The sequence below is a fragment of the Pseudomonas sp. R37(2017) genome (assembly GCF_002113375.1).
Lineage (GTDB): Bacteria > Pseudomonadota > Gammaproteobacteria > Pseudomonadales > Pseudomonadaceae > Aquipseudomonas.
The window spans coordinates 302,926-358,034 of the sequence record NZ_NEHO01000004.1 but is presented as its reverse complement, the minus strand read 5'-3'; the positions used below and the strand labels follow the sequence as shown (position 1 = coordinate 358,034).

General features: G+C 60.7%; 55 protein-coding genes and 1 pseudogene (1 of these 56 running past the window's edge). 20 read left to right on the top strand and 36 right to left on the bottom strand.

The annotated features are described in order from the left end of the window. Positions 1 to 274, top strand: the 3' portion of a protein-coding gene (locus tag CAG47_RS09590; protein WP_085724642.1) for a DMT family transporter. It extends 215 nt beyond the left edge of the window; the window shows 274 of its 489 coding nt (coding positions 216–489); its start codon lies off the left edge, out of view; the stop codon is at positions 272 to 274. Between the two features lie 78 nt (positions 275 to 352). Here the strand turns inward: CAG47_RS09590 and CAG47_RS09585 are convergent, their stop codons facing one another. The 4 genes from CAG47_RS09585 to CAG47_RS09570 form a co-directional block, all read right to left on the bottom strand. Beyond that, positions 353 to 1,684, bottom strand: coding sequence for an MFS transporter (locus CAG47_RS09585; RefSeq protein ID WP_085724641.1), 1,332 nt, complete (start codon positions 1,682 to 1,684; stop codon positions 353 to 355). A gap of 169 nt (positions 1,685 to 1,853) precedes the next feature. Continuing rightward, on the bottom strand, positions 1,854 to 2,780 hold the full coding sequence (locus CAG47_RS09580) for a hydroxymethylglutaryl-CoA lyase (RefSeq protein ID WP_085724640.1): 927 nt from the start codon (positions 2,778 to 2,780) through the stop codon (positions 1,854 to 1,856). Then, on the bottom strand, positions 2,777 to 3,970 hold the full coding sequence (locus tag CAG47_RS09575; protein ID WP_085724639.1) for a CaiB/BaiF CoA-transferase family protein: 1,194 nt from the start codon (positions 3,968 to 3,970) through the stop codon (positions 2,777 to 2,779). The genes CAG47_RS09580 and CAG47_RS09575 overlap by 4 nt, the downstream gene beginning before the upstream one ends. A 236-nt stretch (positions 3,971 to 4,206) precedes the next feature. Continuing rightward, the gene (locus CAG47_RS09570) at positions 4,207 to 5,115 is read right to left on the bottom strand and encodes a LysR family transcriptional regulator (protein WP_085724638.1); all 909 of its coding nucleotides are present in this window, start codon (positions 5,113 to 5,115) and stop codon (positions 4,207 to 4,209) included. 132 nt (positions 5,116 to 5,247) lie between these two features. On the opposite strand from CAG47_RS09570, the gene CAG47_RS09565 reads away from it, so the two are divergent. Next, on the top strand, positions 5,248 to 6,267 hold the full coding sequence (locus tag CAG47_RS09565) for a DUF4917 family protein (protein WP_085724637.1): 1,020 nt from the start codon (positions 5,248 to 5,250) through the stop codon (positions 6,265 to 6,267). Between the two features lie 108 nt (positions 6,268 to 6,375). Here the strand turns inward: CAG47_RS09565 and CAG47_RS09560 are convergent, their stop codons facing one another. From CAG47_RS09560 to CAG47_RS09550, 3 genes are all read right to left on the bottom strand, one after another. Next, positions 6,376 to 6,720 (bottom strand): YegP family protein, encoded by a 345-nt coding sequence (locus CAG47_RS09560; protein ID WP_085724636.1) that lies wholly within the window; start codon positions 6,718 to 6,720, stop codon positions 6,376 to 6,378. A gap of 148 nt (positions 6,721 to 6,868) precedes the next feature. Beyond that, the gene (locus CAG47_RS09555; RefSeq protein WP_085724635.1) at positions 6,869 to 7,174 is read right to left on the bottom strand and encodes a ribbon-helix-helix domain-containing protein; all 306 of its coding nucleotides are present in this window, start codon (positions 7,172 to 7,174) and stop codon (positions 6,869 to 6,871) included. Between the two features lie 14 nt (positions 7,175 to 7,188). Continuing rightward, positions 7,189 to 7,770, bottom strand: a complete 582-nt coding sequence (locus CAG47_RS09550) for a DJ-1/PfpI family protein (protein ID WP_085724634.1) — start codon at positions 7,768 to 7,770, stop codon at positions 7,189 to 7,191. A 279-nt stretch (positions 7,771 to 8,049) separates the two neighbouring features. Here CAG47_RS09550 and CAG47_RS09545 point away from each other — a divergent pair, with 279 nt between their 5' ends. Next, complete coding sequence (locus CAG47_RS09545) at positions 8,050 to 8,964, top strand: DMT family transporter (protein WP_085724633.1); 915 nt, start codon at positions 8,050 to 8,052, stop codon at positions 8,962 to 8,964. Here CAG47_RS09545 and CAG47_RS09540 read toward each other — a convergent pair. From CAG47_RS09540 to CAG47_RS09530, 3 genes are all read right to left on the bottom strand, one after another. Then, positions 8,954 to 10,180 (bottom strand): SAM-dependent methyltransferase, encoded by a 1,227-nt coding sequence (locus CAG47_RS09540; RefSeq protein WP_085724632.1) that lies wholly within the window; start codon positions 10,178 to 10,180, stop codon positions 8,954 to 8,956. The genes CAG47_RS09545 and CAG47_RS09540 overlap by 11 nt on opposite strands. Before the next feature lie 132 nt (positions 10,181 to 10,312). Continuing rightward, complete coding sequence (locus tag CAG47_RS09535; RefSeq protein WP_085724631.1) at positions 10,313 to 10,675, bottom strand: hypothetical protein; 363 nt, start codon at positions 10,673 to 10,675, stop codon at positions 10,313 to 10,315. Positions 10,676 to 10,677: 2 nt separating this feature from the next. Beyond that, positions 10,678 to 10,950, bottom strand: a complete 273-nt coding sequence (locus tag CAG47_RS09530; protein WP_085724630.1) for an ogr/Delta-like zinc finger family protein — start codon at positions 10,948 to 10,950, stop codon at positions 10,678 to 10,680. A gap of 300 nt (positions 10,951 to 11,250) precedes the next feature. Here CAG47_RS09530 and CAG47_RS09525 point away from each other — a divergent pair, with 300 nt between their 5' ends. Beyond that, the gene (locus CAG47_RS09525) at positions 11,251 to 11,676 is read left to right on the top strand and encodes a helix-turn-helix domain-containing protein (RefSeq protein ID WP_177408947.1); all 426 of its coding nucleotides are present in this window, start codon (positions 11,251 to 11,253) and stop codon (positions 11,674 to 11,676) included. Positions 11,677 to 11,818: 142 nt separating this feature from the next. Here the strand turns inward: CAG47_RS09525 and CAG47_RS09520 are convergent, their stop codons facing one another. The 4 genes and pseudogenes from CAG47_RS09520 to CAG47_RS09505 form a co-directional block, all read right to left on the bottom strand. Continuing rightward, positions 11,819 to 12,175, bottom strand: coding sequence for a putative holin (locus tag CAG47_RS09520; RefSeq protein WP_085724629.1), 357 nt, complete (start codon positions 12,173 to 12,175; stop codon positions 11,819 to 11,821). Continuing rightward, positions 12,162 to 12,464: a helix-turn-helix domain-containing protein gene (locus CAG47_RS09515; protein WP_085724628.1), complete on the bottom strand. Its 303-nt coding sequence runs from the start codon at positions 12,462 to 12,464 to the stop codon at positions 12,162 to 12,164. The genes CAG47_RS09520 and CAG47_RS09515 overlap by 14 nt, the downstream gene beginning before the upstream one ends. A 130-nt stretch (positions 12,465 to 12,594) precedes the next feature. Further along, positions 12,595 to 13,212 (bottom strand): TPM domain-containing protein, encoded by a 618-nt coding sequence (locus CAG47_RS09510; RefSeq protein ID WP_085724627.1) that lies wholly within the window; start codon positions 13,210 to 13,212, stop codon positions 12,595 to 12,597. Between the two features lie 34 nt (positions 13,213 to 13,246). Next, positions 13,247 to 13,478 (bottom strand): annotated as a pseudogene (locus CAG47_RS09505) (methanol dehydrogenase); the annotation flags it as partial. A gap of 253 nt (positions 13,479 to 13,731) precedes the next feature. Between CAG47_RS09505 and bglX the strand changes: the two are divergent. Continuing rightward, on the top strand, positions 13,732 to 16,023 hold the full coding sequence (bglX, locus tag CAG47_RS09500) for a beta-glucosidase BglX (RefSeq protein WP_085724626.1): 2,292 nt from the start codon (positions 13,732 to 13,734) through the stop codon (positions 16,021 to 16,023). Positions 16,024 to 16,168: 145 nt separating this feature from the next. On the opposite strand, the gene CAG47_RS09495 is transcribed toward bglX, so the two are convergent. The 5 genes from CAG47_RS09495 to CAG47_RS09475 form a co-directional block, all read right to left on the bottom strand. Next, positions 16,169 to 17,326, bottom strand: coding sequence for a phosphatidylserine/phosphatidylglycerophosphate/cardiolipin synthase family protein (locus CAG47_RS09495; RefSeq protein ID WP_085724625.1), 1,158 nt, complete (start codon positions 17,324 to 17,326; stop codon positions 16,169 to 16,171). Position 17,327: 1 nt separating this feature from the next. Continuing rightward, positions 17,328 to 17,918, bottom strand: a complete 591-nt coding sequence (locus CAG47_RS09490; protein ID WP_085724624.1) for a YceI family protein — start codon at positions 17,916 to 17,918, stop codon at positions 17,328 to 17,330. A gap of 117 nt (positions 17,919 to 18,035) precedes the next feature. Then, complete coding sequence (locus CAG47_RS09485; RefSeq protein ID WP_085724623.1) at positions 18,036 to 18,359, bottom strand: amidase; 324 nt, start codon at positions 18,357 to 18,359, stop codon at positions 18,036 to 18,038. Further along, positions 18,356 to 19,447 carry a serine hydrolase gene (locus CAG47_RS09480; protein ID WP_085724622.1) on the bottom strand — a complete coding sequence of 364 codons (1,092 nt, stop codon included), beginning with the start codon at positions 19,445 to 19,447 and terminating at the stop codon, positions 18,356 to 18,358. The genes CAG47_RS09485 and CAG47_RS09480 overlap by 4 nt, the downstream gene beginning before the upstream one ends. Before the next feature lie 155 nt (positions 19,448 to 19,602). Then, on the bottom strand, positions 19,603 to 20,490 hold the full coding sequence (locus CAG47_RS09475) for an acyl-CoA dehydrogenase family protein (protein WP_085724621.1): 888 nt from the start codon (positions 20,488 to 20,490) through the stop codon (positions 19,603 to 19,605). A 155-nt stretch (positions 20,491 to 20,645) separates the two neighbouring features. Here CAG47_RS09475 and olsB point away from each other — a divergent pair, with 155 nt between their 5' ends. Then, entirely contained in the window at positions 20,646 to 21,401 is a 756-nt protein-coding gene (olsB, locus tag CAG47_RS09470) for an L-ornithine N(alpha)-acyltransferase (RefSeq protein WP_085724620.1), read from the top strand. Then, positions 21,401 to 22,192: a 1-acyl-sn-glycerol-3-phosphate acyltransferase gene (locus CAG47_RS09465; RefSeq protein ID WP_085724619.1), complete on the top strand. Its 792-nt coding sequence runs from the start codon at positions 21,401 to 21,403 to the stop codon at positions 22,190 to 22,192. Before olsB ends, CAG47_RS09465 begins: the two co-directional genes overlap by 1 nt. 111 nt (positions 22,193 to 22,303) lie before the next feature. On the opposite strand, the gene CAG47_RS09460 is transcribed toward CAG47_RS09465, so the two are convergent. Then, entirely contained in the window at positions 22,304 to 22,882 is a 579-nt protein-coding gene (locus CAG47_RS09460; protein ID WP_085724618.1) for an ACP phosphodiesterase, read from the bottom strand. 170 nt (positions 22,883 to 23,052) lie between these two features. On the opposite strand from CAG47_RS09460, the gene CAG47_RS09455 reads away from it, so the two are divergent. From CAG47_RS09455 to CAG47_RS09435, 5 genes are all read left to right on the top strand, one after another. Then, positions 23,053 to 23,355 (top strand): helix-turn-helix transcriptional regulator, encoded by a 303-nt coding sequence (locus CAG47_RS09455; RefSeq protein ID WP_085724617.1) that lies wholly within the window; start codon positions 23,053 to 23,055, stop codon positions 23,353 to 23,355. A 21-nt stretch (positions 23,356 to 23,376) separates the two neighbouring features. Further along, complete coding sequence (locus CAG47_RS09450) at positions 23,377 to 24,546, top strand: MFS transporter (RefSeq protein WP_085724616.1); 1,170 nt, start codon at positions 23,377 to 23,379, stop codon at positions 24,544 to 24,546. A 21-nt stretch (positions 24,547 to 24,567) separates the two neighbouring features. Beyond that, positions 24,568 to 25,617: an alkene reductase gene (locus CAG47_RS09445; protein WP_085724615.1), complete on the top strand. Its 1,050-nt coding sequence runs from the start codon at positions 24,568 to 24,570 to the stop codon at positions 25,615 to 25,617. Between the two features lie 220 nt (positions 25,618 to 25,837). After that, the gene (locus CAG47_RS09440) at positions 25,838 to 26,365 is read left to right on the top strand and encodes a hypothetical protein (RefSeq protein WP_085724614.1); all 528 of its coding nucleotides are present in this window, start codon (positions 25,838 to 25,840) and stop codon (positions 26,363 to 26,365) included. A 65-nt stretch (positions 26,366 to 26,430) separates the two neighbouring features. Then, on the top strand, positions 26,431 to 26,931 hold the full coding sequence (locus CAG47_RS09435) for a hypothetical protein (protein WP_085724613.1): 501 nt from the start codon (positions 26,431 to 26,433) through the stop codon (positions 26,929 to 26,931). 242 nt (positions 26,932 to 27,173) lie between these two features. Here CAG47_RS09435 and emhR read toward each other — a convergent pair whose 3' ends face one another. Continuing rightward, positions 27,174 to 27,806, bottom strand: a complete 633-nt coding sequence (emhR, locus tag CAG47_RS09430) for an efflux system transcriptional repressor EmhR (protein WP_085724612.1) — start codon at positions 27,804 to 27,806, stop codon at positions 27,174 to 27,176. Between the two features lie 277 nt (positions 27,807 to 28,083). Between emhR and CAG47_RS09425 the strand changes: the two genes are divergently transcribed. The 4 genes from CAG47_RS09425 (at position 28,084) to CAG47_RS09410 (ending at position 35,556) form a co-directional block, all read left to right on the top strand. Continuing rightward, positions 28,084 to 29,241: an efflux RND transporter periplasmic adaptor subunit gene (locus CAG47_RS09425; protein WP_085724611.1), complete on the top strand. Its 1,158-nt coding sequence runs from the start codon at positions 28,084 to 28,086 to the stop codon at positions 29,239 to 29,241. Between the two features lie 3 nt (positions 29,242 to 29,244). Continuing rightward, positions 29,245 to 32,406, top strand: a complete 3,162-nt coding sequence (gene emhB, locus CAG47_RS09420) for an efflux RND transporter permease subunit EmhB (protein WP_085724610.1) — start codon at positions 29,245 to 29,247, stop codon at positions 32,404 to 32,406. Further along, positions 32,406 to 33,866: an efflux RND transporter outer membrane subunit EmhC gene (gene emhC, locus CAG47_RS09415; RefSeq protein WP_085724609.1), complete on the top strand. Its 1,461-nt coding sequence runs from the start codon at positions 32,406 to 32,408 to the stop codon at positions 33,864 to 33,866. The genes emhB and emhC overlap by 1 nt, the downstream gene beginning before the upstream one ends. A gap of 430 nt (positions 33,867 to 34,296) precedes the next feature. Beyond that, a complete protein-coding gene (locus tag CAG47_RS09410) occupies positions 34,297 to 35,556 on the top strand; it encodes an OprD family porin (protein WP_085724608.1) in 1,260 nt (419 codons plus the stop codon). Between the two features lie 112 nt (positions 35,557 to 35,668). On the opposite strand, the gene pcaC is transcribed toward CAG47_RS09410, so the two are convergent. The 11 genes from pcaC to pcaR form a co-directional block, all read right to left on the bottom strand. Continuing rightward, entirely contained in the window at positions 35,669 to 36,061 is a 393-nt protein-coding gene (gene pcaC, locus CAG47_RS09405; RefSeq protein WP_085724607.1) for a 4-carboxymuconolactone decarboxylase, read from the bottom strand. Between the two features lie 10 nt (positions 36,062 to 36,071). Beyond that, entirely contained in the window at positions 36,072 to 36,863 is a 792-nt protein-coding gene (gene pcaD / locus CAG47_RS09400) for a 3-oxoadipate enol-lactonase (protein WP_085724606.1), read from the bottom strand. Between the two features lie 12 nt (positions 36,864 to 36,875). Next, positions 36,876 to 38,240: a 3-carboxy-cis,cis-muconate cycloisomerase gene (locus tag CAG47_RS09395; RefSeq protein ID WP_085724605.1), complete on the bottom strand. Its 1,365-nt coding sequence runs from the start codon at positions 38,238 to 38,240 to the stop codon at positions 36,876 to 36,878. 44 nt (positions 38,241 to 38,284) lie between these two features. Next, positions 38,285 to 39,589 (bottom strand): MFS family transporter, encoded by a 1,305-nt coding sequence (locus CAG47_RS09390; RefSeq protein WP_085724604.1) that lies wholly within the window; start codon positions 39,587 to 39,589, stop codon positions 38,285 to 38,287. Positions 39,590 to 39,785: 196 nt separating this feature from the next. Continuing rightward, positions 39,786 to 40,352, bottom strand: a complete 567-nt coding sequence (gene pcaG, locus CAG47_RS09385) for a protocatechuate 3,4-dioxygenase subunit alpha (RefSeq protein WP_085724603.1) — start codon at positions 40,350 to 40,352, stop codon at positions 39,786 to 39,788. A gap of 1 nt (position 40,353) precedes the next feature. After that, a complete protein-coding gene (gene pcaH, locus CAG47_RS09380; protein WP_085724602.1) occupies positions 40,354 to 41,058 on the bottom strand; it encodes a protocatechuate 3,4-dioxygenase subunit beta in 705 nt (234 codons plus the stop codon). Positions 41,059 to 41,094: 36 nt separating this feature from the next. Continuing rightward, positions 41,095 to 42,300: a 3-oxoadipyl-CoA thiolase gene (gene pcaF / locus CAG47_RS09375; protein WP_177408945.1), complete on the bottom strand. Its 1,206-nt coding sequence runs from the start codon at positions 42,298 to 42,300 to the stop codon at positions 41,095 to 41,097. Further along, a complete protein-coding gene (locus CAG47_RS09370) occupies positions 42,297 to 43,076 on the bottom strand; it encodes a CoA-transferase subunit beta (protein ID WP_085724600.1) in 780 nt (259 codons plus the stop codon). The genes pcaF and CAG47_RS09370 overlap by 4 nt, the downstream gene beginning before the upstream one ends. Beyond that, positions 43,076 to 43,933 (bottom strand): CoA transferase subunit A, encoded by an 858-nt coding sequence (locus CAG47_RS09365; RefSeq protein ID WP_085724599.1) that lies wholly within the window; start codon positions 43,931 to 43,933, stop codon positions 43,076 to 43,078. The genes CAG47_RS09370 and CAG47_RS09365 overlap by 1 nt, the downstream gene beginning before the upstream one ends. Before the next feature lie 268 nt (positions 43,934 to 44,201). Then, entirely contained in the window at positions 44,202 to 45,548 is a 1,347-nt protein-coding gene (locus CAG47_RS09360; RefSeq protein WP_085724598.1) for an MFS transporter, read from the bottom strand. Between the two features lie 124 nt (positions 45,549 to 45,672). Next, complete coding sequence (gene pcaR, locus CAG47_RS09355) at positions 45,673 to 46,515, bottom strand: pca regulon transcriptional regulator PcaR (protein ID WP_085724597.1); 843 nt, start codon at positions 46,513 to 46,515, stop codon at positions 45,673 to 45,675. Positions 46,516 to 47,205: 690 nt separating this feature from the next. On the opposite strand from pcaR, the gene CAG47_RS09350 reads away from it, so the two are divergent. From CAG47_RS09350 to CAG47_RS09345, 3 genes are all read left to right on the top strand, one after another. Further along, on the top strand, positions 47,206 to 47,406 hold the full coding sequence (locus tag CAG47_RS09350; protein WP_085724596.1) for a hypothetical protein: 201 nt from the start codon (positions 47,206 to 47,208) through the stop codon (positions 47,404 to 47,406). A 69-nt stretch (positions 47,407 to 47,475) separates the two neighbouring features. After that, complete coding sequence (locus CAG47_RS27810) at positions 47,476 to 47,694, top strand: hypothetical protein (protein WP_143515826.1); 219 nt, start codon at positions 47,476 to 47,478, stop codon at positions 47,692 to 47,694. Positions 47,695 to 47,782: 88 nt separating this feature from the next. Continuing rightward, positions 47,783 to 49,258, top strand: a complete 1,476-nt coding sequence (locus CAG47_RS09345; RefSeq protein WP_085724595.1) for an inorganic phosphate transporter — start codon at positions 47,783 to 47,785, stop codon at positions 49,256 to 49,258. A gap of 196 nt (positions 49,259 to 49,454) precedes the next feature. Here the strand turns inward: CAG47_RS09345 and ccoM are convergent, their stop codons facing one another. The 3 genes from ccoM to CAG47_RS09335 all read right to left on the bottom strand — a co-directional run bounded on the left by ccoM (position 49,455) and on the right by CAG47_RS09335 (position 50,311). Then, positions 49,455 to 49,565, bottom strand: a complete 111-nt coding sequence (ccoM, locus tag CAG47_RS29225; protein WP_007976669.1) for a cytochrome c oxidase subunit CcoM — start codon at positions 49,563 to 49,565, stop codon at positions 49,455 to 49,457. Positions 49,566 to 49,708: 143 nt separating this feature from the next. Beyond that, positions 49,709 to 49,870, bottom strand: a complete 162-nt coding sequence (locus CAG47_RS28665; RefSeq protein ID WP_092267318.1) for a hypothetical protein — start codon at positions 49,868 to 49,870, stop codon at positions 49,709 to 49,711. Positions 49,871 to 49,969: 99 nt separating this feature from the next. Further along, a complete protein-coding gene (locus tag CAG47_RS09335; protein ID WP_085724593.1) occupies positions 49,970 to 50,311 on the bottom strand; it encodes an aspartate-semialdehyde dehydrogenase in 342 nt (113 codons plus the stop codon). A 218-nt stretch (positions 50,312 to 50,529) separates the two neighbouring features. On the opposite strand from CAG47_RS09335, the gene rapA reads away from it, so the two are divergent. Then, positions 50,530 to 53,376, top strand: a complete 2,847-nt coding sequence (gene rapA, locus CAG47_RS09330) for an RNA polymerase-associated protein RapA (protein ID WP_085724592.1) — start codon at positions 50,530 to 50,532, stop codon at positions 53,374 to 53,376. Positions 53,377 to 53,573: 197 nt separating this feature from the next. On the opposite strand, the gene CAG47_RS09325 is transcribed toward rapA, so the two are convergent. Then, the gene (locus CAG47_RS09325) at positions 53,574 to 54,923 is read right to left on the bottom strand and encodes an MFS transporter (protein ID WP_085724591.1); all 1,350 of its coding nucleotides are present in this window, start codon (positions 54,921 to 54,923) and stop codon (positions 53,574 to 53,576) included. Positions 54,924 to 55,109 lie beyond the last annotated feature (186 nt).

Genomic DNA, 55,109 nt, shown 5'->3' with positions numbered 1-55,109 from the left:
GCCGCTGTGGATGTGGGCCGGGGGCGCCTTTGGCGTGTGTTTTATTTCCCTGGCATTGGTGCTGCTACCCAAGCTCGGAGCCGCGGGGTTCATGGCCTTGGCGCTGGCGGGGCAAGTGGTGGCGTCGTTGTTGCTGGATCACTTCGGCTGGTTTGGCTTGATGGAGCGGCAAGTCACCTTGCCCAAGGTGTTCGGGGTGCTGCTGTTGATGGCCGGGGTGGTGTTGATTCAATTCAGTGATTCTGCGGGAAAAGCGCTGACAGCGACTTCTTGAACATTAAAAGCTCACCGTCTCCGGCAGGTCCTGCGAGGATGCGTGGTCCGAACAGGAGCTGCCGAAGGCGGTGATCCTTTAAACCTTGTCGAGCGTGCGCAGCTTCTGCGGCAGCCCCCACAGCAACAGCGCAACCGCAATCAACGCACAGACACCAATGACATACAGCGCCGGCGTGGTGCTACCGGTGAGGTCCTTGATCCGGCCGACCATCACCGGGCTGACGATGCCGCCGAACTGGCCCAGGGTGTTGATCACCGCAATCCCGCCCGCCGCGCCCGCTCCGGCACCGGCCAGGAGTTTCGGCGGCAGGGTCCAGAAGCTCGGGATGGAGGCGATGATCCCGGCGCCGAGCAGGCCCAACGCGACAATCAGGAAGGTCGTGTGGCTGGCGAAGATTCCGGCGCAGAAGAACCCGACCGCACCGACCGCTACCAGTCCGGCGACGTACTTGCGCCGCTCGCCGGAAGCATCGGACAGGCGTCCGATCACCACCATGCTGATGGCACCGCAGATGTACGGAATGGCCGTCAGCAAGCCGATCATCACCGGACTGTCTGTCCCGGAGCTGCGGATCAACTGCGGTGCCCAGAAATTCAGGCCGTAGGACGCCACCTGGATCAGGAAATAGATCAGCCCCAAGGTCAGGAAGCCCGGGATCCGCAGTGCCGCGAGCAGCGAACCACCGCTCTTGTGCGGCTCATGCTGGGCGATGCGGCTGGCCAGCAGGGTCTTCTCCGAGGGCGTCAGCCAATGGGCGTCTTCGATGCGGTCCTTGAGTAAAGTCAGCACCAGCAAACCGAGGCCAATGCACGGCACGCCACCGAGCAGGAACAGCCAGTGCCAGCCACGCATTTGCAACACGCCGTCAAGGTGTTGCAGCACCAGGCCGGAGAACGGCGCGCCCACCAGGCCGGCGAACGCCGACGCCAGGAACAGCATCGAGGTGATGCGCCCGCGATAGTGCTGCGGGAACCACAGGGTCAGGTAATACAGCACGCCGGGGGCGAAGCCTGCCTCCATTGCACCGATCACGAAGCGCAGTACGTAGAACTGCCATTCGCTGTTGACGAACACCATGGCCGCCGTGGCCAGGCCCCAGGACATCATGATCCGGGCGATCCAGCGCCGGGCGCCGACCTTGTACAGCATCATGTTGCTCGGCACTTCGAAAATCACATAACCGACCACGAACAACCCGGCACCGAGGCCATAGGCGGTGTCGCTGAGGCTCAAGTCGGCCTGCAGTTGAAACTTGGCGAAGCTGATGTTGATGCGATCGAAAAAGGCGAACAGGTAGCAGACCATGATCAGCGGCATCAGGCGCCAGGCGACTTTGCTGACCAGGGCTTTTTCGGTGTCGTGGCTAACAGACGGGCTCGCGCTCGCCTCCAGTGCATTAAGGCTCATTGTGGTTCTCCAGGCGGACTTTCCGTGGGTGTCCGATTGTTTTTGTTGTCTGGTTGAGGTGCTTTTTACTGTAGGAGCGAGCCTGCTCGCGATGACTGCGTCACATCCATCATTGATGTCGACTGCCTCACCGCTATCGCGAGCGTGCTTGCTCCTACAGAGGGTTGGTTCAGGTGGGGATCGGGTGCAGATCGCAGTTGCGCCCGGCCTTGGCCAGTTGGCCCGGCACTTCGTGGCCCAACAGCACCGGCAGTCCTCGGGACAGTCTCAGTAACAACGGCAAATCGATGCCGGTGTGAATGCCGACTTCATCGCACAGGTTGACCAGGTCCTCGGTGCAGATGTTGCCCGACGCCCCCGGTGCAAACGGGCAACCACCGAGGCCGCCGAGGGCCGCGTCGAAGCGCCGGGCTCCGGCCTCGTAGGCGGCCAGCACGTTGCACAGGCCAAGGCCGCGGGTGTTGTGAAAGTGCAGGGTCAGGTCCGCCGGGGACACCCGCTGCAGCACCCGGCGTACAAGACGATCGACCTGGCGCGGGTTGGCCATGCCCGTGGTGTCGGCCAGGGTAACGCCCTGGATGCCGAGTTCCTGATAGGCCTCGACGATCTGCAGCACCCGATCCTCATCGATCTTGCCCTCGAACGGGCATCCGAAGGTGGTGGCGATGCTGCCGTTGAGTCGCACAGGGCTGTCGCCCACAAACTGCACGATCTCGCCGAACGCCGCCAACGAATCCTCACACCCCATGCGCATGTTCGCCAGATTGTGGGTCTGGCTGGCGGACATCACCAGGTTCAGCTCATCGGCGTGACAGGCCAGCGCCCGTTGCGCACCCTTGAGGTTGGGGATCAGCGCGACGTAGATCACTCCCGGCCGGCGATCGATGCCCTTGAACACCAGCTCGCCATCGCGCAACGCCGGAATGGCCTTGGGCGACACGAACGAACCGGCTTCGATGCGGCTGAATCCGGCCTGCGACAGTTGATCGATCAGGGCGATCTTGTCAGTGGTTTCAACCCAGGTCGGCTCGATTTGCAAGCCGTCGCGCGGGGACACTTCCTGCACGATCAGGCGATCGGAATAATCGGTGATCATTGCACCACTCCTTCGACTTTCAGGCGCTCGATGTCGGCAACGGTAAGGCCCAGTTGCGCGAGGATGCCGTCGGTGTGCTGGCCCAGGCCGGGGCCGGACCAGTTGACACCACCAGGGGTCTCGGACAGTTTCGGCACGATGCCCGGCATCTTCACCGTGGCGCCACCGGGCAGTTCGGCATTGAGCAGCATGTCCCGCGCCTGATAGTGCGGATCGGCGACGATGTCGGCCACCGAATAGATACGCCCGGCCGGGACTTCCGCGGCCTCCAGGGCGGCCAATACCTCATCGATGGGCAGGCTGCTGGTCCAGTGGGTAATGGCGGCGTCGAGCAGATTGCTTTTGGCTGCACGCCCGTCGTTGTGGGCGAATTCCGGGGCCTCGGCCAGGTCGGCGCGGCCGACGGTTTGCATCAGACGCTTGTAGATCGGATCGCTGTTGCCGGCAATCACCACGTAGGCGCCGTCGGCGGTCAGGTAGGTGTTGGACGGCGCGATTCCTGGCAAGGCACCGCCGCTGCGTTCACGCACATGGCCAAGCATGTCGTATTCCGGCACCAGGCTTTCCATGACGTTGAACACGCTTTCGGCCAGGGACACATCAACGATCTGCCCACCGCCTTGCCCGGTCTTGACCCTTAGCAGCGACATCAGCGCACCGATCACCGCATGCAGCGACGCCAGGGAGTCGCCAAGGCTCACGCCGACCCGCGCCGGTGGCGAACCGGGTGTGCCTGTGGTGTAGCGGATGCCGCCCATGGCTTCGCCTATGGCACCGAACCCCGGACGATCGCGGTACGGGCCCGTCTGGCCGTAGCCGGAAATGCGCACCAGCGTCAGGTTGGGATTGAGCGCGTGCAATACGTCCCAGCCGAGGCCGAGTTTCTCCAGGGCGCCGGGGCGCAGGTTTTCGATAAGCACATCGGCGCTGCTCGCCAGTTGCTTGACCAGCTCGATGCCTTCGGGGGATTTGAGGTTCAGCGCCAGGGACTTCTTGTTGCGCGATTGCAGGTACCACCACAGCGAGGTGCCTTCGTGCAGCTTGCGCCATTTGCGCAGGGGATCGCCCTGGCCCATGGCTTCGATCTTGATCACCTCGGCGCCGAACTCGGCCAGCATGCGCGCCGCAAACGGCGCGGCGATCAGCGTGCCGATCTCGATCACTTTGATCGCACTCAAGGGGGCAGTCATCGCGGGGTACCTCTTGTTCTTGGAATATGAGCCAAGGCTAGAGGACAGGGGGCTGGGGAATCCAACCTTCAGTTGGCAACGGGCGTTCGCGAAATGCGAACGCTCCAGGAGATTGTCGTGACCTCAGGGCCGCCTTCGCGAGCAGGCTCGCTCCCACAGGGGAATCGTGGCGATCACACATCCCCTGTAGGAGCGAGCAAGCTCGCGATGACGCCCGCCCATTCAACCGAGAACGATCAGGCTGTCCCACGCAAATGCTCAAACAACATCCGACTCACCGGCGACAGCAACGCCTCATCGCGCACCACCAGGATCAACGCCCGATCGGACCATTCGTCCGTCAACGGCACCGCGTGCAAACCCAGCGCCCGGCCAAACAACTCATAGGCGCGCTGCGGAAGAATGCCGATCCCCATATTGGCCTGGACCATGCGGCACATGGCGTCGAACCCTGGCACATGAATACGCACCCGCAGCACCTTGCCGGCCTCACGGGCTGCGGCGTGGGTACGCATGTTGATCGAACTGGCGGCATGCAGCCCTACGTAATCGCTCTGTAGCGTATCGGCGAAAGCCACGCTTGCACGGCTCGCCAAAGGATGATGCGGCGGCATCAGCACCACCAGTTTGTCCTGGCGATACAGCACGCTGTGCAGGCCCTTGATGTCACTGTCGATGGAACAGATCCCGAGGTCGGCCACACCGTCGAGCACACCCTGGATCACCCCGGCGCTGGGGCGCTCTTCGAGGTCGGTCTTGACCTGCGGATGACGTTCGGAAAAATCCCGCAGGTCCTCGGGCAAAAACTGAATGATCGCCGACAGGTTGGCGAGCATCCGCACATAGCCACGCACACCGTGGCTGTGCTCGCCGAGTTCCAGGCCCATTTTCTCGACGTTGAACAGCATCTGCCGGGCATGGTGCAGCAGGGTTTCACCGGCAGGCGTCAGCGACATGCCCTTGGCCTGGCGCACGAACAGGCTGATGCCCAGCGCCTCCTCCAGCTCCATCAAGCGCTTGCTCGCCGCCGAGACGGCAATCGCTTCGCGCGAAGCCGCACGGGTCAGCGTGCCTTCTTCATGGACGGCGACGAACAGTTGCAGAGTGATCAGGTCGAGACGGCGAATCAGGCTTTTTTGCAGCATCGGGTACTCGGCGAAGTCGGCTCGGGCAAAGTCGCAGCATAGCGTTCTTCGCCCGACTCGTGCCGTGGTCCGGGCACCCGGTCGTGATAAAGTCGCCGCCCACAGACCTTTTGCCGTGAGACGAAGAGCGCAATGAGCGATTTCCTGGATGTCGATGCCCAACTTGAAGACTGGAACGCCTTGCGCAGCAGCGCTTCGTTCAGCGGATTGCTGGTGGGCAACGGCGCCAGTCGCGCGGTGTGGGACGATTTCGGCTATGAGTCGCTGTTCGAAAATGCCCGCGCCGTTGAAGAAAAACCCCTGAGCCCGTCCGAACTGAGCGTATTCGATGCGCTGCAGACCCGCAGTTTCGAACAGGTACTGAGCGCCCTGAAAACCACCAGCCGGGTGAACAAGGCCCTGGCTGTGAGCTCTGCCGCACCACGCAATCGCTACTACGCGATCAAGGAAGCGCTGATCAACTCCGTACATGCGCTGCATATCCCGTGGCGGCTGGTGGTGCCTTCGACGCTGGCGACGATCAATCAGGAGCTGGCCAGCTATCGCACGGTATTCACCACCAATTACGACCTGCTCAACCACTGGGCCGTGCAACACCGGCCCGAGGCGATTACCGATCTGTTCCAGGGCGCCGAACCCGCTTTCGACCTGAGCGACACGGCCACCGACATAACCCGTTTGCTCTACCTGCACGGCGGTCTGCACCTGGTGCGCAACCAGGACGGCACGGCGCGCAAGTTGATGTCGACCGAGGGCACGCTGCTGGGCAATTTCGCCATCAACAACACGATCAAGACCCTCGACGACGTGCCGCTGTTCGTCAACGAAGGGCCGAGCGTGGACAAGCTCAAGACCATTCGCAGCTCCGACTACCTGTCGTTCTGCTACGCGCAATTACTCGGTCACGACCAGGCGCTGTGCATCTTCGGCCATGCATTGGGGGAGCAGGACAGCCACATCATCCACGCCTTGCGCCTGGCGAAACCGCAGGTGGTGGCGATCTCGATCTATCCACGCAGCAAGGCGTTCATCCAGCACCAGAAGCGGCATTACGCGAAGGTGTTCGAGGGCACGGGGGTTGAGTTGCGCTTTTTTGATTCCAGGAGCCATGCGTTGGGTGGCCCGAAGCTGTCGGTTCCAGTCGAAGTTTAGTACTGGCCGGTCTGACGCCTTCGCGAGCAGGCTCGCTCCCACATTGGAATCCAGCCCCTTGTGGGAGCTAGCTCCCACAAGGGGCTGGATTGGATTTGAAGATAGCGATCAAAGCACCGGCAATGTCTTGTCCTTGACCACCCTGGTCGAGCCGTTGGCCTTCACACTGGCAATGCCTTTCTCCATGGCGGCATCGGAGGAATAGGTCTCGCTGCTGCCGATGATTTCGTGATTGCCCGCCTTGAGGTTGAAATACGGGTGGCCATCCTTGGTGGTTTTTTTCTCGTAGCGCTCATCCAGCGGGCTGTTGGCCTGGACCGAGGCGATGCCTTTGTCGGCGGCGGCGTGGGTGGTGTATAGCTCGCTGGTCAGAATGGTTTCGGCGTTCGCCGCCTTCAGCACAAACCTGAACTGGCCATTGATGCTTTTGCTCACTTCATACCATCCGGACATGCTGATTCTCCTTGGCGATTGAGAGGTTGCGCGCTTCACAGTAAAGACCAGCCCGAGACATCTGTCGCCTGTACCGCCCCCCTTCGCGAGCAGGCTCGCTCCCACAGTGGGAGCGAGCCTGCTCGCGAAGGGGGCGATGCGCTTGCAGCTATTTCGCCGCAGCCCGAACCACTGACAATTCCGGCGCCTGCGTGCGCCGCTGACTCAAGTAGCGCGTACAACTGACCCGCAGGAACGAAGCGAAATTGACCACCTCGCCGCGATAGTCCATCACCTCTTCATACAGCTTGGCGATCAACTGGTTGGTGGTCATGCCGTCGACTTCGGCGATTTCGCTGAGGATGTCCCAAAACTGATTCTCCAGCCGCACAGTGGTGACCACCCCGCAGATGCGCAGCGAGCGGGAGCGCGACTCGTAGAGTATCGGGTCGGCTTTGACATACAGCTCGCACATGGGCATATCCCTCGTTACAGCGTGATTTTGGTACCCAGCAATCCCAGGAAACCGGCCAGCCAGCTCGGGTGCGCAGGCCAGGCCGGCGCCGTGGCCAGATTGCCCTGAACATGGCCGTCCGTCACCGGGATGTCGATATAGGTACCGCCCGCCAGTCGTACTTCCGGAGCGCAGGCAGGATAAGCGCTGCATTCACGACCCTCGAGTACACCCGCGGCCGCCAGCAACTGCGCACCATGGCATACGGCTGCGATCGGCTTGCCGGCCTTGTCGAATGCACGCACCAACTCCAGGACTTTTTCGTTCAGGCGCAGGTACTCCGGCGCACGACCGCCCGGAATCAGCACAGCGTCATAATCGGCGGCGTCGACCTTGGCGAAATCGAAGTTGAGGGCAAACAGGTGACCGGGTTTTTCGCTGTAGGTCTGGTCGCCTTCAAAGTCATGGATCGCCGTGCGCACGGTCTGGCCGGCGGTCTTGTCCGGACAAACGGCGTGCACCGTATGGCCGACCATCAGCAGCGCCTGGAATGGCACCATCACTTCATAGTCTTCGACATAGTCACCGACCAGCATCAGGATCTTTTTCGCAGCCATGGGGAGGACTCCTCTGGAAGTGGGCGTGCAGGAGTATTCAAGGTAGTCCTTATCCGACCGGGCGGGTAACAACCGGCTACTACCTGAGGGACCGCGTTATCGTTCTTCGCGAGCAGGCTCGCTCCCACAAGGACGACACAATTCCTGTCGGAGCGAGCCCGCTCGCGAAGAGGCCCGCAAACTGTACGGATAAGTCTGTGCCTAGCTGTAACAGCGGACAGCCCATGGTTTATGGCTATATGGAGTCTTACCCCACCCTCCACGACTCTGGTTGCCATCATGTCCTCGCGCGAAAACACCGGCATGGCCCTGGGCCTGCTCGGCGTTGTGATCTTCAGCCTCACCCTGCCCTTCACCCGGATTGTCGTGCAGGAGCTCCACCCCCTGCTGAACGGCCTGGGCCGGGCATTGTTTGCGGCGGTTCCTGCGGCGTTACTGTTGCTGTGGCGCCGGGAAAAATGGCCGACCTGGAAGCAGGTAAAAGGCCTCACGCTGGTGATGGCCGGGGTGATCCTCGGCTTCCCGGTATTGTCGGCATGGGCCATGCAAACCTTGCCGGCATCCCATGGCGCGTTGGTCAACGGTTTGCAGCCGCTGTGCGTAGCGTTGTACGCCGCGTGGCTGTCCCATGAACGACCGTCGAAAGCCTTCTGGGCCTGCGCCGCGTTGGGCAGCGCGCTGGTGCTCGGTTATGCACTGATCAGCGGCGCCGGCAGCATTCAGGCCGGTGACTTGCTGATGCTTGGCGCCATTGCCGTGGGCGGATTGGGGTATGCCGAGGGAGGTCGGCTGGCCAGGGAGATGGGCGGCTGGCAGGTGATCTGCTGGGCACTGGTACTGTCTACCCCGCTGCTGATCGGCCCGGTGGCGTATCTGGCGCTGCAACATCAAGGCGAGATCTCCGCCAAGACCTGGTGGGCCTTCGGTTATGTCTCGCTGTTTTCACAGTTCATCGGCTTTTTCGCCTGGTACGCCGGGCTGGCCATGGGCGGCATTGCCCGGGTCAGTCAGATCCAGTTGCTGCAGATTTTCTTCACCATCGCCTTTTCCGCATTGTTCTTCGGGGAGCATGTGGAGCCGATCACCTGGCTGTTTGCCGGCGGGGTAATCGTGACGGTGATGCTGGGGCGCAAGACAGCGGTGCGCCCGGCACAACCGGGCACGCTACCGGCGGGGGTTCAGCTCAAGCCTTAGCGCCGAGGAAACCGTCAGCGCGCAACAACGTTTCCAGGCAATGCTCGGTGATGCGGTAGAAATCCTTCAGTTCCTGAATCTTCGCCAGCAGTTGGGCCGGGTCCACCGGCTCGGCGCGCTTGACCGCCAGGATCATCTTGTTCTTGTTGGTGTGGTCCAGTGAGATAAACTCGAACACCTTGGTCTCGTAGCCGCAGGCCTCAAGGAACAACGCGCGCAAACTGTCGGTGACCATCTCGGCCTGCTGGCCCAGGTGCAAGCCGTATTGCAGCATCGGCTTGAGCAGCGCCGGGCTCTGGATTTGCAGGCGGATCTGTTTGTGGCAACACGGCGAGCACATGATGATCGCCGCGCCGGAACGAATACCGGTATGGATCGCATAGTCGGTGGCGATATCGCAGGCATGCAGGGCGATCATCACATCCAGCTCGCTCGGCGCCACGCTGCGTACGTCACCGCACTTGAACACCAACCCTGGATGCGCAAGCTTTGCCGCCGCGGCGTTGCACAGGTTGACCATGTCTTCGCGCAGCTCGACGCCGGTCACTTCGCCTTCGGCCTTCAATGTATTGCGCAGGTAATCGTGGATGGCGAAGGTCAGGTAACCCTTGCCCGATCCGAAATCCGCCACACGTACCGGTTTGTCCAGCGCCAGGGGTGACGACGTCAGCGCATGGCTGAACACTTCGATGAACTTGTTGATCTGCTTCCACTTGCGCGACATCGCCGGGATCAGTTCATGCTGCTTGTTGGTCACACCCAGGTCGGCGAGAAACGGCCGGCCCAGGTCAAGAAAACGGTTCTTCTCACGGTTGTGCTCGGCCGATGGCACTTCGCGCAATTGCTGAGGTTTGCTCTTGAACAGCGATGACTTGCCCTTTTTGCTGTATTCAAGCTGGGCCTCGTCGGTCAACGACAACAAATGCGCATTCTTGAACGATGTGGGCAGCAACTCGGCAATGCGGGTCACACCTTCGGCCAGCGGCAGGTTCCTGGTGATATCGCGAGTCTTGTAGCGGTAGACGAAAGACAGGCAAGGCTGCGTCTTGACCGTCACCGGTTTGATGATGATCCGCTGCAGGTCCGCTTCATCGCCCACGTACTTGGCCAGCACCAGTTTAATGAACGCATTGTGCTCGAGGCTGGTTTGCAGCAAGTCGATGAACTGGGCGTGATGATCCGGCGCGAGGCTGGCGGGAGTGACGGTGACAGACATGGAAAAGCGGCCTCAGGCGATGCAAATCGAAGAATGCCGGTATTTTAAGGGGGACGAGGACTTTGGGCACGGGGTTATTTTGTGGCAGGTCCCAGTCACGCAGCCCAGGACCTCGACACAACAGTTGAAACCTCAGGGCTCCACCACGCGAAGCCTGCGGTTGTTCGGTGAGTTGATGATGTGTTTGACGATCAGCCCCACTGGTACCGCCCAGGTCAGGCCATTGGTCGGGTCCGTGACCACGGCGACCGTTTCGGAACTGGCATCGATGTCCAGGCGTCGACGGTCGTTGGCCGACTTGAGTACCCCATAGGCACGGCTGACCAGCCTTTGCGCCAGGTGCATCGGCACATCCATATCCTGCAAATGCTTGACCGCGCGACAAAACAGGACTTGATCATCGATCCCCCCAGCACTTTCATGACGCCCCAGAAACGCCTGGGCCATGGCCAATAGCTCCTCATTCAAATCTGCATTTTCATCGATAACCATCATGCTCAGGTCTCCATGTCTGTCGTGGCAGGACCGACCGCCACGGGCCGGGCGGCACGGCGCAAATCAGGTCCGGCACAGGGCAGGCGCACGGCTGGGTTGGGCATGCCACTGGGCGAAAGTTCATGGGTCATTTCAAATTCGGCACGCACCGACCAACCACAGGCTTCCGACGTGCATTGCAGATACGCCACCCGCAGGAAAATATGCCGGCCTTCGCTGGTGCGGATGCGCATCCTGCTCAAGCAGTGCGGGCACACCATTTTGTAAGTACTCATGCTTGAATTCCGGCGGTCATTGAGTGGCAATCAACCTGATCAAACGCAATACTGCTTGAGGCGTTCATCGTGGTGCTCCGGACTTGCGAACAGTGTCTGCCAGACATAAGGAAGTGCATCGGGCAGACGCGTAATGGGGACGAGCCATGCTCGTAGGAAATCCCCCTGATACCATTAGGAAGTTTCGACATCGTATTCTTCTGACTCATCTTTGATGATTGATTACTTACAAGAAAAAAAGTACTCATTACGCATAAATTAGGCACTCAAAAAGCATATGTCAAAAGGAAGAGGCTCAAATTGCGTAGCAAAAAATCACAAGCTGTTCTGGCTCGCCTGAAGCAAGTTACCGGCACAAAAACCGATGCTTCATTATCTTCCGCGTTGCAGATAAGCCCACAAACCCTTAGCAGCTGGAAAGGTCGCGACAGCACGCCGTACTCATTATGCGTAGAAATTGCTCAAGCTCGGGGCATTTCCCTGGACTGGCTGCTGCTGGGCGAAGGTCCGATATTGAGACAAACAGTTACTGCTTCTTCAGAGACCAGCCAGGAAAGCACAACACGGGAAAACACCATTCTCGCGCTCTGGCGGTTGCTCGACGAAGATGATCGCTGTGCCATACAAAACGCACTCGAGGAAAAGCATCGACTGCGTGATATGGAACTCAGACTCTGCGAAATGGCCGCGCTTCTGGCAACACTCAAACCCACGAATGAAACTTGATGATCCATGCAAGCCAAAGTCTCATTGCCTCAAGAAGTGCTACGGGCAACAGGCAGAAGTGCGCTGAAAACGCGACAACCTGAAAGCACTGGTGAAGCGAGCCACGCCCGCCCCCACACCAAGGCAGCCCCTCCACGGACCATCACCTTCGCCCTCTCAAGTGGCGAATGATTTCACCGAGACCGGCACCGTCGATCCATCGCATCAGTTTGATACTGATGGGAATAACGATCAGCGCGCAAAAGAAGGCCGTTACACCTTCCGTCAGAAATGACGCCAGCGGATGTGCGACAGGCGTAAAGAGGTAACCGACACCCGCGGACAGCAACCACGAACCGATGCGCTGCCAGGTCTTGAAGTTGGTGCGAGTGGTGGTGACCAGCCACGCGCCGAGCATTGCACCGAACAGCACCTCGCCATTAATGACTGGCAGTGTCGCGATACCCATCCCCAACATGAGCCCATTGATGCCGTTGTAGGCCGAGTCAGTCAGGCTCATGTGCACCTCGCGCAACGACGGAGTCCACGATGATCGCGCCCGTCTCGATCGCTTTGAGCAATGCGCAAGTGCGCGAGCTGACGTCGAACTTTCGGCGAATATTGGCGAAGTGAAAATTGACGGTGGATTCCGTGCAATTCTCGATCCTGGCGATTTCCCAGGAAGTCTTGCCCTTGAAACACCACATCAGGATTTGTGTTTCTTTCGCCGTCAGCTTCGCCTTGGGTGTACGAATCTCTGCGCCACGGGCGGCCCGTGCCAGAGAGTCAATCGATTGCCGGGTTGCCATAAGAATCCCTCTTCGCGAGGACACCCGTCGCCGGGCGTCCACTGGTAGAGAGAAATACTGACGACAGGGGTAACCCCGGACAATTGACGGGAGTTGTAGCGACGAGCGCTACACAATGCCACGACAAGACTTAGCCAAGCACTACCAGGCGGTTCGGCAACTCATTGCGCACATGGGTCACAGGCACATGCACCTTGAGCAGCTCGCCACAGGCTTCGACGCAGCTGACAAATCCTTGCAGCGTGTGCCCCTGCTTCACTTGCTGGGTGAACGTAGCGACGATGGCGTCCCAGTTCCTGTTGTCCAGGCGACTGGAAATCCCTTCATCCACCAGGATCTCCACATAACGCTCGGCCTCGGAGACGAAAATCAGCACGCCGGTGCTGCCTTCGGTGTGATGCAGGTTCTGCTCCAGGAACTGCCGGCGCGCCAGGTTCGAGGCGCGCCAGTGGCGCACCGAGCGCGGAATCAGGTGGGTAGTGACTTTCGGCAGGCGAAACACCAGGCACAGCACAATGAAGATGGCCCATTGCACCAGCAGCAGACTGTGCATGGTCAGCCAACCGGTGAGGTAATGCACGATGCCCGGCACCAGCAGCGCCAGCAGGCTGGCCCACAGCAACGGGATGTACGCATAGTCGTCGGCGCGGGCCGCGAGTACTGTCACCAGCTCGGCGTCGGTGTCGCGCTCGACCCGGGCGATTGCCTCGGCCACTTTGCGTTGCTCGTGTTCAGTCAGTAATGCCATGTCGTGAATTGCCTGCTCATTTTTATTATCACCAGCCGACGGACGAACCGCCTCCGCCGAAGCCGCCCCGGCCGGCGGGAAGAATACCGAGCATCTGGCACACAAAAACAGTCAGGATGAACAACATCACCCAAAACACGAACAATCCAGGATGGCGCAAGATGAAATCGTCCTCCGGATCACCTCTGGATTCATACGCCGCAGAGGGTTCGTCCAGGGAGGGTGCCGCCCAGCACCACAAGCATCGCCGCAATGCCGTCACTGATGCTCCCTTGTACTTTCATGAAAAAAACGGCCGTGAAACCTTCTGAGCCGGCTCTTGGGGCATAATCGCCCGCGCCTCTGGATTGCAACGGGCCGATGGGCTAAAAAGAGGCCCTGCGCGAAAACGCACCCGCCATCTGGCTGTCGTTTTCTGGCTCTGGTTGTTTGAGCCGGCACCCGAACAACAATAGACGCTCCCTAAATTTTGGCTGGCCGGCGTATACATCGCCGTTTGGGCCCTTGAGAAAACTATTCATGAAGAAGCTGTGTTTGCTGGGCCTGTTCGTCAGCCTGGCCAGTCATAACGTATTGGCCGCCACGACGCCCGCACCCCTGGAGAACAAGGAAGCCTTCATCAGCAACCTGATGAAGCAAATGACCCTCGATGAAAAAATCGGTCAGTTGCGCCTGATCAGCATCGGCCCGGAAATGCCTCGCGAAATGATCCGCAAGGAAATCGCGGCGGGCAACATCGGCGGTACGTTCAACTCGATCACCCGCCCGGAAAACCGCCCGATGCAGGACGCGGCCATGCGCAGCCGCCTGAAGATCCCGATGTTCTTCGCCTACGACGTGATCCACGGCCACCGCACCATTTTCCCGATCCCGCTGGCCCTGGCTTCGAGCTGGGACATGGATGCCATTGGCCTGTCCGGGCGCATCGCCGCCAGGGAAGCCGCGGCTGACAGCCTCGACATCACCTTCGCGCCGATGGTCGACATCTCTCGCGACCCACGCTGGGGCCGCACCTCCGAAGGCTTCGGCGAAGACACGTACCTGGTGTCGCGCATTGCCGGCGTGATGGTCAAGGCGTTCCAGGGTACTGGCGCCAACGCCGCCGACAGCATCATGGCCAGCGTCAAGCACTTTGCCCTGTACGGCGCGGTCGAGGGTGGCCGCGACTACAACGTGGTCGACATGAGCCCGGTCAAGATGTACCAGGACTACCTGCCGCCGTATCGCGCCGCCATCGATGCCGGCGCGGGCGGGGTCATGGTCGCGCTGAACTCGATCAACGGCGTGCCGGCCACTGCCAACACCTGGCTGATGAACGACCTGCTGCGCAAGGAGTGGGGCTTCAAGGGCCTGGCCGTCAGCGACCACGGAGCGATTTTCGAGCTGATCAAGCACGGCGTTGCCGCCGACGGTCGCGAAGCGGCGAAGCTGGCGATCAAGGCCGGCATCCACATGAGCATGAACGACACCCTGTACGGCAAAGAGCTGCCGGGGCTGCTGAAGTCCGGCGAGATCCAGCAGAGCGATATCGACAACGCCGTGCGTGCGGTACTGAACGCCAAGTACGACATGGGCCTGTTCAAGGACCCGTACCTGCGCATCGGCAAGGCCGAGGACGACCCGGTCGACACCTACGCCGACAGCCGCCTGCACCGCGCCGAGGCCCGTGATGTGGCGCGCCGCAGCCAGGTGCTGTTGAAGAACCGGAACGAAACCCTGCCGCTGAAGAAAACCGCGAAAATCGCGCTGGTCGGTCCGCTGGCCAAGGCGCCAATCGACATGATGGGCAGCTGGGCCGCGGCCGGCAGGCCGGCGCAATCGGTGACCCTGTTCGACGGCATGACCAACGCCCTGGGCGATAAATCGACACTGATCTACGCCCGAGGCGCCAATATCACCAACGACCCGAAAATCCTCGGCTACCTGAACTTCCTCAACTTCGACGCCCCGGAAGTGGTGGATGACCCGCGCCCGGCGAATGTACTGATCGACGAAGCGGTGAAGGCGGCCAAGGAGGCTGACGTCGTAGTCGCCGCCGTCGGCGAGTCCCGTGGCATGTCCCACGAATCGTCGAGTCGTACCGACCTGAACATCCCGGAAAACCAGCGCGAGCTGATCCGTGCCCTGAAAGCCACCGGCAAACCGTTGGTGCTGGTCTTGATGAACGGCCGCCCACTGACGATCCTCGAAGAGAAAGAACAGGCTGACGCGATCCTGGAAACCTGGTTCACCGGCACCGAAGGCGGCAACGCCATCGCTGACGTACTGTTCGGCGACTACAACCCGTCGGGCAAACTGCCGATCAGCATCCCGCGCTCGGTAGGCCAGATCCCGACCTACTACAACCACCTGACCATTGGCCGGCCGTTCACCCCAGGCAAACCGGGCAACTACACCTCGCAGTATTTCGATGACACCACAGGCCCCCTGTACCCGTTCGGTTACGGCCTGAGCTACACCGACTTCAGCGTGAGCGACATGGCCCTGTCGTCGACCACGCTGAACAAGACCGGCAAGCTCGACGCCAGCGTCACGGTGAAAAACACCGGCAAGCGCGACGGCGAAACCGTGGTGCAGCTGTACATCCAGGACGTGGCCGGTTCGATGATCCGCCCGATCAAGGAGTTGAAGAACTTCCAGAAAGTGATGATCAAGGCCGGCGAGCAGAAAGTCGTGCACTTCACCATCACCGAGGACGACCTGAAGTTCTACAACAGCCAGCTCAAATACGCGGCGGAACCGGGCAAGTTCAATGTGCAGATCGGTCTGGATTCAGAGGACGTGACGCAGCAGAGCTTTGAGTTGCTCTAACCGCAAAAACCTGTAGGAGCGACGGTGCGGCGATCCGACCTGCTCGCGATGAGGCCATAACATTCGACATCATTGTTGACTGTCAGGCCGCCATCGCGAGCATGCTCGCTCCGACAGTAGTTTCAGGGTGTTCGGAAGTCCGGGATCATCCCCTTCGATCCAGCAGATTCACCACCAGCCGATCCACCCATCCCCACACCCGCTGCTTGACTCGCCGCCACAATGGCCGGCGTTGCCACTCCTCCAGGCTGACTTGCTCGCTCAACCCGAAGTCGCGCTCGAAACTCGCCGCTACCGCTCGGGTCAACCCGGGGTCCAGGGCTTCCAGGTTGGCTTCCAGGTTGAAGCGCAGGTTCCAGTGGTCGAAATTGCACGAGCCGATGCTCACCCAGTCATCGATCAAGACCATTTTCAGGTGCAGGAAACACGGCTGATACTCGAAGATCTTCACCCCGGCCTTGAGCAGCCGCGGATAGTAACGATGCCCGGCATAGCGCACGGACGGGTGATCGGTACGCGGGCCGGTCAGCAGCAATCGCACATCAACGCCCCGGGCAGCCGCCCGGCGCAGGGAACGACGGACCTTCCAGGTCGGCAAAAAGTATGGCGTGGCCAGCCAGATCCGGCGCTGACCGCTATTGAGGGCACGCACCAGCGATTGCAGAATGTCCCGGTGCTGGCGGGCGTCGGCGTAGGCCACCCGGCCCATGCCCTCGCCCATGGACGGCACTCGTGGCAGGCGCGGCAAGCCGAAATGCGAGGCCGGCCGCCAGGCGCGACGATGGCGGTTGGCGATCCACTGGCGATCGAACAGCAACTGCCAGTCGAGCACCAACGGCCCGGTGATTTCCACCATCACCTCATGCCATTCGCTGACGTCTTCGCCCGGTGTCCAGAATTCATCGGTGACGCCTGTGCCACCGACCACGGCCAGGCTCTGGTCCACCAGCAGCAGTTTGCGGTGATCGCGGTAGAAGTTGCCGACCCAGCGGCGCCAGCTCAGGCGATTGTAAAAACGCAGCTCCACGCCGGCCGCCATCAGCCGCTGACGCAAGGCCAGGGTGAAGGCGAGGCTGCCGTAGTCATCGAACAGGCAACGTACCCGCACGCCGCGCTCGGCGGCCTGCACCAATGCCTGGACCATGGCTTCGGCACAAGCGCCCGCCTCCACCAGATACAGCTCCAGTTCGACCTGTTCTTCGGCCCGCGCAATCGCCACCAGCATGCGCGGGAAGAACTGCGGACCATCGACCAGCAGTTCGAAGTGGTTGCCTTCACGCCAGGGAAAAACCGGACCGGCCATGTCAGCGCGCCGTGAAAATCAGTACCGCACTCACCGGTACCGACAGACTGATCGCCGACAGACCGGCCATTTTGCGCAACGCTTCCACGCCGGGAGCCAAATCGAAATCCTCGGCGTTGATCACCAGCGGTTCGAGGGTCACCACCTGGAAGCGTCGGTCATCGAGACGAGTCGCCAGCAGTTCGGCGTTGTAGGTGTGTCGCTGGCCGTGCAGGTCGACCGTCAGCGGCAGGCGCAATTCCTGTTGCGCGCCGGGGGCGAGGTCGTTGATCGGACGCAGATCGATTTTCGTGGTGATCACGGTGTCGGGAAACTGCTCGATCTGGAACAGCTCCTTGCGCATGCGCTCATCGCGCAACGGTATGCCGCTGTTGATCGACTCCAGCTCGACTTCCACCTGCGCCAGCCCCTCGGGATCGACCTTACCGTGCAGCACCAGGAAGCGCTGTACTTCGGAGACATTGGCGTTTTTGGTGCTGACGAATGACAGACGCGATGACTCGCCATCCAGATACCAATCGGCTCGGGCCGACAATGCGGTACCGGCCAGCAGCAGGATCGCGAGGGTTTGGAGTGTGGAGCGCTTGAACATAGAGACTCATGGGGCAGATAAACCTGTGCTGAACCTTAACCGGGCTTCAGCGCATTGCAAGCCATCCGTTACCCCATCGCCACAAATGTCCTTCCCTTTCCAGGCACTTCATCGTGTTCAGGGCTGCAAACGACAGCCCTGGCGCTCGCCGATCCACACCGCGCTGTTGCTGCGCCCCATGCCGCTGACCGTGACACGCTTGCCGGCCGGCTCATCGGCAAAACTGCTGGCGGGCAGCCACTGCTTCACATAACCGTGGCAGTACTCGGCGTCGTTGTTCATCACATAGCGGCACGAACAGTATTCCTTGGCGGTGTAGGCGCTGATGATGTCCGGAAACGCCCACAGCGCCACCCGCTCGCGCCAGATCCAGCCGAGCAAGGCGATCAGCAGGATCAGCAACAGCGAGCCGAGCGGTCGACGGCGAATGAACCCGCTCATGGCTGCACCCTCCCGGCAAAGGCCTTGAGCGCGAGCCTGAGCAATTCGTTATGCCGGTAGCTGCCGTCGCGATCATCGCCGTAGCGCACGATCACCAACTGTTCACTGGGAATCACATACATCGCCTGCCCCCAATGACCCAGTGCGGCGAAGGTGTCGGCGGGGGCATCGGGCCAGGGTCGCTCCGCGCCTTCAACGGCTCGATTGAGCCACCATTGGCCACCGGGGACGGCATCGTCTTCGTGGGCGTGATAGTGGGCGAACGGCTCGCGGTTGAACGCCACCCAATCCTTGGGCAGCAGTTGCCTGTCGCCCCAGCGCCCCTCGCGAACCATCAACAGACCGATTCGGGCCAGGTCCCGTGCCGTGAGGTAGGCATAGGACGACGCAACGAAAATGCCGGTGGCATCGGTTTCCCACACGGCATGACGAATGCCCAGCGGCTCGAACAGCGCAGCCCACGGATAGTCGGGATAACGGCCGGGGCCGACTATGGTTTTCAATGCGGCGGACAACAGGTTGCTGTCACCGCTGGAGTAACGAAACGCCTGGCCCGGCGCGGCGTACGCCTCATGTGCCGCAGTGAACGCGGCCATGTCGTGGCGACCGCGGGTGTAGAGCATGGCCACCACCGAAGATTTCAGCGGTGCGTATTCGTAGTCTTCCTGCCAATCCAGGCCCGAGGCCCAGTGCAGCAGGTCGGCCATGGTCATGTCCGGGTGTTTTTGCAGGGGCGGATAGTACTTCGCCACTGGGTCGGTGAGTTTGAACAACCCTTCGCCGTAGGCCACACCGAGGACGGTAGCCATCAGGCTTTTGCTGATCGACCAGGTCAGGTGCGGGGTCGCGGCCGTCGTCGGACCGGTGTAGCGTTCGTAGATCAACCGGCCGTCGCGGATCACCAGCAAGGCATCGGTGCGGATGCCCTGGCGAGTGGCGTTATCGCGGGATGGGAAGGCGTAGGCTTCCAGGGCTTGAAGCGCCGGGCCGGCGGGTGTCGGGGCCGTCGGCCATTGCTCGGCGGGCCAGGATTCGGCCCGGGCCATGAAGCTGAGCAGCAGGAAAATCAGGGACAAGCCTTTGGACATGGCGGGGGCTCGGAAATTGAACCTGCTGAGCCTAGTCGAGGTTGATGACAGTTCTGAAATTTGTATTGCCTATAAGGCCGTCTTCGCGAGCAGGCTCGCTCCCACATTTGAAATGCATACCCCTGTGGGAGCGAGCCTGCTCGCGAAGAGGCCAGTCAAGGCAACGCAGATTCCGCCAACGCCTTGGCCAACCGCTTGTCCCGCGCCCCCGCCGCCAACGCCATCACCGCCTGATCCCGCTGCCACATCGCCGCCCACTCCGCAGGCCCTGCGGCCAACGCCTGGTTCACCTCGGCCTTGAGCCCTTCGAACTGTGCAAACAACCCGCCCAGCACCACATGCCCGGCCAGACTGGTCGGTGGCTGGCGGCTGCTTTCCGCGCACCCGGCCAGCAATCCCAGCAGACGCAATTGCAAGGATTGCGGCCAGGCACACTCCTGGCCGATACCGTACAACCACGCCGTCATGGCGCTCAGTACATAGATGTCTTCCAGCGTGCGGAACGGTTTGACGTACGCGTCCCAGCCATCCCCGGCGAGCAATTCGCACAAGGCATTTTCCAGAAACAACCGGCCATGGCTGATGTCCGGCATCAACGGGATCGGCGGCAGTCTTTCAACGCGCACCCCCGGCTCATCGCGATAGATCACCGCCAGGCTCAAGCGCGGATCGGCACCGGGCTCCTCGCTGCGCGCCGCCACCAGCAGCCAGTCGGCGGCATCGCCGGCGGTGACGAAGTCCTTGCGTCCGTTCAGGCGCAAACCGCTCAACCGGGTATGCATGTCGGCCGGGCGCAGGCTGCGCTGTTCGGTGGCGCACAGCGCACCCAGGCTCAGTGGCGCACTCGGCCAGAGCATGCGCAACGCCGCCTGATACCCCACCAGAAACGCGAGCCCCGGCGTCGCCATCAACCGCCCGCCAAGCACGGCCAATTCGAACGGCGAGACCGGACCCAACCGCTGCAACAAGGTCGCGAAACCTTCCGCCAGATCCGGGTTGGCGGGCAAGCGATCACGGTGGTTCAACAGGGTTTGCCAGGGCATAAGGGGCTCCTTGTGGGCTGTCATACAAGCATCACCAAAGCTTAATGGCGATGACACCGGGGCTACATAGCCTGACTTTGCACAACACGGCTAGACAAAGAAAGTCGATTCGCTGTAGCCCGAAAGTGGGTGAGCAGCCTGCACGGAGATTCGCCATGACTCAGATCGCCCGCATCAGCGACACCGGCAACCAACGCCGCCTGCAAGCCGAACGCCTGGTGGGCGCCGAGGCGTTGCAGGAGGCCCAGGCCTTGCGCTTCAACGTGTTCAGCGGCGAATTCAACGCCAAACTCAAGGGTGCCGAGCTGGGTCTGGACATGGATGACTACGACGTTCACTGCGCCCACATCGGCGTGCGCGACTTGAACACCGGGCGTCTGGTGGCGACCACCCGTTTGCTCGATCACACGGCTGCCAGCAGCCTGGGCAAATTCTACAGTGAAGAAGAATTCAGCCTCCACGGCCTGGTGCACCTGCAAGGCCCGATCCTGGAAATCGGTCGCACCTGCGTCGACCCGGCCTATCGCAACGGCGGTACCATCGCCGTACTCTGGGGCGAACTGGCTGAAGTCTTGAACCAGGGCGGCTACAGCTACCTGATGGGTTGCGCGAGCATTCCGATGCAGGACGGCGGCGTGCAGGCCCACGCGATCATGCAGCGTCTGCGCGAACGTTACCTGTGCACCGAACACTTGCGCGCCGAACCGAAAAATCCGCTGCCGAGCCTGGACATCCCGTCGAACGTGATTGCCGAAATGCCGCCGCTGCTCAAAGCCTACATGCGCCTGGGCGCGAAGATCTGCGGCGAGCCATGCTGGGACGAAGACTTCCAGGTCACCGACGTGTTCATCCTGCTCAAGCGCGATGAACTCTGCCCGCGCTATGCCAAACACTTCAAGGCGGCCGTGTAATGAAGCGGTTACGGGTGTACGCACGAATCGCGCGGGTGCTGATGGTGGTGACGCTGGGCCTGGGCATGGCCAGTGTGTTCGGAGTGTTCGAGCGCCTGGGCATCGCCCATTCGATGGCACGCCGGCAGCGCTGGTCGCGGTTTTTCATGGCGCGCCTGAGCAATGCCCTGCCCTTTGACGTGAGCGTCCACGGTGAGCTGCCGGAGGCACCGATGCTCTGGGTCAGCAACCATGTGTCCTGGACCGATATCCCGCTGCTGGGCATGCTCACACCGCTGTCGTTCCTGTCCAAGGCCGAAGTGCGCACCTGGCCGGTGGCCGGCTGGTTGGCGGCCAAGGCCGGCAGCCTGTTTATCCGCCGTGGCTCGGGTGACAGCCAATTGATCCGCAAGCAGATGACCCGCCACCTGGAACAGGCCTACCCACTCTTGATGTTCCCGGAAGGCACGACCACCGATGGCCGTTCACTGCGTACTTTCCATGGCCGTCTGCTGTCCGCCGCCATCGATTCCGAAGTGGCGATGCAACCGGTGGCGATTCGTTATGTGCGTGACGGCGAACCCTGTGCGCTGGCGCCGTTCATTGGCGACGATGATCTGCTCTCGCACTTGATGCGTCTGTTTGCCAATGACCGTGGTGGCGTGGAGATTCACCTGCTCAAGCCCATCGAGTGTCAGGGCCGGGAACGTGCGGCACTGGCGTTCGAAGCGCAGCAGGCGGTGCAGAAGGCGTTGTTCGGGGCCGAGGTTGAACCCCGGCGGGCACCGGTGCGCCCTGCCATCGCAGCATAACCGTCCCTGTAGGAGCGAGCATGCTCGCGATAGCGGTCTGTCATTAAACATCATCGTTGAATGTTAATCCGCTATCGCGAGCATGCTCGCTCCTACAGGGGTTCAGGGGTTTCAGGGGGTTGAGTGGTTCCGGGCAAAATCCTGAAGCTGCGGATAGAACAACCTGAAGTCCTCGCTCAACGGTTCATACAACCGCCGCAACTCCTGCATCGCCGCCGCCAGTTCCTCCGGCCGGGTCAGGCGTCGCGAGATGCCGCGCAACACCTGCTCCAGCACTTCGAACTCCTGATACGAACCCAACCAGTCATTGGCCACCATGTGTGGCGCAATCCTGGCCAGCCGCTCCGGCAGTTGTCGTTCGCTGGACAGAACGCGGTACACGTCTGAAGTGAACAGTTCCAGCGGCTGGTCGGCATACAGCGCCCAGTCCCTGGCCAGGCAATGGTCGAAAAACACGTCGAGGACGATCCCCGCGTAGCGACGACGGGTGAGGGAGAAGCGTGACAACGCGACGTCCACCAGCGGATGGCGATCGGTGAACATGTCAATACTGCGGTGCAACTGGATGGCGCCTTCGATTTCCGGAGCGAACTGCCCTTGCAGCCGTCCCTTGACGAAATCGCCATACAGACTGCCGAGCAATTGGCCGGGACGCTGGCCACCGAGGTGAAGATGTGCGAGATAGTTCATGGGCGCAGCTTAGCACTGCCCCCTTGTCTTGTTACACTCACCATATCGTTATAACCCGATATACCGAAATGTGAGCTGGTCAGAGCCAAATCATATTTGTATATCGCGAAATACCGATTTAAAGTTCGCCTCATCGCGATATAGCGTTTTACACATCACGAGCCCACATCATGACCATCAATCTCGACGAAATAATAAAAGCCCTGGCACACCCAGTACGGCGAGAAATCCTGCACTGGCTCAAGGACCCGACCGTCGAATTTCCCGACCAGTCCCACAGCAACGAGCACGGCGTCTGCGCCGGGCAGATCGATCAACGTTGCGGTCTGTCGCAGTCCACGGTGTCCGCACACCTGGCGACCCTGCAACGCGCCGGCCTGATCAGCAGCCGCAAAGTCGGTCAGTGGCACTTCTTCAAACGCAACGAGGAAACCATCCAGGCGTTCCTCGAAACCTTCAGTAAAGAGCTCTGAGCCTTCAACAGGAATTAAACAATGCCCCTCTCGCTACTCATCCTGGCCTTGAGCGCCTTCGCCATCGGCACCACCGAATTCGTCATCATGGGCCTGCTGCCCAACGTGGCGGCGGACCTCGGCGTGTCGATTCCCGGTGCCGGTTGGCTGGTGACCGGTTACGCCCTGGGCGTGGCCATCGGTGCGCCGTTCATGGCGCTGGCCACCGCCAGACTGCCGCGCAAGGCAGCCCTGGTAGCGTTGATGGGCATCTTCATTATCGGCAACCTGCTCTGCGCAGTGGCCGGTGACTACAACGTGCTGATGTTCGCCCGTGTGGTCACCGCCCTGTGCCACGGCGCCTTCTTCGGCATCGGTTCAGTGGTAGCCGCCGGCCTGGTGCCTGCGAACAAACGCGCGTCGGCCGTGGCCCTGATGTTCACCGGCCTGACCCTGGCCAACGTCCTCGGCGTACCGCTGGGCACCGCCCTCGGCCAGGAAGCCGGCTGGCGTTCGACCTTCTGGGCCGTGACCGTGATCGGCGTGATTGCACTGATCGGCCTGATCCGTTTCCTGCCGGCCAAGCGTGATGAGGAAAAACTCGACATGCGTGCCGAACTGGCCGCGCTCAAGGGCGGCGGCATCTGGCTGTCCCTGAGCATGACCGCACTGTTCGCCGCCTCGGTGTTCACCCTGTTCACCTACGTTGCGCCGCTGCTCGGCGAAGTCACCGGTGTTTCGCCCCGTGGTGTGACCTGGACCCTGATGCTCATCGGCCTGGGCCTGACAGTCGGCAACATCATCGGTGGCAAGCTGGCCGACAAAGGCATGGCCGCGACGCTGATCGGTGTGTTCATCACCATGGCGGTGGTGTCCACCGTGCTGACCTGGACCAGCGTCGCGCTGATCCCGACCGAAATCACCCTGTTCCTCTGGGCCACCGCGTGTTTTGCCGCCGTACCGGCGCTGCAAGTGAACGTAGTGACCTTCGGCAAAGCCGCACCGAACCTGGTGTCGACCCTGAACATCGGCGCTTTCAACATCGGCAACGCCTTGGGTGCCTGGGTCGGCGGCAGCGTGATCGCCCATGGCTTCGGCCTGACCAGCGTGCCGCTCGCGGCAGCGGTACTGGCGGTACTCGCCCTGCTGGTGACCCTGATCACTTTCCGTCAGAGCGGCAATCCCGAGCTGGCACCTGCTACCTCTAACTGATCTGCAAAAGAGAGCCATTAAATGACGACTATTTTCGATCCGATCAAACTGGGCGACCTCGAGTTGGCCAACCGCATCATCATGGCGCCGCTGACCCGCTGCCGCGCCGACGAAGGCCGCGTGCCGAACGCGCTGATGGCCGAGTACTACGTACAGCGTGCCTCCGCCGGCCTGATCCTCAGCGAAGCCACTTCGGTCACCCCGATGGGCGTCGGCTACCCGGACACCCCGGGCATCTGGTCCAACGATCAGGTGCGTGGCTGGGCCAACGTGACCAAGGCTATCCATGGCGCGGGCGGCAAGATTTTCCTGCAGTTGTGGCACGTGGGTCGCATTTCCCATGGCTTGTACCTGAACGATGAAGCCCCTGTCGCCCCGAGCGCCATCCAGCCAAAGGGCCACGTCAGCCTGGTTCGTCCGCTGGCCGACTACCCTGTCCCGCGCGCCCTGGAAACCGCTGAAATCGCCGACATCGTCGACGCCTACCGCGTCGGTGCCGAGAACGCCAAGGCCGCCGGCTTCGACGGCGTGGAAATCCATGCCGCCAACGGCTACCTGCTCGACCAGTTCCTGCAAAGCAGCACCAACCAGCGCACCGACAACTACGGCGGCTCCCTGGAAAACCGTGCCCGCCTGCTGCTGGAGGTGACTGACGCCGCCATCGAAATCTGGGGGGCTGGCCGTGTGGGTGTGCACCTGTCGCCACGCGCCGACCTGCATGACATGGGCGACGACAACCTGGCCGAAACTTTCACCTACGTCGCTCGCGAACTGGGCAAGCGTGGCATTGCCTTCATTTGCTCGCGGGAGAAAGAAGGCGCCGACAGCCTTGGCCCACAACTCAAGGAAGCCTTCGGTGGCCCTTACATCGCCAACGAGCGTTTCACCAAGGACAGCGCCAACGCGTTGCTCGCCAGTGGCAAGGCCGATGCAGTCGCCTTCGGCGTACCTTTCATTGCCAACCCAGACCTGCCGGCACGTTTGCAGGCTGACGCAGCGCTGAACGAAGCGCGTCCGGAACTGTTCTACGCCAAGGGCCCGGTCGGCTACATCGACTACCCGACGCTGTAAGTCGCTCGACCTTGAATCTCAGGGCCTCCACTCTCCAGAGTCGAGGCCTTTTTTCATAGTCCAGACCTGGAATGACACACCCACTGATAACTCGCCGCGCCCCACGCAATAGAAACTAATAACTCACTCACTATTACGCATTGATTAACCCCTTTCCTCAATCAACAATTATCCACAGCACCCCCAAAAACCAAACATCAACTTAAATGGATTTAAGCCGATGCAAACTTTTATTCAAAACCTCGCCAGCGGACTGACGCTCGGCCTCGCCATATGCAACTATTGCTCTGCAGACAATGACAACTACAAGACAATTTCATTATCCGAGGACCCGGATACCACCACGATCCACTACTACTTTAAAAACCTCACCACTGAAAAAATGAGCGTTGCGACACCGTCCAAAAAAATGAGCGACGCGCCATTCCCCATCAGCAACTTCGATGTACCCGCCAAAGGCAAGGATGAGTTTGCCGCAGACTTCCCCGGATACTTCAATTCTGTCGAGTTCGCCAAGGCGACTGTTCTGAGCGAGACATTTTCCTATGTCTCGGGCAACAAGATATGTCAGTTCACGGCTTCTATCGAAGTCAGCCTGAAAAACAACGACGGGGATGTCGAGAGGGTGCCTCACTGGTCAGGCAGTGGCAAATCGACGGGCAGCGAGGCCGCGGACTGCTCAACCGAAATTCTTGAAGTGAAAAAGTCATATCCCTACAGCATGAGTATCGAATTCAGTCTCGAATAAACAGTCATTCGTCTATTCAGTCTGCCACCGCCCCAATTACCAAACTTACCAAGAGCACAATAAAAATGAATACGCTCAACACCACCACGTTTGTCTTGTTATTGCTTTACTCATTCAACGCCAACAGCATGAGCGACACGATCATCACCCTTAAGGTATCCAACAACACTTTTGGCACCATGAAATTAAAAAGCATCACGGGCCTTGAGGTTGCACTCAACGGTCCCTTGATAACGTTCAATGTCGGACCTGGCACCTACGAAATTATTGATATCCCGTACAGTCGACCTTTTACCCTCGACTCTTCGAACTGGCAGCCGCGCCGAAACAAAGTCGAACCTGTGGCACTGAATCTGGAGTTTGAAGTTCATGGTCAACGCTGCCGATTGAAAACCCGAATGGAGGCACCGGTGGGTTACGGCGTTTTGGAGCCAGACTATAAACCTGTCTGGCAGAGCACGGTGGAGTCGTCCGGAAGCGGAAAATACCAGTGCCAAGTCACCACGTCACGAAAGCAGACGAGGCCGCCATTCAGCTATACCGTTGAACTGAGCATAAACAAGTAGGAATCCATAGCCCGGGCGGGCGCTATCGTGAGTCACCCGGGCAAACTGCCATCGCCGCGTCGCGAAAATAACCATGGCAGACGCAGGCTCGTTCGCAGCCTCGACACAAAATCCCTACAAAATACCGAGCTTGCTATCTGTTATCCGGACGAGGGTGCGTATATAAAAGCACCCCTTTACGGGACATCGAGTGACAAAAACGCCGTCGGTCGACACACGCGGCAAAAATTACGAATTTTGTTTCATTTGCGCAGGCTGGGACTCAAGCGCAGCATGTCCAGCCCTGTATCGACCCAACGCTCGGCTTCGGTGTGCAATTGGAAACTGTCGGGGGCCAGCAGCCACTGGTACAGGATGCCATCTATATAGGCATGCAAGCTGATGGCGGCGCGGGCGGTGTCGAGGTTTTCCGGCAACTGGCCGCGATTCACGGCATTACTCAGGGCCAGGCCGATCCGCAGATTGCATTCGAGGCTGGCGGATACGCGCTGTTGGCGCAGGTCGCACATTTCATCGGTGAATTCGCACTTATGAAACAGAATCTCATTGATGCGTCGGGTTTTCGGGTCCAGCGCAATTTGATGAAACAAATGAATCAGCAACTTGCGCATGCAGCCCAGGGGATCGAGTTCGTCCTCGCTCTCGCTGGCCTTGGCCATTTCTTCCAGCGGCTCATGCAAGGTGTCGAGCATGGCCTGCACCAGATCCGCCTTGTTGCTGAAATGCCAGTAGATGGCCCCGCGAGTAACGCCGGCCAGGGTCGCGATGTCCGCCAGGGTCGTACGCGCCACACCTCGCTCGAAAAAGGCCTTTTCGGCCGCCACGAGAATCTGCGCGCGGGTTTCCTGAGCTTCCTCTTTGGTACGACGGACCATGGCAGTACAACCTCAATCAGGGGGCTTCAGCGATGTCTGGATATCAGCTGAGTAAAAGTGGGGCGAACGTTCTGGGGGTTCGTCCCCGGTCTACAAATCCAACTTTTCAACGGCTTGTGTAAGAGCCTGAGTAGCGACGTTGATACGCAGCCTGGGTATTTACAAACAGCCATGTACGTAAGTATATTCCTTAGCAAGCTACTTATCCACCCGATAAACACTTTTCAACCTTCCACCTTTCTAGTGCGCACGTTGCGCGCCTGACCCGAGGATTTTCATGCAATTCAAGCCAGCTGTTACCGCTCTGGTCGCCGCCGTCGCCCTGGCATCGCTGCTCAGCGGATGCAAAAAGGAAGAGGCAGCACCGGCCGCCCCACCGCCTCAGGTCGGCGTCGTGACTCTGCAACCGCAAGCCTTCACCCTGACATCCGATCTGCCCGGCCGTACCAGTGCGTTTCGCATTGCCGAAGTGCGCCCGCAGGTCAACGGCATCATTCTCAAGCGCCTGTTCAAGGAAGGCAGCGACGTCAAGGCCGGCCAGCAGCTCTATCAGATCGACCCTTCGATCTATGAAGCCACGCTCGCCAGCGCCGAAGCCAACCTGCGTTCGACCAAGTCGATTTCCGACCGCTACAAGCAACTGGTCGACGAACAAGCCGTAAGCCGCCAGGAATACGACACCGCTTTGGCCAACCGCCTGCAATCGGAAGCTGCGCTGCAATCGGCCCAGATCAACGTGCGCTACACCAAGGTCTATGCCCCGTTGACCGGCCGCATCGGCCGTTCCTCGGTGACCGAAGGCGCACTGGTCAGCAATGCCCAGGTCGATGCAATGGCGGTGATTCAGCAAATCGACCCGATCTACGTCGACGTGACGCAGTCCTCGGTCGAGCTGTTGCAATTGCGCCGTGAGCTGGAAAGCGGTCGCCTGCAAAAAGCCGGCGACAACGCGGCCTCGGTCAAGCTGACCCTCGAAGACGGCAGCGAGTACAAGCTGGACGGCAAGCTGGAGTTCTCCGAAATCTCGGTTGACCAGACCACCGGTTCCGTCACCCTGCGCGCCATTTTCCCGAACCCTGACCACACGCTTCTGCCTGGCATGTTCGTGCACGCCAAGTTGCTGGCCGGTGTGAACAGCGCGGCGATCCTGGCCCCGCAGCAAGGCGTGACCCGCGACCTCAAAGGTACGCCGACCGCACTGGTTGTCGGCCCGGACAACAAGGTCGAACTGCGTCACCTCAAGGCCAACCGCACCGTCGGTAACCAGTGGCTGATCGAAGACGGCCTGAAGGCCGGCGATCGCCTGATCACCGAAGGTCTGCAATTCGTCAAGCCTGGCATCGAAGTCAAGGCCAGTGAAGCGACCAACGTAGCCGTAAAGAACCCGGCCCCCGCCCAGGCAGCTGACACAGCCTCCGGCGGCAAAGGGGAGTAAACCATGTCAAGATTCTTTATCGACCGTCCGATTTTCGCCTGGGTAATTGCCCTGGTGATCATGTTGGTCGGAGCACTATCGATCCTCCGGTTGCCGATCAACCAGTACCCGAGCATTGCGCCTCCTGCGATCGCCATCTCCGTGACCTACCCGGGTGCTTCGGCGCAAACGGTACAGGACACCGTGGTTCAGGTGATCGAGCAACAGCTCAACGGTATCGACAACCTGCGTTATGTCTCGTCGGAAAGTAACTCCGACGGCACCATGACCATTACCGCGACCTTCGAGCAAGGCACCAACTCCGACACCGCACAGGTTCAGGTGCAGAACAAGCTGAACCTGGCCACCCCGTTGCTGCCGCAAGAAGTGCAACAGCAGGGTATCCGCGTCACCAAGGCGGTGAAGAACTTCCTGTTGGTGATCGGCGTGGTGTCGCGTGACGGCAGCATGACCAAGGACGACCTGTCCAACTACATCGTGTCGAACATGCAGGACCCGATCTCCCGGACCGCCGGTGTCGGCGACTTCCAGGTGTTCGGCTCGCAGTACGCCATGCGAATCTGGCTCGACCCGGCCAAGTTGAACAACTTCAACCTGACCCCGATCGACGTCAAGACCGCAATCGCCGCGCAAAACGTCCAGGTGTCGTCCGGCCAGCTCGGCGGCCTGCCTGCCCTGCCCGGCACGCAGTTGAACGCGACGATCATTGGCAAGACCCGTCTGCAGACCGCGGAGCAATTCGACAAGATCCTGCTCAAGGTCAACAAGGACGGTTCCCAGGTTCGCCTGAAAGATGTTGCCGAAGTCGGCCTGGGGGGTGAGAACTACAGCATCAACGCCCAGTTCAACGGTGCCCCGGCTTCCGGTCTGGCGGTGAAACTGGCCACTGGCGCCAACGCTCTGGATACCGCCAAGGCCCTGCGCGCCACCATCGACAGCCTCAAGCCGTTCTTCCCGCAAGGGATGGAAGTGGTGTTCCCGTATGACACTACCCCGGTGGTGACCGAGTCGATCAAGGGCGTGGTTGAAACCCTGGTCGAAGCGATCGTGCTGGTCTTCCTGGTGATGTTCCTGTTCCTGCAGAACTTCCGCGCCACGGTGATCACCACCATGACCGTGCCGGTGGTATTGCTCGGTACGTTCGGCATCCTCGCGGCAGCCGGCTTCAGCATCAACACCCTGACCATGTTCGGTATGGTGTTGGCCATCGGCTTGCTGGTGGACGACGCCATCGTCGTGGTGGAAAACGTCGAACGGGTGATGAGCGAGGAAGGCCTGTCCCCCAAGGAGGCCACCAAGAAGTCCATGGGTCAGATCCAGGGCGCACTGGTCGGTATCGCCCTGGTGCTGTCGGCGGTTCTGCTGCCAATGGCGTTCTTCAGCGGCTCCACCGGTGTGATCTACAAGCAGTTCTCGATCACCATCGTCTCGGCCATGGCCCTGTCGGTACTGGTTGCCCTGATCTTTACCCCGGCGCTCTGCGCGACCATGCTCAAGGCGATTCCGAAAGGCGAGCACGGCACCCCGAAACGCGGCTTCTTCGGCTGGTTCAACCGCAACTTCGACCGTGGCGTACGCAGCTACGAGCGCGGTGTCGGCAATATCCTGCAGCGCAAGATCCCGTATCTGCTGGCGTACCTGCTGATCGTGGTTGGCATGATCTGGCTGTTCACTCGTATTCCAACGGCGTTCCTGCCGGAAGAAGACCAGGGTGTACTGTTCGCCCAGGTACAAACCCCGGCCGGTTCGACGTCCCAGCGCACCCAGGTGGTCGTCGATGAAATGCGTGAGTTCCTCCTGCGCCCTGGCAAGGATGGTGGCGAAGGCGATGCGGTGAACTCGGTGTTTACCGTGACCGGCTTCAACTTCGCCGGCCGTGGCCAGAGTTCGGGCATGGCGTTCATCATGCTCAGGCCTTGGGACGAACGTAACGCCGAGAACAACGTGTTCAAGGTGGCGGCCCGTGCCCAGCAGCACTTCTTCACCTTCCGCGATGCCATGGTGTTCGCCTTCGCGCCACCGGCGGTACTGGAACTGGGTAACGCCACCGGTTTCGACGTGTTCCTGCAGGACCGCGCCGGTATCGGTCACGAAAAACTGATGGAAGCACGCAACCAGTTCCTCGGTATGGCCGCGCAAAGCAAGATTCTGAGTCAGGTACGTCCCAACGGCCTGAACGACGAACCGCAGTACCAGCTGGAAATCGATGACGAGAAGGCCAGTGCCCTGGGCGTTACCATCGCCGACATCAACAACACCCTGTCGATTGCCCTGGGCAGTAGCTACGTCAACGACTTCATCGACCGTGGTCGGGTGAAGAAGGTTTACGTGCAAGGCAAGCCAGGCTCTCGCATGGGCCCTGAAGACCTGCAGAAGTGGTACGTGCGCAACAGCGCCGGCACCATGGTTCCGTTCTCGGCGTTCGCCAAGGGCGAGTGGATCTACGGTTCGCCGAAACTGGCCCGCTACAACGGCGTGGAAGCGATGGAAATCCTCGGTGCCCCGGCGCCAGGCTATTCCACCGGTGAAGCGATGCTCGAAGTCGAAGCCATTGCCAGGAAACTGCCGGCGGGTGTCGGTATTTCCTGGACCGGCCTGTCGTACGAAGAACGCCTGTCCGGTTCGCAAGCGCCAGCGCTTTACGCTCTGTCGCTGCTGATGGTGTTCCTGTGCCTGGCGGCGTTGTATGAAAGCTGGTCGATTCCGATCGCGGTCATGTTGGTGGTACCGCTGGGGATCATCGGTGCGCTGATGGCCACCAGCCTGCGCGGTTTGTCCAACGACGTGTACTTCCAGGTAGGTCTGTTGACGACTATCGGTCTGGCGGCGAAAAACGCCATTCTGATTGTCGAATTTGCAAAGGAACTGCACGAACAAGGGCGTAGCCTGCGCGATGCGGCGATCGAAGCCTGCCGCATGCGTCTGCGACCGATCATCATGACCTCGCTCGCCTTCGTCCTCGGTGTGGTACCACTGGCGATATCCACGGGCGCAGGTTCCGGTAGCCAACATGCAATCGGCACCGGCGTGATCGGCGGTATGATCACCGCCACTGTGCTGGCGATCTTCTGGGTCCCGCTGTTTTTCGTCACCGTGTCGTCCATTGGCCAGCGCAAAAACGTCGACCAGGATGACGCCACTGAAACTTCTAAAGAGGCTGGCTAATGAGCAAGTCGCTACTCTCTCTGGCAGTCGCCGCCTTCGTGCTTGGTGGCTGCTCGCTGATACCTGATTATCAGCAGCCCGAAGCACCGGTGGCGAGCCAGTACCCGCAGGGCCTGGCGTACTCGCCGGCCCAGGCACCGGCGCAAGCGGCGGCCGAGCAGGGCTGGAAGCAGTTTTTCCATGACCCGGCGCTGCAACAGCTGATCCAGGTTGCCCTGGAAAACAACCGTGACCTGCGTGTCGCGGCCCTGAACATCGACGCGTTTGCGGCGCAGTACCGCATCTCTCGCGCCGACCTGTTCCCGGCCGTGTCGGCCAATGGCACCGGTAGCCGCCAGCGGGTTCCGGAAAACTCCTCGCAAACGGGGCAGTCGGGCGTCGTCAGTTCCTACTCGGCCACGGTCGGGGTCAGCGCCTATGAACTCGACCTGTTCGGTCGGGTTCGCAGCCTGAACGAAGAAGCCCTGCAGAAGTACTTCGCTACGGAAGAAGGCCGCCGCAGTACACAGATCAGCCTGGTGGCCAGCGTGGCCAATGCCTACCTGACCTGGCAGGCCGACAAGGAGCTGTACAAGCTGACCCAGGAGACCCTGGCCACCTTCGAGGAAAGCTACAAGCTCACCGCCCGCAGCAACGAAGTCGGCGTCGCCTCGGCCCTGGACCTGGCACAGTCGCGCACCTCGGTGGAAAACGCCCGTGCACAACTGGCCAAGTACACCCGTCAGGTCGCCCAGGACGAGAACAGCCTGGTGCTGCTGCTCGGCACCGGCATCCCGGCCAACCTGCAAGCGGCCAAACCGCTTGACGACGACCTGCTGAGCGACGTTCCGCCCGGCCTGCCGTCGGACCTGCTGCATCGTCGTCCGGACATCCTCCAGGCCGAGTACAACCTCAAGGCCGCCAACGCCAACATCGGCGCGGCGCGGGCAGCATTCTTCCCGAGCATCAGCCTGACGGCCAATGCCGGCACCCTGAGCCCGGACCTGTCCGGTCTGTTCAAGGGCGGTTCGGGTACCTGGCTGTTCCAGCCGCAGATCAACCTGCCGATCTTCAACGCCGGCGCCCTGAGCGCCAGCCTGGATTACTCGAAAATCCAGAAAGACATCGGCGTGGCGAACTACGAGAAGTCCATTCAAACGGCCTTCCAGGAAGTCGCCGACGGCCTGGCCGCTCGCCAGACCTACGTCCAGCAGTTGCAGGCACAGAAGGATTTCGTCAGTGCCAACCAGCAATACTATCGCCTGGCCGAGCGTCGCTACCTCATCGGTGTCGACAGCAACCTGACCTTCCTCGATGCCCAGCGTCAGCTGTTCAGTGCGCAACAGGTGCTGATCACCGATCGTCTGGCGCAACTGGTCAGCCAGGTCAACCTGTACAAGGCCCTGGGCGGTGGCTGGAACGAACAGACGGCGAAGATCGAGCCGTTGAAGGAAGAAGCGCCGAAGATGAAGTATTTCTGATAGCGCTGAGAAACAAGGAGCCCACCGATTGGTGGGCTTTTTGTTGGCTGCCTGAAAATTTGTGTTGTCTTTTATGACCCCTTCGCGAGCAGGCTCGCTCCCACAATGGATCGCATTCTTTCTGAAGGAACCGGGTTCACTGTGGGAGCGAGCCTGCTCGCGAAGGGGCCAGTACAAACAATACAAAAACACCGGTCAATCTTGCGTTCGATAATCGCCCAAAACCCGCTTTTTACGATTGAACCATCTAGTACATTCAATTCACCATCCGAACCACAACACCAATAACAACAGGTTCGCCACCATGCCCCCGCGCCCCGCCCTCTCCGGCTGATCCGCTTCGTTTGTGCTGATTTCGAATATCCGTCTGCAACCCAGGGTTGCGGCGTCACCCCCGCTTCATCCCCAAGAATCAGAGAGTCCCCAGCCCATGTCGTCTTCCACCGCGCAGTATTTCGTTCCCAGCCTGATCGCCGCCGCCCTGGCCAGCGCGGCCCTGCCCGCCTGTGCCGAAGAGCCGGGTTTTGTCGAAGGCGCCAAGGTCAACCTGAACCTGCGCAACTTCTACATCAACCGCAACTTCACCAACCCGACCAAGGCCCAGGGCAAGGCTGAAGAATGGACGCAGAGTTTCATCCTCGACGCCAAGTCCGGGTTCACCCAGGGCACTGTCGGGTTCGGTATGGATGTGCTCGGTTTGTATTCGGTGAAGCTCGACGGCGGCAAAGGCACCGGTGGTACGCAACTGCTGCCGCTGGATCATGACGGCCGCCCGGCGGACAATTTCGGCCGCACCAACGTGGCGTTCAAGGCCAAGCTGTCGCAGACCGAAATCAAGGTTGGCGAGTGGATGCCGGTGTTGCCGATCCTGCGCTCGGACGACGGCCGCTCGCTGCCGCAAACCTTCCGTGGCGGCCAGATCACCTCGAAGGAAATCAATGGCCTGACGCTCTACGGCGGCCAGTTCCGCCAGAACAGCCCACGCGACGACAGCAGCATGGGCGACATGTCGATGACGGGTAAACCCGCGTTCACCTCTGACCGTTTCAACTTCCAGGGTGGCGAGTACGTGTTCAACGACAAACGTACCCAGATAGGCCTGTGGAATGCCGAACTCAAGGACATCTACAGCCAGCAATTCGTCAATTTGATCCACAGCCAACCGCTTGGCGACTGGACCCTGGGCGCCAACCTGGGTTTCTTCCATGGCAAGGATGACGGCAGCGCCCGGGCCGGCGAGTTGGACAACAAAACCCTGTACGGCTTGTTCTCAGCCAAATACGGCGGCAACACCTTCTACGTAGGCCTGCAAAAACTCACTGGCGACAATGCCTGGATGCGGGTCAACGGCACCAGCGGCGGCACCCTGGCCAACGACAGCTACAACTCCAGCTACGACAACGCCCGGGAACGCTCATGGCAAGTACGCCACGACTACAACTTCGCCACCCTCGGCGTACCGGGCCTGACCCTGATGAACCGCTACATCAGTGGCGACAACGTGCACACCGGCAGCATCACTGACGGCAAGGAATGGGGGCGTGAATCGGAACTGGGCTACACCGTACAGAGCGGTGCGCTGAAAGACCTGAACCTGAAATGGCGCAACTCGACCATGCGTCGCGACTACAGCAACAACGAGTTCGATGAAAACCGCCTGATCATCAGCTATCCGATCAGCCTGTTGTAAGACTCACCACCGCTTTCGCGAGCAGGCTCGCTCCCACAAAGATCACCGCAATCCTTGTGGGAGCGAGCCTGCTCGCGAAGGCGTCAAATCAGACAACAAAAAATCGCCGGATCTACTCCCGCGACTCAACCCCCAACTCATCCCACACCGACTCCGCCAGGTGGAAGGTCGCATTGGCCGCCGGGATCCCGCAGTAGATCGCACTCTGCATGATCACTTCCTTGATCTCGCCACGGCTCACGCCGTTGTTGGCGGCGGCACGCAAGTGCAGTTTGAGTTCGCCTTCGCGGTTCATGCCGATCAGCATGGCGATGGTGATCAGGCTGCGGGTGTGGCGCGGCAGGCCCGGGCGGGTCCAGATGTCACCCCAGGCGTGGCGGGTGATCATCTCCTGAAACTCCGAGTTGAACTCGGTCAGGGTATTCAGGCTGCGGTCGACGTGGGCGTCGCCCAGTACCGCGCGGCGGACTTCCATGCCCTCGTCGTAACGTTGTTTCTCATCCACGGGAAAACCCTCACTCAGCCGACAGAAACGCCAGCACACGCTCGCTGAACGCGTTGCCTGCCTGGACGTTGGACAAGTGCGCCGCATAGAACTCGGCGTACTCGGCGCCTGGCACTCGTTCCTGAATGAAGTGCCCGCCGGACGGCGGCGTCACCGCATCCTGAGCGCCGGCGATCACCAGCAGCGGTGCCTTGATCGAGGACAACCGCTCGCGGAAATCGGCATCGCGCACCGCCGCGCAGTTGGCCGCGTAACCTTCAGGCGAAGTGGCCGCGAGCATGTCGGTGATTTTCTTGGCCGCCGCCGGATTGGCCTCGGAAAAATCCGGGGTGAACCAGCGGGCAATCGATGCATCGCGCAGGGCAACCATGGCCGCCTGACCGTCGCGCAGCACCATTTCAATGCGCGGATCCCACACCGACGGATCGCCGATTTTCGCCGCGGTGTTGCACACGATCAGCTTGTTCAGGCGCTCGCCGGCATTGATGCCCAGCCACTGGCCGATCAGGCCGCCCATGGACAATCCACAGAAATGCGCACGCTCGATGTGCAGCGCATCCAGCAACGCCAGCACGTCGCGGCCCAGTTGCTCGATGCTGTACGGGCCCGGCGTCACCAGCGATTGGCCGTGACCACGGGTGTCAAAACGCAACACGCGAAAATGCTCGGTGAACGCCGGGATCTGCGCATCCCACATGTGCAGGTCGGTGCCCAGGGAGTTGGACAGCACCAGCACTGGCGCGTCGACCGGTCCATCGAGTTGGTAATGCAGTTCGCCCTCGGCGAGTTGTACAAAAGCCACAGCAAGTCTCCTTCAGGCAGTCAATGCAGAATGTTCGGCCACCGCCCGCTCGACCCAGTTTTTCGCCTGGCCGAGGTAATGGGCGGGGTCCAGCAGATGATCGAGTTCAGCCGCCGACAGTTCGGCGGTCACTTGCGGTTCGTCGCCGAGGACTGCACGCAGGTGACGTTGTTCAGCCACGGCGCGTTTGCAGCATTGCTCCAGCAGATGATGCGCGGTATCGCGGCCGACCCGTTGGGCCAGGACGATGCTCACCGCTTCGGCGAGCACCAGGCCCTGGGTCAAATCGAGGTTGCGGGTCATGCGCGCGGCATCCACTTCCAGCCCCTGCGCAATCAACAGCGCTTGCTGCAGGCTGCCCGACACCAGGCAGCAAATCTCCGGCAGGGTTTCCCACTCGGCATGCCACAGGCCGAGGCTGCGTTCGTGCTCCTGGGGCATGGCGCTGAACAGCGTCGAGAGCAGGCCGGGGACACGCGTCGCCGCGCCGATCAGCACCGCCGCGCCCACTGGATTGCGCTTGTGCGGCATGGTCGAAGAACCGCCCTTGCCCGGCGCCGAGGGTTCGAACACTTCGGCGGCCTCGGTTTGCATCAACAGGCTGATGTCACGACCCAGTTTGCCGAGACTGCCGGCGATCAGACCGAGTGCGGCAGCGAACTCCACCACGCGATCGCGCTGGGTGTGCCACGGCTGTTCGGGCAAGGTCAGTTGCAGTTCTTCAGCCAGTGCACGGGCAATCGGCATGGCCTGTTCACCCAGGGCCGCCAGGGTTCCGGACGCACCGCCAAACTGCAGCACCAGCAGCCGCGGCTTGAGTTCGGCCAAGCGCTGGCGACTGCGCGTCACCGCCCCCAGCCAACCCGCGATTTTCATGCCCAGGGTGACCGGCGTTGCATGCTGCAACCAGGTGCGCCCGGCCAGCGGCGTCGCCGCATAACGTCGGGCCTGCGCCGCAAGGGTTTGGCCCAGTTGCGCCAGATCACTTTCGATCAGTTCCAGTGCGCGACGCAGTTGCAATACCAGGCCGCTGTCCATCACATCCTGACTGGTCGCGCCCAGATGCACGTAACGCTCAGCCTCGGCATTGTGCGAAGCAATCTGTTTGCCCAGAGCCTTGACCAATGGAATCGCCGAGTTACCCGCGACGGCAATCGCCTCGCCCAACGCGACGAAGTCATATAGCCCGGCGCTGCAAGCGGCCTCGATCGGCGCGACAGCACTCGAGGGGATCAACCCGACCCGGGCTTCGGCCCGGGCCAATGCCGCCTCGAAATCGAGCATGGCCTGGACCCGGCCCTGATCGCAGAACACCTCACGCATATCGCGGGCAGTGAAATAGGCATCGAACAATTGATTGCCCGGTCGCTGGTTCATAAACAATTCCTGAAGGCGCGGGCCGCTGCGGCCCGCGCGTGAGATCAAAGATCGTGATGCAGGTACTTCGCCTGTTTCGGCAGACGCAGGCTGAACAGGAACGCTATCGCCATCATCACGGTCACGTACCAGTAGAAGGAGTTTTCCATGCCCACGGCCTTCAGGCTCAAGGCCACATACTCCGCTGAGCCACCGAAGATCGCATTCGCCACCGCATACGCCAGGCCAACGCCCAGTGCACGCACCTCGGGCGGGAACATTTCGGCTTTCACCAAGCCGCTGATCGAGGTGTAGAAACTGACGATCGCCAGGGCCAGGGTAATCAATACAAAAGCGAGGAACGGACTGCTGACACTTTTCAGGCTCAGCAGGATCGGCACGGTGAACAGCGTGCCGAGGGCACCGAACCAAAGCATCGAGTTACGCCGGCCGATCTTGTCGGCGAGCATGCCGAAGATCGGCTGCATGCACATATAGAAGAACAGCGCGCCGGTCATGATGTAGCTGGCGGTCTTGGCCGGCATGCCGGCAGTGTTCACCAGGTACTTTTGCATGTACGTGGTGAAGGTATAGAAAATCAGCGAGCCACCGGCGGTGTAGCCCAGTACGGTGATGAACGCGGCTTTATGGTCGCGAAACAGCGCGCTGATGCTGCCGGCGTCCTTGTTTTCGCGCATTTCCTTGCTGGTGGTTTCTTTGAGCGAACGACGCAAATACAGCGAAACCAACGCCGCCATGGCACCGACCACAAACGGAATCCGCCAGCCATAGGCACGCAATTCGTCCTCATTGAGGAACTGTTGCAGGATCACCACCAGCGACACCGCCAGCAACTGACCACCAATCAGGGTCACGTACTGGAACGATGCGAAGAACCCGCGCTGGCCCTTGAGCGCCACTTCGCTCATGTAAGTGGCGGTCGTGCCGTATTCTCCACCCACCGACAAACCTTGCAGCAAGCGGGCGAACAGCAACAGGAGCGGTGCCCAGACTCCGATACTGTTGTAGGTCGGCAGACAGGCGATCAGCAACGAGCCGAAGCACATCATCAGAATCGAGATCAGCATCGAGTTCTTGCGCCCGTGCCTGTCCGCCACCCGCCCGAAAATCCAGCCGCCAATCGGCCGCATCAGGAACCCGGCAGCGAACACGCCGGCGGTATTGACCAATTGCACCGTGGGGTTATCGGACGGGAAAAAGGCCGGGGCGAAATAGATCGCACAGAAGGCGTAGACGTAGAAGTCGAACCACTCGACCAGGTTGCCGGAAGAAGCACCGACGATGGCAAAGATCCGCTTGCTGCGTTCTTCGCCCGTATAGAGAGCAGCAGGAGCTGTAGGCGTTGTCATTGTTTTGTTCACTCAATGGGGACAATGAGAGTCTAGACACACTTTGCAATAGTCCCGTTCCACAGATACATCAGCAATACGTACCCCTGTGGGAGCGAGCCTGCTCGCGAAGGCGTCATATCAGTCGATATCAATGTTGTCTGATACACCGCTTTCGCGAGCAGGCTCGCTCCCACAGTTTTTTTGCGGTGTTCGATCAGTAATCGAAGAACACCGTCTCGGCATCGGTGCCCTGCAGAACCACGTTCCACTGGTACACACCCGACGCATCCTTTTTCGCCATCAACGTAGCGCGACGCTCGGCCGGCACGCACTCCAGCAGCGGGTCATCGATGTTGGCCGCCTCGCCATCAAAGTAGATCCGCGTCAGCAAGTGCTTCACCAGGCCACGGGCAAACACCAGCACCACCAGGTGTGGTGCCTGGGTGGTGCCTTTGAGCCCCTCGACCGTGCCCGGCTTGATGGTGGTGAAGCGAAAACGCCCTTCGGCATCCACCGGTACCCGACCAAAACCTTCGAAGTTCGGGTCCAGGGGTTTGTCCTGGTCATCTTCCGGGTGGTCATACTTGCCGGCGGCGTTGGCCTGCCAGACTTCCAGCATCGCGTCGTTGACGATGTCGCCATTGCCGTCGACCACTTGCCCGGTGATCGCCACGCGCTCGCCCAGGGTTTGCTCGACGGCCAGGTTTTCGCGGTTCAGCCAGGTCAGGCCGATGTGGTAGTACGGCCCGACGGTGTGGGACGTGGTCGCAGTCAGCGTCATCTTATTTCTCCATCGGCGTGGCATCGCGGCCGCGCAATACGATGTCCCAGCGATAACCGAGGGCATAGGAAGGGATGGTTTTTTCCAGGTCGAACGTGGCGATCAACCGCTCTTTGGCGCTGGTATCGGGCACGCAATTGTAAATCGGGTCGTACGCCAGCAGCGGGTCGCCCGGGAAATACATCTGCGTCACCAGGCGCGTCAGGATGCTCGGCCCGAACAACGAGAAGTGAATGTGCGCCGGGCGCCACGCGTTGTGGTGGTTGCCCCACGGATAGGCGCCGGGCTTGATGGTCTGGAACTGATACCAGCCATCGGCGTCGGTCACGGTGCGGCCGGTGCCGGTGAAGTTCGGGTCCAGCGGCGCGTCGTGCAGGTCGCGGGCATGTGCATAGCGACCGGCGGCGTTGGCCTGCCAGATCTCCACCAGAATCCCCGGCACCGGCAGACCGTTTTCATCGAGCACGCGGCCGTGAATGAGGATGCGCTCACCCTGTGGCTGCCCCTCGTGCTGAGCGGTCAGGTCGTTGTCCTTCTCGTTGATGCGTTCGGCACCTACGGTCGGGCCGGTAATTTCCGACAACGAATGGGGCAGAAACACCAACGGCTTGGACGGCGAGCGCAGATTGGTGGATTGATAGGTCGGGTGCAGGTACTCAGGCTGAGTGCCCGCCTGTGGGCGACGGTAACCAGGCTTGTCAGTCATGAAGCATTCCTCAGTTCTTGTAAGTCTTCGAGCGCGTCAGACGCGCTCGATCGCCAGGGCCAGACCTTGACCGACACCAACGCACATGGTTGCCAGACCTTTTTTGCCACCGGTTTTTTCCAACTGATGCAATGCAGTCAACACCAATCGCGCACCGCTCATGCCCAATGGATGGCCCAAGGCAATCGCGCCACCGTTCGGGTTGACCTGGGCCGCGTCGTCCGCGATTCCCAGTTCACGCAGCACCGCCAAGCCCTGGCTGGCGAAGGCTTCGTTGAGTTCGATCACATCGAAATCGCTGACCGCCACACCGAGGCGCTCGATCAGTTTACGCACCGCCGGGACCGGGCCAATCCCCATGACGCGTGGGGCGACACCGGCGCTGGCCATGCCCAGCACCTTGGCGCGAGCGGTCAGGCCGTGCTTTTTCACCGCTTCGGCCGAAGCCAGGATCAATGCGGCGGCGCCGTCGTTCACACCGGAAGCATTACCGGCGGTGACAGTCTTGTCAGGGCCGTTGACCGGTTTGAGTCGGGCCAGGGCTTCCAGGGTGGTGTCGGCGCGAGGATGCTCGTCCTGGCTGACCACGGTTTCACCCTTCTTGTGGGCGATCCGCACTTCAACGATTTCTTCGGCGAAGAACCCGGCGGCTTGCGCGGCGGCGGTGCGCTGCTGACTGCGCAAGGCAAAGGCGTCCTGATCTTCGCGGGAGACCTTGTAATCATCAGCCACGTTGTCGGCGGTCTGCGGCATCGCGTCCACGCCGTACTGGGCTTTCATCAGCGGGTTGATGAAACGCCAGCCGATGGTGGTGTCTTCGAGCTTCATGTTGCGCGAAAACGCCGCGTCGGCCTTGCCCATCACGAACGGCGCACGGGACATCGATTCGACGCCACCGGCAATTGCCAGCTCCATCTCGCCGCTGGCGATCGCGCGGAACGCGGTGCCGATGGCGTCCATGCCCGAAGCGCAAAGACGATTGAGGGTCACACCGGGAATGGTTTCCGGCAGGCCGGCCAGCAGCAGTGCCATGCGCGCGACGTTGCGGTTGTCTTCGCCGGCCTGGTTGGCGCAGCCGAGGAACACCTCGTCCACGGCGCTCCAGTCCACCGACGGATTGCGCTCCATCAAGGCCTTGATCGGCACGGCCGCCAGATCGTCGGCACGCACCGTCGACAAGCCACCGCCGAAACGGCCGATGGGGGTACGAATGGCATCGCAGATATAAACGTCACGCATCACGCTTCTCCGGGGGCTTGGCCGTGTGCGGCAGCGGTACGGGCTTCGAGGTCGCGCAGCGCGGTCAGTTCGACTTCCGTTGGCTCGGCAGTTTGTTCTACCTGGTCGGCAAAGCGAATCGCCCAGCCGGTGGCAGCCACCACTTGCTCGCGGGTTACGCCCGGGTGCAATGCGGTGACCACGAATTCGTGGGTGCCCTCCTCCGGCTCCATGATGCACAGGTCGGTGATGATCCCGACCGGACCGGCGCCCGGCAGGCCGAGACGCTTGCGTGAATCACCGCCCTCGCCATGGCCGACCGAAGTGATGAAGTCGAGTTTGTCGACGAAGGAGCGCGCCGACTGTTTGAGGATGATCAGCACGCTCTTGGCGGAACCGGCAATTTCCGGCGCGCCGCCGGCGCCTGGCAGACGCACTTTCGGCGCGTGGTAATCGCCCACCACGGTGGTGTTGATGTTGCCGAAACGGTCGACTTGCGCCGCCCCCAGGAAGCCGACGTCAATACGCCCGCCCTGCAGCCAGTAACGGAAAATCTCGCCGGTCGGCACCACGGTGTCAGCGGTTTCCGCCAACTCACCGTCACCGATCGACAGTGGCAATACACTCGGCTTTGCACCGATCGGACCCGATTCGTAGATCAGGACCACGTCCGGAGAGGACGTGAGGCGAGCCAGGTTGGCCGCTTTCGATGGCAGGCCGATACCGACGAAGCACACCGAACCGTTCTTCAAGCGACGGGCAGCGGCGACGGTCATCATTTCATTGGTGGTGTAAGTCATTACTTCGCCTCCGAAGCGGCGGCCAGTTTGGCCTGGAACTCGCTGAAGTCAGCGCTGCCATGGATGTATTCGTTGATCCACGCGGTGAAGGTTTCACGGTCGCGGGCAATCGGGTCCCAGGCCTGGTAGAAACGGTTGTCGCGTTCGGTGTAACCGTGGGCGTAGGACGGATGCGCACCGCCAGGTACATGGCAAACCGCGCTCAAGGCCCAGGTCGGCAGCACGCAGGCGTTCATTGGTGCATTGAGGTCGTCGACGATCTCTTCAACGGTGACGATGCAGCGCTTGGCGGCCAACGCAGCTTCTTTCTGCACACCGAGGATGCCCCAGAGCAGTACGTTGCCCTTGCGATCGGCTTTCTGCGCGTGGATCACGGTAATGTCCGGGCGTACCGAAGGCACGGCGGCCAGCACTTCGCCAGTGAACGGGCAGGTGACGGATTTGATCAGCGGGTTGACCTTCGGCAAGTCGGAACCGGCGTAGGCACGCAGCACCGCGAACGGCAGGCCGGAAGCACCGGCGACATAGGCATTGGCCAGGTCGGCGTGGCTGTGTTCTTCGATTTCCATCGCATGGGGCCACTGCTTCTCTACGGCGTCACGCAGACGATGCAGGGAGCCGACACCCGGGTTGCCGCCCCAGGAAAAAATCAGCTTGCGGGCACAACCGGCGCCGATCAACTGGTCGTAGATCAGGTCAGGGGTCATCCGTACCAGGGTCAGATCTTTTTTGCCCTGACGAATGATTTCGTGACCCGCCGCCGTCGGGATCAGGTGGGTAAAGCCTTCGAGCGCGACCGTATCGCCGTCGTTTACGAATTGCTTCACCGCGTCGTGCAGCGAAAGGATTTCAGCCATTGGGGCAGGCTCCCGTTTATTGTTAACCGACAGTGGAAGAAGGCGCCGATGCGCAGCGCCGGAATGACTGAAGGTTAAGCCTGCGGAAAACGCCAAACAATCCGATAATCGACTGAGTGTTCGTTTATCGAACACATTGTTGTCTGGCTACCGATCCCCAAAAGCTTCGCAAGCAGGCTCGCTCCCACAAGGATCACACTTACCCTTGTGGGAGCGAGCCTGCTCGCGAAGAGGCCATCAAAGCCACCAGAGATGCTGAGTCAGACGCTCAGGTCGCATCCGCATGGCTGACCATGCCCTTGATCACCACCGCCGTGGTTGCCAGTGCCGCTGGAATCACCAGCGCCGTCAGCACTTGCTCGAAGTTCCAGCCCAGCCCCAACAGCGTCGCGCCCATCCACGCCCCGAGGATGGCGCCGAAGCGGCCGATTCCGAGCATCCACGACACCCCGGTGGCCCGCCCCTGGGTCGGATAAAACCGCGCAGCCAGCGACGGCATCGCCGATTGCGCACCGTTGACGCACATACCGGCCACCAGGACCAGCGTCGCCAACAGCGCGATGTTGCCCAGGCTCTGCCCTACCGCGTAGGCAAACACCCCGGCCAACAGGTAGAAAGTGCCAATGACCTTGTGCGGATTGAACCTGTCCATCGCCCAGCCCACACCCACCGCGCTCAACACACCGCCAAGCTGGAACAGCGCGCCGATGAAGGCGGCCTGTTCCATGCTCGCGCCACTGTCACGCATCAGCGTCGGCAGCCAGCTGGTCAGCAGGTAAACGATCACCAGGCCCATGAAGTAGGTCAGCCACAACAGCAAGGTGCCGATGCTGTAGGTGCCGGAGAAAATCACCGCGAACACATTGCGCGCCTTCACGGTTTTCTGTTCCGGTACGCTGAAGCTGGACGCCTGGGCCACCACTGTCGGGTCAATCGGCGCCAGTGCCTCGCGCACTTTGTCCGTGCCGCGGTTGCGTACCACCAGGTAGCGCGCCGATTCCGGCAGCCAGAGCAGCAAGACGACGGCGAGGATCAGCGGCAGAATCCCGCCGATCAGCAGCAGGCTGTGCCAGCCAAAGGCCGGAATGAGCTTGGCCGAAATAAATCCACCTCCGGCCATGCCGAGGTTGAATCCGCAGAACATGCTGGTCACCAGCAGGGACTTTTTGCGCTCGGGGGTGTATTCCGACAGCAGGGTCGTGGCATTCGGCATGCCGGCGCCCAAACCCAGGCCAGTCAGGAAGCGCAATACCAACAGCTGGTCCACATTGCTGCTGTAGGCCGAGGCCAGGCTGAAGGCGCCGAACAAAAGTACGGCCCCGACCAGTACGACTTTTCGTCCGAAACGGTCGGCCAAAGGCCCCGATCCAAGCGCGCCGAAGACCATGCCGATCAGCGCAGCACTCATTACCGGACCAAGGCTGGCGCGATCGATTCCCCAATCCTGAGACAGCGCCGGCGCGATGAAACCCATGGCCGCGGTATCGAGGCCGTCGAGGAAGACAATCAGGAAACACAGGATCACCACCCGCCACTGGTAGCGCGAAATGGGTTGAGCATTGATGAAGGACTGCACGTCGAGGCAGTTGCCTACAGCAGACTGGGGCTGGTTCATTATTTTTATTCCATGGATCGCAGTCGAAAAGGGGCCAGCCGGGGCTGACGCAGTCGCGACATTAATGATCCACGGGAAACAGCGTCAATTCGCCAAGCGCAACTCCGTGCGTTTATCGAACAGCTTAAGTAAACAGCTGGGTACTGAGGTCGCGACTGGCACTCAGCAGACCGGGCAGGAAACGCTGTTCCAGCTCATTGCGGCTGACTCGCCCGGCGTGGGTGCTGACATTGAGGGCCGCCACCACCTGGCCGGAGGCGTCGTACACCGGGACCGCAATCGACCGCAGCCCTTGCTCGAGTTCCTGGTCGACGATGCACCAGCCTTGCTGTCGCACCTCTTGCAGGCATTCGAGCAATGCCTGGGGGGTGTGGATCGTACGACTGGTCTTGGCCTGCAATTCGGCGTGATCGAGGTACTCGCCCAGCGACGTGTCATCCAGCGCGGCCAGCAGAATCCGCCCCATCGACGTGCAATAGGCCGGCAAGCGCCCGCCTACCGACAGGTCCACCGAAATCAGCCGCTGCGTGGTCGCAGAGCGAGCGATGTACAGAATGTCATCACCTTCCAGCGTGGCCATGTTGCAGGCCTCGTGCAGTTGTTCGCTCATGCGGTCCAGGTAAGGCTGGGCGGACACCGCCAGCGGCGTCGAAGAAACATAGGCATGACCGAGAGTCAGCACTTTGGGCAGCAACGAATAGGTACGGCCATCGGTGGTGGCGTAGCCGAGCTTGATCAGGGTATGCAGGCAACGGCGCACAGCGGCGCGGGGAATTTCCGTGCGGTGGCTGATCTGGGCGATGGTCAGGTGCCGTTTGCGCTCCTGAAACGCCTGCACCACGGCCAGGCCACGGGCCAGGGAGGTCATGAAATCCGGGTCACCGGTCAGTGCCTGGATTCGCTTGGCCGGTGAGGCAACGATGGGTGGAGCCACTGAAGCGAAGGAATTGCGCATTTGATCGTTCATACAAGGTCCTTTTACCCACTCGGATCAGCGACTATTACAAAGGGCTGGCGCCTGACGCTCAAGCCCAACGCACCAACACCGGGCGATTATCGAACGCTCGACCGATAATCGCAATCCATCGAGCCTGTCACCCGATCCGTTGATATTCGGTTTTCACTGACTCACGTACGCATGATTACATCGACTCGAAGCAGGATTTAATGGGGCACTCCAAGTACCGTAACTTGCTCGGTTTAATGGCGCCAGGAAGGTATCGCAGCGATGAGGTATCAGTCGACGTTCTAGTTGATCGTAAGTTTCGAGCAACAAAACGGTCACACGCCAAGACCCGCTTTCAACTTTTTGGATATAGTGTTCTTCAAATCGGCCGCTATAATACAACTCAGTAGCGCTTCGGTTTTTTACTTGCCGGACCCGCTGCCCGGCAATGCAGATGTCCCATCTGCGTTGCCCTTCGCAAGCGCCACATCCGCATTGCAAATGCCTTGCCGGTGCGCTTGCTGAAACAGGAAACTGAAGCTACGTCAGCTGTTTATCTCTGGTGCCGTGGCCGCCTGTGACATGGAAGTATTGAGCACGTCGTTGCCAGAACGATGCCTTGACGGGCATTGCCCACTCGACAAACGTGATCAATCGATTTGATGCAGCGCGTTTTCACCAGAATTTATCTCAACTCAATCAGGTAGCACTGTGACGAAAGACGAACTGCGCGCGGAACTAGAGCGCCAGGAACAACGTTACAAGGAAGTTTACGGCGGAGAAGTCACCACTTACGCCGCTCAACCCGAACCGGAACGCAAACCCTGGCGTAAACGCGCCACCGTTCAGGATCAGGTTTTCCAGCAGGAACTTCAAAAAATGGAAAAGGAACTCCGAGCCGAAGAGCCGTGACTGCTTCGGTCTGCTTCTTATAAAGGCCTGCCTCTGCACCCGTTAAAAGCGGGATGTATCGATCTTGCCTTGCGCGCCCGCTACCAGCGGGCAGCGGCCTTCACCCTCATCGAATCAGGCAGATTTTCGGTATCTGACCTATTTCTCAGATTTTTCGCACAAGCTTTCAAGCCTATCCCCCTGGGGCGCGATTCACCTGCGACGGCTATCTTTTCAAATAAAATCAATGACTTAAAAAACACAGCAAAACCCTTGGGTTTTGGGCTTTGCGGCGAAAAAAATCATTGAAGAATGTTACCGACGAGCAGCTAGTGCATTGATTGACACTCTTTTCTGGCATAATCGCGCCCCCTTATGACCGGGTCAGAAAACCTTCATGATCGATTTATTCAGCGGACTGGATGCTTGGGTGCTTGTGAGCCTCTTGCTCGCCCTGGCCTTTGTCCTCGCCTTCGAGTTCATCAACGGCTTTCATGACACCGCTAACGCGGTGGCCACCGTTATCTACACCAAAGCCATGCCGCCTCACCTGGCGGTGTTTTTCTCCGGCGTGTTCAACTTCCTCGGCGTGCTGCTGGGCGGGGTCGGCGTGGCCTATGCCATTGTCCACCTGCTGCCGGTAGAGCTGCTGATCAATGTGAACACCGGCCATGGTCTGGCGATGGTGTTCTCGTTGCTCGCCGCAGCCATCACCTGGAACCTGGGCACCTGGTATTTCGGTATCCCCGCCTCCAGCTCCCATACGTTGATCGGTTCGATCCTTGGCGTAGGCCTGGCGAATGCCTTGATCAACGACATTCCGTTGGCCGATGGCGTGAACTGGCAGAAGGCGATCGATATCGGCATGTCGCTTGTGTTCTCGCCAATGGCCGGCTTCCTGATCGCCGCGCTGATCCTTATCGGCCTTAAATGGTGGCGTCCGCTGTCGAAGATGCACAAGACGCCGGAACAGCGCCGCAAGATCGACGACAAGAAACACCCTCCGTTCTGGAATCGCCTGGTACTGGTGATCTCGGCCATGGGCGTGAGCTTCGTACACGGTTCCAACGATGGCCAGAAAGGTATCGGCCTGATCATGCTGGTCCTGATCGGTATCGTGCCGGCGCAGTTCGTCCTCGACCTGAACAGCACGACCTACCAGATCGAGCGCACCCGCGACGCCACGCTGCACCTGAGCCAGTTCTACCAGCGCAATGCCGAAACCCTGGGTGAGTACCTGGCCCTGGGCAAGAGTGTAGAAGGCGATCTGCCGGAGAAGTTCCGTTGCAACCCGCAACAGACCGAACCAACCATCAGCGCCCTGCTCGGCAGCCTCAAAGGTGTAGCGGACTACCACTCGCTGCCGGCGGAAAGCCGTATCGAAATACGTCGCTACCTGCTCTGCCTGGACGACACCGCGAAGAAAGTCAGCAAGCTGCCAAGCCTCGGGGCTCGTGAAAAGGCCGACCTGGACAAGCTGCGCAAAGACCTGACCACCACTACTGAGTACGCCCCGTTCTGGGTGATCCTGGCGGTTGCACTGGCCTTGGGCCTGGGCACCATGGTCGGCTGGAAACGCGTGGTCCTGACCATTGGCGAGAAGATCGGCAAGCAAGGCATGACTTACTCCCAAGGCATGTCGGCGCAGATCACCACAGCCGGCCTGATCGGCATGGCGAACGTCTTCAGCCTGCCGGTTTCCACTACCCACGTGCTGTCCTCTGGCGTGGCGGGCACCATGGTCGCCAACAAGAGCGGTCTGCAAGGCGGCACCGTCAAAAACATCCTGCTGGCCTGGGTATTGACCCTGCCAGCCACAGTGGCGCTGTCGGCCGGGTTGTTCTGGCTCGCCTCGAAGGCACTTGGCAGCTGATAAGCAGCCAAACGAAAAAGGCGCGCTCCGCAAGGAACGCGCCTTTTTTATTGCCATGAATTTCTTAACACCATAGAACCCATGTGGGAGCGGCGGTGGTTTTATGCACTCCAACAGATTTTTGCAGGCAAAAAAAAGGGCAACCGAAGTTGCCCAAAATGCCTTGCGTGCTCATTACATCCAGAAAGAACCACGGTTATTTCCGCTTGTGCGAATCCTTCCAGATAAAAAGTCCGAACCCTGCAAAAAACACAAACATGAGGCTGACAGTCAGCACTCCGGCGATCACCACGTTGTCGAAAAACATGACGCGTCTCCTGCACTTGGCTTGTTGCGATAGGGCTAAGTTAACCAAAGGGGCAGGAGAGAATATTGACCGGGATCAATGTCGCCCGAGACTGGGCAAGAGGAAGGGGAACCTTTGACCCGCATCAATGAATGCGGGGGATTTCAGCGCTTTTTCGGTTTGTTTTTCGGCTTCTTCTTTGGCTTGCCCAACGGCATGGCCTGCTCGAACGCCTGGCGAACTTCATTGAGCCGTTTGTCATTGAGGTCATGAACACGCTTGGCGCGCTCAGCGTTGAGATCAATCAGTTTGTCGTCTTGGCTCATGGCGGTCAGTGCTTCGCTTGAAATGAAATTCAGCCACCGTAGCGTTCGGCGACCCTGCGCCAATAATGCGTCCTGACGGCCGCGCTGACCAGTCTGCGCTCAAATCTCGATGTCGACCCACAGCCCCTGCCGTGGCTGATCTTCCATCAACGGCGCCACTGGCACGGTGTTGTCGGCATTGAGTTCGTCGCCGGGAATCGCCAGGTGCGCCTCGGGGCCATTGTCGGCTTCGCGGCGGCGGCGTTCCTGCTCCTGCCTGCGGCGCTGCTCCTCGCGCAGCACCAGGCCATCCTCTTCAGGATTGCGTTTTTGCAGGTCAATGGTGCTTTCACTCGAGCTTTCCTGCACCGGCACCACCGGTGGAATATCCGGACGCTGGCGGATCGGGTCGGTTTGCGAAGTGATCGGCACGGCACTCAAGGGGAGCATCGGTGGCAGCATGGTTTTCGGTCTCCTGTCAGCAGGCTGTCGGCTTCGAGAATGGCGACTTGAGCCATCGGTCGCAAACTGTGAGCCAATTGGCACTCATTCGTGCACCGAGCGGCGCGTCATGCATAGGTGGGCTAACGTAAGACTGTGAGTTTTTCTGAGAGTCCTTTGGCCCTGAAGCCCTCATTCCGTTAAGATAGCCCGCTTTTTCAAGGTGGGAGTCAGGCAGCATGGCGCAGCAGTATCAACCGGGGCAACGCTGGATCAGTGACAGCGAAGCCGAGCTGGGTTTAGGCACCGTTCTGGCACAGGACGGCCGCTTGTTGACCGTGCTCTACCCGGCCACTGGCGACACCCGCCAGTACGCGCTACGGAATGCGCCCCTTACCCGCGTGCGGTTTTCGCCGGGCGACTCCATCACTCATTTCGAAGGCTGGAAACTGACCGTCCGCGAGGTCGATGACATTGATGGCCTGCTGGTTTACCACGGCCTCAATGCGCAGAACGAAGTGGTCACCCTGCCGGAAACCCAACTGTCGAACTTCATTCAGTTCCGCCTGGCCAGCGACCGTTTGTTCGCCGGCCAGATCGACCCGCTGGCCTGGTTCTCCCTGCGTTATCACACCCTTGAACACACCAGCCGCCAATTGCAGTCCTCGTTGTGGGGCCTGGGTGGCGTGCGTGCACAACCGATCGCGCACCAGTTGCACATTGCTCGCGAAGTCGCCGATCGTATCGCTCCACGGGTTCTGCTGGCCGACGAAGTGGGCCTGGGTAAAACCATCGAAGCGGGCCTGGTGATCCATCGCCAATTGCTCTCGGGCCGCGCCAGCCGCGTGCTGATCCTGGTTCCGGAGAACCTGCAGCACCAATGGCTGGTTGAAATGCGCCGCCGCTTCAACCTGCAGGTTGCGCTGTTCGACGAAGAGCGCTTTATCGAAAGCGATGCCAGCAACCCGTTCGAAGACACCCAGCTCGCGCTGGTCGCGCTCGAGTGGCTGGTGGACGACGAGAAGGCCCAGGACGCGCTGTTCGCGGCGGGCTGGGACTTGATGGTGGTCGACGAGGCACACCACCTGGTGTGGCACGAAGATCAGGTCAGCCCTGAATACTCGCTGGTCGAGCAGCTCGCCGAAACCATTCCCGGCGTCCTGCTGTTGACCGCTACCCCGGAACAACTGGGCCAGGACAGCCATTTCGCCCGTCTGCGCCTGCTCGACCCGAACCGCTTCCATGACCTGCAAGCCTTCCGCGCCGAGAGCGAAAACTATCGCCCGGTGGCCGAAGCCGTTCAGGAGTTGCTGGACCAGGGTCGCCTGTCGCCGCAAGCCCACAAGACCATCCATGGCTTCCTCGGCAACGAAGGTGAAGCCCTGCTGGCCGCCGTCAACGATGGTGACAACGAAGCCAGCGCCCGCCTTGTGCGCGAACTGCTCGACCGCCACGGCACCGGCCGCGTGCTGTTCCGCAACACCCGCGCCGCCGTGCAGGGTTTCCCCGAGCGCAAGCTGCACCCGTATCCGCTGCCATGCCCGGACGAGTACCTCGAACTGCCGCTGGGCGATCACGCCGAGCTGTACCCGGAAGTCAGCTTCCAGGCCCAACCGGACGCCAGCGAAGAAGAGCGCTGGTGGAAATTCGACCCCCGCGTCGAATGGCTGATCGACCAGTTGAAGATGCTCAAGCGCACCAAAGTGCTGGTGATCTGCGCCCACGCCGAGACCGCCATGGACCTGGAAGACGCCCTGCGCGTGCGTTCTGGCATCCCGGCCACGGTGTTCCATGAGGGCATGAACATCCTCGAGCGTGACCGCGCCGCCGCCTACTTCGCCGACGAAGAGTTTGGCGCGCAGGTGCTGATCTGCTCGGAAATCGGCAGTGAAGGCCGCAACTTCCAGTTCGCTCACCACCTGGTGCTGTTCGACCTGCCGTCCCACCCGGACCTGCTGGAACAGCGGATCGGCCGTCTGGACCGGATCGGCCAGAAGCACACGATCGAACTGCACGTGCCGTTCCTGGAAACCAGCCCGCAAGAGCGTCTGTTCCAGTGGTACCACGAAGCACTGAATGCTTTCCTCAACACCTGCCCGACCGGCAACGCCTTGCAGCACCAGTTCGGCCCACGCCTGCTGCCGCTGCTCGAAGAAGCCGACGACAGCGAGTGGCAAGCGCTGATCGACGAAGCCCGCACCGAGCGTGAGCGCCTGGAAGCCGAGCTGCACACCGGCCGCGACCGTTTGCTGGAGCTGAACTCCGGTGGCGCGGGCGAAGGCGATGCGCTGGTGGAAGATATCCTTGAGCAAGATGATCAGTTCGCGCTGCCGATCTACATGGAAACCCTGTTCGACGCCTTCGGCATCGACAGCGAAGACCACTCGGAAAACGCTCTTATTCTCAAGCCAAGCGAAAAAATGCTCGATGCCAGCTTCCCGCTGGGCGACGACGAAGGCGTGACCATTACCTACGACCGTAACCAGGCGCTGTCTCGCGAAGACATGCAGTTCATCACCTGGGAGCACCCGATGGTGCAAGGCGGCATGGATCTGGTACTGTCCGGCTCCATGGGCAACACCGCCGTGGCGCTGATCAAGAACAAGGCGCTCAAGCCTGGCACCGTGTTGCTGGAACTGCTGTATGTGAGCGAAGTGGTTGCCCCGCGCTCGCTGCAACTGGGCCGCTACCTGCCGCCGGCCGCACTGCGCTGCCTGCTCGACACCAACGGCAACGACCTGTCGCCCCGCGTGTCGTTCGAAACCTTGAACGATCAGCTCGAGAGCGTGCCGCGTGCCAGCGCCAACAAGTTCATCCAGGCCCAGCGTGACCAGTTGACGCCACGGATCAACGCCGGTGAAGCGAAGGTCCTGCCTCGCCACACTGAACGTGTCGCCGAGGCGCAGCGTCGCCTGGCCGCCGATACCGATGAAGAACTGGCGCGCCTGACCGCCTTGCAAGCGGTCAACCCGACCGTGCGCGACAGCGAACTGGTCGCCCTGCGCAAACTGCGCGAGCAAGGCCTGGCCATGCTCGACAAGGCGGCGCTGCGACTGGAAGCGATCCGGGTATTGGTGGCGGGTTAACTACCCTCCTCCACTGCTATAGAAAGAAGGCCCGCAGTGATGCGGGCCTTTTTGTTTACTTCAATGTCGGTAGTGCTGTTGATGGCCTCTTCGCGGGCAAGCCCGCTCCCACAGTGTCCGCGTCGTGCACAGAATCTGCGAACACCACAGAACCTGTGGGAGCGGGCTTGCTCCGGGCGGCGTTCCGACGATAGCGGTTAAGCAGTCACCGCAGAACTGTCAGGCTCAACTACCTCCACCAACCCTTCTTTCATCCGCTTGGCATCGCGCACGAAACTCCGCGAAGCCAGGAACAGAAACACCACGGTGAACAACAGCGCCACCGGAATCAGGTACATCGCATCGTGCAGGCCGACCGCCTTGAAGGCTTCCGTCATCTGCTCGGCACCGGCCGCCAGCATCGCCCTGTGCGCGAAATGATCGGACAAAGCCCCGACCACCACCGGCCCCAGGCCACCGCCCAACAGATACAGCCCGGCAAAGAACAGCGCCATCGCCGTCGCCCGCAAGCGCGGCTCGACCACGTCCTGCATCGCCGTGTATACGCAGGTATAGAAGTTGTAGGCGAACAGCCAGCCGACGCTGAACACGGCGACAAACACCCCAATCCCGATACGCCCGGAATGCAGCGCCCACGCGGTGCAGACCGTCGAAATCACCAGGCTGAAGGCCGCAAACAACAGCCGCCCGTTGGATATCCGTTGATGAATCTTGTCCGCGATCCAGCCGCCAAGGGTCAGGCCGACCAACCCGGTCACGCCGACAATAATCCCGGTGGCGACCGCGGCATCCTGCAACGGCATGAGGAAGTAGCGTTGCAGCATCGGCACCAGAAACGAGTTGCAGGCATAGGTCGCGAAGTTGAAACACAGCCCGGCCATCACCAGCCACAGGAAGGTCGGTACAGCCAACACCCGGCGGATCGGCCGATCGATCTTTTCCTGTGACACCTGGACGCTCTCGGCGGCGCCGCGTTTCGGTTCCTTGATGAAGAACATGAAAATCGCGAGGAACAGCCCGGGTACCGCCGCGATAAAGAACGGCGCGCGCCAGCTATCGAAGGCCTTGACCATCGCGCCGATGGTGAAGAACGCCAGCAACAGCCCCAATGGCAAGCCGAGCATGAAGATGCCCATGGCCCGCGCCCGACGGTGCGCCGGAAACAGGTCGCCGATCAGCGAGTTGGCGGCCGGTGCATAACTGGCCTCGCCGATGCCGATGCCCATGCGCACGATCAGGAAGCTCCAGAAATTGCCCACCATACCGTTGACGGCCGTCAGCCCGCTCCACACCGCCAGCCCCCAACCCATCAGCTTGCTGCGCGAACCGGTGTCGGCCATGCGCCCTAGCGGCAAGCCGGCAATGGCGTAGACGATGGTGAACGCCGTACCGATGATCCCCAACTGGAAATCACTGAGGTGCCATTCCATGCGAATGGGCTCGATGATGATGGCCGGGATGGTGCGGTCGAAAAAATTGAACAGGTTGGCCAGGAACAACAGGAACAGGATGCGCCAGGCATTGGCCGCTTGGGTCGAGTTCTGCATGGATCCGTCTCTTTTATTGTTATTGGGGCGTCACTGCCCCCGGACTTTGCAATCTAGACAGGCTGGCTACGGCTGTCCTTCATTATTCGCCAGGCTGATACCCACCCAAAGCCCCCCACCCTGTTGCCCAGAGGAGGCAAGCACCTCCCGATGTTCATCAACGCAAACACCGGGGAGCCGCTGCCC

What these genes read in the sequence shown, in the direction of transcription:
- CAG47_RS09575 (WP_085724639.1), bottom strand. Translation starts at nt 3,970, where the DNA reads ATGACTGCCCCCTTGAGTGCGATCAAAGTGATCGAGATCGGCACGCTG.
- CAG47_RS09370 (WP_085724600.1), bottom strand. Translation starts at nt 43,076, where the DNA reads ATGACTTACACCACCAATGAAATGATGACCGTCGCCGCTGCCCGTCGC.
- CAG47_RS09345 (WP_085724595.1), top strand. Translation starts at nt 47,783, where the DNA reads ATGATCGATTTATTCAGCGGACTGGATGCTTGGGTGCTTGTGAGCCTC.
- bglX (WP_085724626.1), top strand. Translation starts at nt 13,732, where the DNA reads ATGAAGAAGCTGTGTTTGCTGGGCCTGTTCGTCAGCCTGGCCAGTCAT.
- CAG47_RS09465 (WP_085724619.1), top strand. Translation starts at nt 21,401, where the DNA reads ATGAAGCGGTTACGGGTGTACGCACGAATCGCGCGGGTGCTGATGGTG.
- CAG47_RS09365 (WP_085724599.1), bottom strand. Translation starts at nt 43,933, where the DNA reads ATGGCTGAAATCCTTTCGCTGCACGACGCGGTGAAGCAATTCGTAAAC.
- CAG47_RS09515 (WP_085724628.1), bottom strand. Translation starts at nt 12,464, where the DNA reads ATGGCAACCCGGCAATCGATTGACTCTCTGGCACGGGCCGCCCGTGGC.
- CAG47_RS09555 (WP_085724635.1), bottom strand. Translation starts at nt 7,174, where the DNA reads ATGTGCGAGCTGTATGTCAAAGCCGACCCGATACTCTACGAGTCGCGC.
- ccoM (WP_007976669.1), bottom strand. Translation starts at nt 49,565, where the DNA reads ATGTTTTTCGACAACGTGGTGATCGCCGGAGTGCTGACTGTCAGCCTC.
- CAG47_RS09335 (WP_085724593.1), bottom strand. Translation starts at nt 50,311, where the DNA reads ATGCTGCCACCGATGCTCCCCTTGAGTGCCGTGCCGATCACTTCGCAA.
- CAG47_RS09390 (WP_085724604.1), bottom strand. Translation starts at nt 39,589, where the DNA reads ATGACAACGCCTACAGCTCCTGCTGCTCTCTATACGGGCGAAGAACGC.
- CAG47_RS09530 (WP_085724630.1), bottom strand. Translation starts at nt 10,950, where the DNA reads ATGAGTACTTACAAAATGGTGTGCCCGCACTGCTTGAGCAGGATGCGC.
- CAG47_RS09455 (WP_085724617.1), top strand. Translation starts at nt 23,053, where the DNA reads ATGACCATCAATCTCGACGAAATAATAAAAGCCCTGGCACACCCAGTA.
- pcaH (WP_085724602.1), bottom strand. Translation starts at nt 41,058, where the DNA reads ATGACTGACAAGCCTGGTTACCGTCGCCCACAGGCGGGCACTCAGCCT.
- CAG47_RS09360 (WP_085724598.1), bottom strand. Translation starts at nt 45,548, where the DNA reads ATGAACCAGCCCCAGTCTGCTGTAGGCAACTGCCTCGACGTGCAGTCC.
- pcaR (WP_085724597.1), bottom strand. Translation starts at nt 46,515, where the DNA reads ATGAACGATCAAATGCGCAATTCCTTCGCTTCAGTGGCTCCACCCATC.
- CAG47_RS09480 (WP_085724622.1), bottom strand. Translation starts at nt 19,447, where the DNA reads ATGTCCAAAGGCTTGTCCCTGATTTTCCTGCTGCTCAGCTTCATGGCC.
- pcaG (WP_085724603.1), bottom strand. Translation starts at nt 40,352, where the DNA reads ATGACGCTGACTGCGACCACGTCCCACACCGTCGGGCCGTACTACCAC.
- CAG47_RS09450 (WP_085724616.1), top strand. Translation starts at nt 23,377, where the DNA reads ATGCCCCTCTCGCTACTCATCCTGGCCTTGAGCGCCTTCGCCATCGGC.
- olsB (WP_085724620.1), top strand. Translation starts at nt 20,646, where the DNA reads ATGACTCAGATCGCCCGCATCAGCGACACCGGCAACCAACGCCGCCTG.
- CAG47_RS09445 (WP_085724615.1), top strand. Translation starts at nt 24,568, where the DNA reads ATGACGACTATTTTCGATCCGATCAAACTGGGCGACCTCGAGTTGGCC.
- emhR (WP_085724612.1), bottom strand. Translation starts at nt 27,806, where the DNA reads ATGGTCCGTCGTACCAAAGAGGAAGCTCAGGAAACCCGCGCGCAGATT.
- CAG47_RS09395 (WP_085724605.1), bottom strand. Translation starts at nt 38,240, where the DNA reads ATGAACCAGCGACCGGGCAATCAATTGTTCGATGCCTATTTCACTGCC.
- CAG47_RS09410 (WP_085724608.1), top strand. Translation starts at nt 34,297, where the DNA reads ATGTCGTCTTCCACCGCGCAGTATTTCGTTCCCAGCCTGATCGCCGCC.
- CAG47_RS09325 (WP_085724591.1), bottom strand. Translation starts at nt 54,923, where the DNA reads ATGCAGAACTCGACCCAAGCGGCCAATGCCTGGCGCATCCTGTTCCTG.
- CAG47_RS09495 (WP_085724625.1), bottom strand. Translation starts at nt 17,326, where the DNA reads ATGGCCGGTCCGGTTTTTCCCTGGCGTGAAGGCAACCACTTCGAACTG.
- CAG47_RS09540 (WP_085724632.1), bottom strand. Translation starts at nt 10,180, where the DNA reads ATGTCTGTCACCGTCACTCCCGCCAGCCTCGCGCCGGATCATCACGCC.
- CAG47_RS09535 (WP_085724631.1), bottom strand. Translation starts at nt 10,675, where the DNA reads ATGATGGTTATCGATGAAAATGCAGATTTGAATGAGGAGCTATTGGCC.
- CAG47_RS09550 (WP_085724634.1), bottom strand. Translation starts at nt 7,770, where the DNA reads ATGGCTGCGAAAAAGATCCTGATGCTGGTCGGTGACTATGTCGAAGAC.
- CAG47_RS09485 (WP_085724623.1), bottom strand. Translation starts at nt 18,359, where the DNA reads ATGAGCGGGTTCATTCGCCGTCGACCGCTCGGCTCGCTGTTGCTGATC.
- CAG47_RS09560 (WP_085724636.1), bottom strand. Translation starts at nt 6,720, where the DNA reads ATGTCCGGATGGTATGAAGTGAGCAAAAGCATCAATGGCCAGTTCAGG.
- CAG47_RS28665 (WP_092267318.1), bottom strand. Translation starts at nt 49,870, where the DNA reads ATGAGCCAAGACGACAAACTGATTGATCTCAACGCTGAGCGCGCCAAG.
- CAG47_RS09545 (WP_085724633.1), top strand. Translation starts at nt 8,050, where the DNA reads ATGTCCTCGCGCGAAAACACCGGCATGGCCCTGGGCCTGCTCGGCGTT.
- CAG47_RS09425 (WP_085724611.1), top strand. Translation starts at nt 28,084, where the DNA reads ATGCAATTCAAGCCAGCTGTTACCGCTCTGGTCGCCGCCGTCGCCCTG.
- CAG47_RS09510 (WP_085724627.1), bottom strand. Translation starts at nt 13,212, where the DNA reads ATGGCATTACTGACTGAACACGAGCAACGCAAAGTGGCCGAGGCAATC.
- CAG47_RS09585 (WP_085724641.1), bottom strand. Translation starts at nt 1,684, where the DNA reads ATGAGCCTTAATGCACTGGAGGCGAGCGCGAGCCCGTCTGTTAGCCAC.
- CAG47_RS09570 (WP_085724638.1), bottom strand. Translation starts at nt 5,115, where the DNA reads ATGCTGCAAAAAAGCCTGATTCGCCGTCTCGACCTGATCACTCTGCAA.
- CAG47_RS09520 (WP_085724629.1), bottom strand. Translation starts at nt 12,175, where the DNA reads ATGAGCCTGACTGACTCGGCCTACAACGGCATCAATGGGCTCATGTTG.
- rapA (WP_085724592.1), top strand. Translation starts at nt 50,530, where the DNA reads ATGGCGCAGCAGTATCAACCGGGGCAACGCTGGATCAGTGACAGCGAA.
- CAG47_RS09565 (WP_085724637.1), top strand. Translation starts at nt 5,248, where the DNA reads ATGAGCGATTTCCTGGATGTCGATGCCCAACTTGAAGACTGGAACGCC.
- CAG47_RS09440 (WP_085724614.1), top strand. Translation starts at nt 25,838, where the DNA reads ATGCAAACTTTTATTCAAAACCTCGCCAGCGGACTGACGCTCGGCCTC.
- emhC (WP_085724609.1), top strand. Translation starts at nt 32,406, where the DNA reads ATGAGCAAGTCGCTACTCTCTCTGGCAGTCGCCGCCTTCGTGCTTGGT.
- CAG47_RS09435 (WP_085724613.1), top strand. Translation starts at nt 26,431, where the DNA reads ATGAATACGCTCAACACCACCACGTTTGTCTTGTTATTGCTTTACTCA.
- CAG47_RS09460 (WP_085724618.1), bottom strand. Translation starts at nt 22,882, where the DNA reads ATGAACTATCTCGCACATCTTCACCTCGGTGGCCAGCGTCCCGGCCAA.
- CAG47_RS09580 (WP_085724640.1), bottom strand. Translation starts at nt 2,780, where the DNA reads ATGATCACCGATTATTCCGATCGCCTGATCGTGCAGGAAGTGTCCCCG.
- CAG47_RS09490 (WP_085724624.1), bottom strand. Translation starts at nt 17,918, where the DNA reads ATGTTCAAGCGCTCCACACTCCAAACCCTCGCGATCCTGCTGCTGGCC.
- CAG47_RS09475 (WP_085724621.1), bottom strand. Translation starts at nt 20,490, where the DNA reads ATGCCCTGGCAAACCCTGTTGAACCACCGTGATCGCTTGCCCGCCAAC.
- emhB (WP_085724610.1), top strand. Translation starts at nt 29,245, where the DNA reads ATGTCAAGATTCTTTATCGACCGTCCGATTTTCGCCTGGGTAATTGCC.